The organism is Sphingomonas sp. 2SG (assembly GCF_005503285.1).
Classification (GTDB): Bacteria; Pseudomonadota; Alphaproteobacteria; order Sphingomonadales; family Sphingomonadaceae; genus Sphingomonas; species Sphingomonas taxi.
The window spans coordinates 1-43,922 of record NZ_SCMZ01000034.1 but is presented as its reverse complement, the minus strand read 5'-3'; the positions used below and the strand labels follow the sequence as shown (position 1 = coordinate 43,922).

39 protein-coding genes are annotated in these 43,922 nt (G+C 67.9%); 16 read left to right on the top strand and 23 right to left on the bottom strand.

Features of this window, described 5'->3' with window-relative positions; all coding sequences use genetic code 11:
* Positions 1 to 161 precede the first annotated feature (161 nt).
* The 6 genes from FFS23_RS13985 (at position 162) to FFS23_RS13960 (ending at position 9,125) form a co-directional block, all read left to right on the top strand.
* Entirely contained in the window at positions 162 to 2,156 is a 1,995-nt protein-coding gene (locus FFS23_RS13985) for a protein-disulfide reductase DsbD domain-containing protein (protein ID WP_137899077.1), read from the top strand.
* Positions 2,157 to 2,273: 117 nt separating this feature from the next.
* The gene (locus tag FFS23_RS13980; protein WP_137899076.1) at positions 2,274 to 3,770 is read left to right on the top strand and encodes a circularly permuted type 2 ATP-grasp protein; all 1,497 of its coding nucleotides are present in this window, start codon (positions 2,274 to 2,276) and stop codon (positions 3,768 to 3,770) included.
* Entirely contained in the window at positions 3,770 to 4,705 is a 936-nt protein-coding gene (locus FFS23_RS13975; protein ID WP_038667203.1) for an alpha-E domain-containing protein, read from the top strand. The genes FFS23_RS13980 and FFS23_RS13975 overlap by 1 nt, the downstream gene beginning before the upstream one ends.
* Positions 4,705 to 5,508: a transglutaminase family protein gene (locus FFS23_RS13970; RefSeq protein ID WP_137899075.1), complete on the top strand. Its 804-nt coding sequence runs from the start codon at positions 4,705 to 4,707 to the stop codon at positions 5,506 to 5,508. Before FFS23_RS13975 ends, FFS23_RS13970 begins: the two co-directional genes overlap by 1 nt.
* 362 nt (positions 5,509 to 5,870) lie before the next feature.
* Entirely contained in the window at positions 5,871 to 7,958 is a 2,088-nt protein-coding gene (locus FFS23_RS13965; RefSeq protein WP_137899074.1) for a catalase, read from the top strand.
* A gap of 168 nt (positions 7,959 to 8,126) precedes the next feature.
* The gene (locus tag FFS23_RS13960) at positions 8,127 to 9,125 is read left to right on the top strand and encodes a cell wall hydrolase (protein ID WP_249340685.1); all 999 of its coding nucleotides are present in this window, start codon (positions 8,127 to 8,129) and stop codon (positions 9,123 to 9,125) included.
* 9 nt (positions 9,126 to 9,134) lie between these two features.
* Here the strand turns inward: FFS23_RS13960 and FFS23_RS13955 are convergent, their stop codons facing one another.
* Positions 9,135 to 9,926 (bottom strand): arginyltransferase, encoded by a 792-nt coding sequence (locus FFS23_RS13955; RefSeq protein WP_137899073.1) that lies wholly within the window; start codon positions 9,924 to 9,926, stop codon positions 9,135 to 9,137.
* 221 nt (positions 9,927 to 10,147) lie between these two features.
* On the opposite strand from FFS23_RS13955, the gene FFS23_RS13950 reads away from it, so the two are divergent.
* Positions 10,148 to 10,393: a hypothetical protein gene (locus FFS23_RS13950; protein WP_137899072.1), complete on the top strand. Its 246-nt coding sequence runs from the start codon at positions 10,148 to 10,150 to the stop codon at positions 10,391 to 10,393.
* A 311-nt stretch (positions 10,394 to 10,704) separates the two neighbouring features.
* Here FFS23_RS13950 and FFS23_RS13945 read toward each other — a convergent pair whose 3' ends face one another.
* A complete protein-coding gene (locus FFS23_RS13945; protein WP_137899071.1) occupies positions 10,705 to 11,943 on the bottom strand; it encodes a threonine ammonia-lyase in 1,239 nt (412 codons plus the stop codon).
* A gap of 104 nt (positions 11,944 to 12,047) precedes the next feature.
* Here FFS23_RS13945 and FFS23_RS13940 point away from each other — a divergent pair, with 104 nt between their 5' ends.
* A complete protein-coding gene (locus FFS23_RS13940; RefSeq protein ID WP_137899078.1) occupies positions 12,048 to 13,682 on the top strand; it encodes an amidohydrolase in 1,635 nt (544 codons plus the stop codon).
* Positions 13,683 to 13,697: 15 nt separating this feature from the next.
* Here the strand turns inward: FFS23_RS13940 and FFS23_RS20150 are convergent, their stop codons facing one another.
* The 3 genes from FFS23_RS20150 to FFS23_RS13930 all read right to left on the bottom strand — a co-directional run bounded on the left by FFS23_RS20150 (position 13,698) and on the right by FFS23_RS13930 (position 16,007).
* Positions 13,698 to 13,868 (bottom strand): hypothetical protein, encoded by a 171-nt coding sequence (locus FFS23_RS20150; protein WP_156143826.1) that lies wholly within the window; start codon positions 13,866 to 13,868, stop codon positions 13,698 to 13,700.
* 213 nt (positions 13,869 to 14,081) lie between these two features.
* Positions 14,082 to 14,777: a response regulator transcription factor CtrA gene (ctrA, locus tag FFS23_RS13935; protein ID WP_038663154.1), complete on the bottom strand. Its 696-nt coding sequence runs from the start codon at positions 14,775 to 14,777 to the stop codon at positions 14,082 to 14,084.
* 129 nt (positions 14,778 to 14,906) lie between these two features.
* Positions 14,907 to 16,007: an AI-2E family transporter gene (locus tag FFS23_RS13930; protein ID WP_137899070.1), complete on the bottom strand. Its 1,101-nt coding sequence runs from the start codon at positions 16,005 to 16,007 to the stop codon at positions 14,907 to 14,909.
* Between the two features lie 244 nt (positions 16,008 to 16,251).
* Between FFS23_RS13930 and FFS23_RS13925 the strand changes: the two genes are divergently transcribed.
* On the top strand, positions 16,252 to 17,109 hold the full coding sequence (locus tag FFS23_RS13925) for a 2,4-didehydro-3-deoxy-L-rhamnonate hydrolase (RefSeq protein ID WP_137899069.1): 858 nt from the start codon (positions 16,252 to 16,254) through the stop codon (positions 17,107 to 17,109).
* A 220-nt stretch (positions 17,110 to 17,329) separates the two neighbouring features.
* Here the strand turns inward: FFS23_RS13925 and FFS23_RS20145 are convergent, their stop codons facing one another.
* The 3 genes from FFS23_RS20145 to FFS23_RS13915 all read right to left on the bottom strand — a co-directional run bounded on the left by FFS23_RS20145 (position 17,330) and on the right by FFS23_RS13915 (position 19,341).
* Positions 17,330 to 17,503 carry a hypothetical protein gene (locus tag FFS23_RS20145; RefSeq protein ID WP_171009499.1) on the bottom strand — a complete coding sequence of 58 codons (174 nt, stop codon included), beginning with the start codon at positions 17,501 to 17,503 and terminating at the stop codon, positions 17,330 to 17,332.
* Positions 17,504 to 17,615: 112 nt separating this feature from the next.
* The gene (locus FFS23_RS13920) at positions 17,616 to 18,599 is read right to left on the bottom strand and encodes a sensor histidine kinase (protein WP_171009498.1); all 984 of its coding nucleotides are present in this window, start codon (positions 18,597 to 18,599) and stop codon (positions 17,616 to 17,618) included.
* A complete protein-coding gene (locus FFS23_RS13915; protein WP_137899067.1) occupies positions 18,586 to 19,341 on the bottom strand; it encodes a Crp/Fnr family transcriptional regulator in 756 nt (251 codons plus the stop codon). Before FFS23_RS13915 ends, FFS23_RS13920 begins: the two co-directional genes overlap by 14 nt.
* Positions 19,342 to 19,438: 97 nt before the next feature.
* On the opposite strand from FFS23_RS13915, the gene FFS23_RS13910 reads away from it, so the two are divergent.
* A complete protein-coding gene (locus tag FFS23_RS13910; RefSeq protein WP_137899066.1) occupies positions 19,439 to 19,843 on the top strand; it encodes a response regulator in 405 nt (134 codons plus the stop codon).
* Positions 19,844 to 20,245: 402 nt separating this feature from the next.
* Here FFS23_RS13910 and pnp read toward each other — a convergent pair whose 3' ends face one another.
* From pnp to FFS23_RS13870, 8 genes are all read right to left on the bottom strand, one after another.
* On the bottom strand, positions 20,246 to 22,633 hold the full coding sequence (gene pnp / locus FFS23_RS13905) for a polyribonucleotide nucleotidyltransferase (RefSeq protein WP_137899065.1): 2,388 nt from the start codon (positions 22,631 to 22,633) through the stop codon (positions 20,246 to 20,248).
* Between the two features lie 211 nt (positions 22,634 to 22,844).
* Complete coding sequence (rpsO, locus tag FFS23_RS13900; protein WP_038663138.1) at positions 22,845 to 23,114, bottom strand: 30S ribosomal protein S15; 270 nt, start codon at positions 23,112 to 23,114, stop codon at positions 22,845 to 22,847.
* A gap of 20 nt (positions 23,115 to 23,134) precedes the next feature.
* Positions 23,135 to 24,133, bottom strand: coding sequence for a tRNA pseudouridine(55) synthase TruB (gene truB, locus FFS23_RS13895; protein WP_137899064.1), 999 nt, complete (start codon positions 24,131 to 24,133; stop codon positions 23,135 to 23,137).
* Between the two features lie 10 nt (positions 24,134 to 24,143).
* On the bottom strand, positions 24,144 to 24,833 hold the full coding sequence (locus FFS23_RS13890) for a site-2 protease family protein (protein WP_137899063.1): 690 nt from the start codon (positions 24,831 to 24,833) through the stop codon (positions 24,144 to 24,146).
* Positions 24,834 to 24,979: 146 nt separating this feature from the next.
* Positions 24,980 to 25,558 carry a thymidine kinase gene (locus FFS23_RS13885; protein ID WP_137899062.1) on the bottom strand — a complete coding sequence of 193 codons (579 nt, stop codon included), beginning with the start codon at positions 25,556 to 25,558 and terminating at the stop codon, positions 24,980 to 24,982.
* Positions 25,559 to 25,571: 13 nt separating this feature from the next.
* On the bottom strand, positions 25,572 to 25,958 hold the full coding sequence (rbfA, locus tag FFS23_RS13880; RefSeq protein ID WP_171009497.1) for a 30S ribosome-binding factor RbfA: 387 nt from the start codon (positions 25,956 to 25,958) through the stop codon (positions 25,572 to 25,574).
* 118 nt (positions 25,959 to 26,076) lie between these two features.
* Positions 26,077 to 28,920 carry a translation initiation factor IF-2 gene (gene infB / locus FFS23_RS13875; RefSeq protein ID WP_137899061.1) on the bottom strand — a complete coding sequence of 948 codons (2,844 nt, stop codon included), beginning with the start codon at positions 28,918 to 28,920 and terminating at the stop codon, positions 26,077 to 26,079.
* Positions 28,917 to 29,651, bottom strand: a complete 735-nt coding sequence (locus FFS23_RS13870) for a DUF448 domain-containing protein (protein WP_137899060.1) — start codon at positions 29,649 to 29,651, stop codon at positions 28,917 to 28,919. Before FFS23_RS13870 ends, infB begins: the two co-directional genes overlap by 4 nt.
* A 122-nt stretch (positions 29,652 to 29,773) precedes the next feature.
* Here FFS23_RS13870 and FFS23_RS13865 point away from each other — a divergent pair, with 122 nt between their 5' ends.
* The gene (locus FFS23_RS13865; RefSeq protein ID WP_137899059.1) at positions 29,774 to 30,055 is read left to right on the top strand and encodes a GIY-YIG nuclease family protein; all 282 of its coding nucleotides are present in this window, start codon (positions 29,774 to 29,776) and stop codon (positions 30,053 to 30,055) included.
* A 178-nt stretch (positions 30,056 to 30,233) separates the two neighbouring features.
* Here the strand turns inward: FFS23_RS13865 and FFS23_RS13860 are convergent, their stop codons facing one another.
* The 3 genes from FFS23_RS13860 to rimP are packed head-to-tail and all read right to left on the bottom strand — an operon-like array spanning position 30,234 to position 32,702.
* Entirely contained in the window at positions 30,234 to 30,473 is a 240-nt protein-coding gene (locus tag FFS23_RS13860) for a tautomerase family protein (protein WP_038663118.1), read from the bottom strand.
* A complete protein-coding gene (nusA, locus tag FFS23_RS13855) occupies positions 30,473 to 32,113 on the bottom strand; it encodes a transcription termination factor NusA (RefSeq protein ID WP_038663117.1) in 1,641 nt (546 codons plus the stop codon). The genes FFS23_RS13860 and nusA overlap by 1 nt, the downstream gene beginning before the upstream one ends.
* A 1-nt stretch (position 32,114) precedes the next feature.
* Entirely contained in the window at positions 32,115 to 32,702 is a 588-nt protein-coding gene (gene rimP, locus FFS23_RS13850; protein WP_137899058.1) for a ribosome maturation protein RimP, read from the bottom strand.
* 163 nt (positions 32,703 to 32,865) lie between these two features.
* On the opposite strand from rimP, the gene FFS23_RS13845 reads away from it, so the two are divergent.
* On the top strand, positions 32,866 to 34,008 hold the full coding sequence (locus tag FFS23_RS13845; RefSeq protein WP_137899057.1) for a PQQ-dependent sugar dehydrogenase: 1,143 nt from the start codon (positions 32,866 to 32,868) through the stop codon (positions 34,006 to 34,008).
* 322 nt (positions 34,009 to 34,330) lie between these two features.
* Positions 34,331 to 35,149, top strand: coding sequence for a shikimate 5-dehydrogenase (locus FFS23_RS13840; protein ID WP_137899056.1), 819 nt, complete (start codon positions 34,331 to 34,333; stop codon positions 35,147 to 35,149).
* Positions 35,150 to 35,155: 6 nt separating this feature from the next.
* Here FFS23_RS13840 and FFS23_RS13835 read toward each other — a convergent pair whose 3' ends face one another.
* The gene (locus FFS23_RS13835) at positions 35,156 to 35,551 is read right to left on the bottom strand and encodes a PaaI family thioesterase (RefSeq protein WP_137899055.1); all 396 of its coding nucleotides are present in this window, start codon (positions 35,549 to 35,551) and stop codon (positions 35,156 to 35,158) included.
* A complete protein-coding gene (locus FFS23_RS13830; RefSeq protein WP_137899054.1) occupies positions 35,548 to 35,973 on the bottom strand; it encodes a PaaI family thioesterase in 426 nt (141 codons plus the stop codon). The genes FFS23_RS13835 and FFS23_RS13830 overlap by 4 nt, the downstream gene beginning before the upstream one ends.
* Positions 35,974 to 36,052: 79 nt before the next feature.
* Here FFS23_RS13830 and FFS23_RS13825 point away from each other — a divergent pair, with 79 nt between their 5' ends.
* Positions 36,053 to 36,832: a crotonase/enoyl-CoA hydratase family protein gene (locus FFS23_RS13825; protein WP_137899053.1), complete on the top strand. Its 780-nt coding sequence runs from the start codon at positions 36,053 to 36,055 to the stop codon at positions 36,830 to 36,832.
* A gap of 131 nt (positions 36,833 to 36,963) precedes the next feature.
* Here the strand turns inward: FFS23_RS13825 and FFS23_RS13820 are convergent, their stop codons facing one another.
* Positions 36,964 to 37,230, bottom strand: coding sequence for a hypothetical protein (locus tag FFS23_RS13820; RefSeq protein WP_038663103.1), 267 nt, complete (start codon positions 37,228 to 37,230; stop codon positions 36,964 to 36,966).
* Positions 37,231 to 37,436: 206 nt separating this feature from the next.
* The gene (locus FFS23_RS13815; RefSeq protein ID WP_137899052.1) at positions 37,437 to 38,822 is read right to left on the bottom strand and encodes a DEAD/DEAH box helicase; all 1,386 of its coding nucleotides are present in this window, start codon (positions 38,820 to 38,822) and stop codon (positions 37,437 to 37,439) included.
* A gap of 386 nt (positions 38,823 to 39,208) precedes the next feature.
* On the opposite strand from FFS23_RS13815, the gene FFS23_RS13810 reads away from it, so the two are divergent.
* Both FFS23_RS13810 and FFS23_RS13805 read left to right on the top strand, forming a co-directional pair.
* Positions 39,209 to 42,628, top strand: coding sequence for an autotransporter domain-containing protein (locus tag FFS23_RS13810; protein ID WP_137899051.1), 3,420 nt, complete (start codon positions 39,209 to 39,211; stop codon positions 42,626 to 42,628).
* A gap of 239 nt (positions 42,629 to 42,867) precedes the next feature.
* Complete coding sequence (locus FFS23_RS13805; protein WP_137899050.1) at positions 42,868 to 43,869, top strand: fumarylacetoacetate hydrolase family protein; 1,002 nt, start codon at positions 42,868 to 42,870, stop codon at positions 43,867 to 43,869.
* Positions 43,870 to 43,922 lie beyond the last annotated feature (53 nt).

The window sequence follows — 43,922 nt, the reverse complement described above, 5'->3', positions numbered from 1 at the left end:
CCTGTTGGGCGGCGGCGGGGGCCGCGGCTGCGGCGGAGGCGAGCAGGGCGGCGGCGATCAGCGCTTTCATCGGGAACACTCGTTTTACGGGGCCGGCATCGCTATGGCGATGGGCGATGGATCGGGCAACTAGGGTCGGGCGGCACGCCGCCGATGGAACGATGCGCGCACTGTGTTGCGCGCTGATGACGTTGGCCTTGATGTGGGCGGGCGCGGCGCATGCCGATCTCGCGCCGGCGGACGGGCCGAAGCATCTCGCCATGCGGCTGGTCGCGGAGAGCGATACGCCGCGTGCCGGTGCGCCGGTGACATTGGCGATCGACACGCGGCCGGCGCCGGGCTGGCACGGCTATTGGCGCAATCCGGGCGATGCCGGCTTCGCGCCGTCCTTCGCCTGGACCCTGCCCAAAAGCGCGGCGGTCGACGGCGAGCCGCAATGGCCGGTGCCGACGACGCTGCTGATCGCCGGGCTGATGAACTATGTCTACGAGGCGCCTTATGCGCCGCTGGTGACCTTGAGGGTGCCGGCGGGGCTGGCGAAGGGCACGCCGCTGCCGGTGAAGCTGGCGATCAACTATCTCGTCTGCACCAATGCGATCTGCGTGCCCGAGCAGCAGGATCTCAGCCTCGACCTGACGATCGGTGACGGCGCGGCGGCGCATGGCGCGGACTTCGACCGCTGGCGCAGCGCGATCCCCAAGCCGCTCGACGCGGCGGGGACGTATCAGGTCAAGGACGGCAAGCTCGTCATCGCGGTGCCGCTGCCGGCGGCGGCGAAGGTGGAGAACCCCGCCTTCTTCCCGTTCGGCCCGGATATGGTCAAATATGCCGCACCGCAGACGGTGACGCGCGACGGCGACCGGCTGCTGATCGCCACCGAAGGCGCGCCCAAGGGGCGGATCGCCGGCGTGCTGCGCATCGGGCCGGACCTCGGGCTAAGCATCCACGCCGATGCCGGGACGGTGGCGCAGGCGAGCGATCGCAGCGGCTGGGCGGCGGCGCTGCTCGCCTTCGCCGGCGCGGTGCTCGGCGGGCTGATCCTCAACGTCATGCCCTGCGTCTTCCCGATCCTCAGCCTCAAGGCGCTGCACCTCGCCCGCGGCGGCGAGGACGAGCGCGCGGCGCGGATCGATGCGCTCGGTTATATGCTCGGCGCGGTGCTGATGTGCGTCGCGCTCGGCGGGCTGATCCTCGCCTTGCGTGCCGGCGGGTCGGTGGTCGGCTGGGCGTTCCAGTTGCAGGACCCGCGGATCGTCGTGCTGCTGATCGCGCTGACCTTCGCGATCACGCTCAACCTCGCCGGGCGGTTCGAGGTGCCGGTGCCGCAATTCGCGTCGCATGGCGGCGCGGCGGGGTCGGTGGCGACGGGGGCGCTGGCGGCGTTCGTCGCGACGCCGTGTTCGGGGCCGTTCATGGGCGCGGCGCTCGGTGCGGCGCTGGTGCTGCCGTGGCCGGCGGCGCTGGCGGTGTTCGCGGGGCTCGGGCTGGGGCTGGCGCTGCCGTTCCTGGCGATCGGCTTCGTGCCGGCGCTGCGGCGACGGCTGCCGCGGCCGGGGCTATGGATGGAGCGGTTCCGGCGCGTACTGGCGGTGCCGATGGCGCTGACCGTGCTGGCTTTGCTGTGGCTGGCGTGGCGGCAGGCGGGGGCGACGGGGCTTGCGATCGGCGTCGCGACGATGGTCGTCACCGGCGTGGTGCTGAGCCTCGGCGGGCGGCGGCAGAAGCGGGGCGAGGGCTTCGGCTGGGCGCTGGCGCTGGCGGCGCTGGTGGTGCCGGCGGGGCTGGCGGCGGCGCTGACCGGCGGCGCGGCCAAGCCCGCGGCGGTCGGCGGCGACGCGTTCAGCGAGTCGCGGCTGGCGGCGCTGCGCAAGGAGGGGCGGCCGGTGTTCGCCTATTTCACCGCTGACTGGTGCCTGTCGTGCAAGGTCAACGAGGCGTCGTCGATCGACACCGCGGCGACGCGCGCGGCCTTCGCGAAGAACAAGGTCGCGGTGCTGGTCGGCGACTGGACCGATGGCGATCCCGCGTTGGGACGGTTCATTCAGGCGCACAATCGCGCCGGCGTGCCGCTGTACCTCTATTACGCGCCGGGCGCCGCCGAGCCGCGCGTCCTGCCGCAGGTGCTGACCCCGGGAATGCTGGCGGGGCTGAAATAAGTTCTCCCCCAAACGGGGGCGGAATTTAGACGGTTAACGTCTTGCCAACCCTCTTGTGCGGCGCAGCGTTTCCTCGCAGCATGGAACTTGCATCACGTGGAGGGCTTTGACGTTCCGATGGGGAAACGACCGGCGTTCGACGAGATCATGGGGATGGACGGCGATACGCCGCCGCGCCCGGCCTTGGCTGCCCTCGGGCGCTGGCTGGAGGAGACGCCCGACGACGAACTGCGCCGGCGACAGGAGGCGGCGGAGACGACCTTCCGCCAGCTCGGCATCACCTTCGCGGTCTATGGCGATACCGATACGCGCGAGCGGATCATCCCGTTCGACATCGTGCCGCGCGTCTTCCTCGCCGACGAATGGTCGCGGCTGTCCGAAGGGCTGGTGCAACGGGTCGAAGCGATCAACGCCTTCCTCGACGACATCTATGGCGAGCGCCGCATCCTGAAGGACGGCGTGCTGCCCGAGGACCTGATCCTCGGCAATCCGCAATTCCGCCCCGAAATCGCCGGCATGCGGCCGCCGCACGGCATCTGGGCGCATATCTGCGGCATCGATCTGGTGCGCACCGGCCCGGACGAATTCTACGTGCTGGAGGACAATGCGCGCACGCCCTCGGGGGTGAGCTATATGCTCGAGAATCGCGAGGCGATGGTCCGCCTGTGCCCCGAGCTGTTCCGCGAATATCGCGTCGAACCGGTCGACAGCTATCCCGACCGGCTGCTCGAGACGATGAAGTCGGTGGCGCCGCGCGGCGGCGCGTCGGGGCCGGTGTGCGTGGTGCTGACGCCGGGCCATTACAATTCGGCCTATTACGAACACAGCTTCCTCGCCGATTCGATGGGGATCGAGCTGGTCGAGGCGGCGGATCTGGTCGTCGACGACGATATCGTGTGGATGCGCACGATCGCCGGGCGGGTGCGCGTCGACGTCATCTATCGCCGCGTCGACGACGATTATCTCGATCCTTTGGTGTTCCGCGCCGATTCGATGCTCGGCGTGCCGGGGCTGATCGCCGCTTATGCCGCGGGCAACGTCGCGATCATCAACGCGCCCGGCAACGGCATCGCCGACGACAAGGCGATCTATAGCTATATGCCGGAGATCGTGCGTTTCTATTCGGGCGGCGAGGCCAAGCTGCCGAACGTCGAGACGTGGCGCTGCCGCGAGCCGCAGGCGCTGCGCTACGTGCTCGATCATCTCGACGAGGTCGTCGTCAAGCTGGTCGACGGCTCGGGCGGCTATGGCATGCTGGTCGGGCCGACCGCGTCGCGCGCCGAGATCGAGGCGTTCCGCGCCGCGCTGATCGCCGAGCCGCACCGCTATATCGCGCAGCCGACGCTGGCGCTGTCGACGGTGCCGACGCTGGCCGACAGCGGCCTCAGCCCGCGCCACGTCGACTTCCGCCCGTTCGTGCTGAGCGGATCGAAGGGCGTGCAGGTGGTGCCCGGCGGGCTGACACGGGTGGCGCTCAAGGAAGGCTCGCTGGTGGTCAATTCGAGCCAGGGCGGCGGCACCAAGGACAGTTTCGTGCTGATGGCCGACAGTCCGTTCCAGCGGCAGACGCAGACGATGGGCGGGATGACGCAGGCGCAGGGGTTCGGGGTATGATGCTCTCGCGGACGGCGTCGTCGCTCTACTGGCTCGGCCGCTATATCGAGCGCGCCGATTTCTTCGCGCGGCTGATCGAGGCGACCGTGCGTCTCGACGTCATGTCGTCGCGCCCGGCAGGCGAGGTGGCCTGGTCGTCGGCGCTCGCCGTCACCGATACCGAGGCCGATTTCGCGGCGCATGGCGGCGAACTGACACAAAGCGACGTGGTGCGCTTCCTGACGCTCGACACCAGCCATGGCGGCTCGGTGATCCGCTGCCTCGATCGCGCGCGCAACAATGCCAAGGCGGTGCGCACCGCGCTGAGCCGCGAGGCATGGACCGCGATCAACCGCGCGTGGCTGGTGTTCGAGAACCGCCACCGGATCGGCGAGACGCAGGCGACGTTGAGCCTCGTCGAGGCGGTGAAGAACGAGACGCGCGGCTTCGAGGGCGCGGTGCACCAGATGCTGCGCAACCAGTCGCACTGGTTCATCCGGCTAGGACAGGCGGTCGAGCGCGCCGACAACAGTGCGCGACTGCTCGACGTCAAATACCATATCCTGCTGCCCGAGGGCGAGACGGTCGGCGGCGTCGTCGATCGCGACCAGTGGACGACGATCCTCCAGACCGTGTCGGCGGTCACCGCCTATCGCTGGCTCTATTCGGACGGGCTGACGCCGGCCAACGTCATCGACCTGCTGATCGCCAGCCGCGAACTGCCGCGCAGCCTCGTCGCCTCGTCCGAGATCACCGTCGACATCCTCGGCCTGCTCGCCGAGCGCACCGGCAGCCATGGCGAGGCGGACCGGATGGCGCGGATGCGCGCGGCGCGACTCGGCCGCACCCGCTCCGGCGAGGTGATCGCTAGCGGCCTGCACCAATATCTGCAGGCCTTCATCCGCGAGAACGGCCAGTTGCACGAGGCGATCGGCCGCCAGTTCCGGTTCGTCTGATGCGCCTGTCGATCGATCACCGCACCGTCTATCGCTTCAGCGAGCCGCAGAGCCGGCTGGTCCAGATGCTGCGCATGACGCCGGAGAACAGCCACGACCAGACGGTGGCGCGGTGGCGGATCGACGTCGATTGCGACGCCAGGATGCGGCGCGGGCGCGACGGCTTCGGCAATGCGGTCACGATGCTGTATGCCGAAGGGCCGATCGCCGATATCGAGATCGCGGTGCGTGGCGAGGTGCTGACCAGCCATTCCGACGGCGTCGTGCGCGGCGTCAACGAGGTGCTGCCGCCGGCGGTGTTCCTGCGCGCGACCGAAGCGACGCCGCGCGATCCGGATATTGCGGCGTTCGCCGCCGAGGTGACCGGCGCGGCGGACGGCGCGGTGGGCAAGCTGCACGCGCTCAATCGCGCGGTGAACGCCCGCTTCGCGGTCGATCGCACGCGGCCCGAGCCGGGATTGAGCGCCGCGGCGGCGTTCGCGCGCCCGGCGGCGACCTCGCGCGACCTGGCGCAGATCTTCACCGTGGCGGCGCGATCGCTCGGCCTGCCGGCACGCTACGTGTCGGGGTATAGCGTGGTCGAGGGTTCGCTGCGGCCGACGCCGCACGGCTGGGCGGAAGCGCATGTCGACGGGCTCGGCTGGGTCGGCTTCGATCCGTTCACCGGCCGGTCGCCGCAGGAAGAGAGCGTGCGCGTCGCGGCGGCGCTCGACGCCTCCGGCGCGGCGCCGGTGGCGGGATCGCGGCTCGGCGAGGGCGAGGAGGAACTCGACGTCGCGGTGACGGTGTCGGCGGCGCAATAGCCGCCTGTCCCATTGCGCAATTCCTAGCTCGCGATAGCTGGCTGTCGCATCTGGCCGCTCGTGCGAGCCTGTTGTCTTCCAAGCTTCCCCCGTCACCCCGGACTTGTTCCGGGGTCCACCGGGCCGCAAGAGCAGGGTCGAACCAAGCCTTCCTCCTCGCCGCGGGGTGGACCCCGGAACGAGTCCGGGGTGACGGGGTGGGTTTGGAGCACGAGCGACTTACACCTACGTCCCTATGCGATGGCCCTGCCCTGACGGGGAGGAATTGCGGCCGGCTTCTGCGAAAGTTTCCGGCGCGAAGGCACTGACGCAGGCCAGCTTCGTTGAGAGCGGGAACCATCCCTTCGATGCGAGACACCCCCATGACCGATACCCTGGCCCTGAACCCCGGCAACGGTGGCGAGACGCATCAGCGTACCGATGCCGATCATCCCGTGCTGACCACCAATCACGGCACGCCGGTGAGCGACAACCAGAACCAGCTCAAGGCCGGCGCGCGCGGCCCCGTTCTGCTCGAGGACGAAGTCTATCGCGAGAAGATCAACCATTTCGATCACGAGCGTATCCCCGAGCGGATCGTCCACGCCCGCGGCTCGGCGGCGCACGGCTATTTCGAATGCACCGAGAGCCTCGCCGACATCACCGTCGCCGACATGTTCCAGAAGAAGGGTCAGCGCACCGAGGTGTTCACCCGCTTCTCGACCGTCGCGGGCGGCGCCGGGTCGGTCGACACGCCGCGCGACGTGCGCGGCTTCGCGGTCAAATTCTACACGCGCGAAGGCAATTGGGACCTCGTCGGCAACAACATCCCGGTGTTCTTCATCCAGGATGCGATCAAATTCCCCGACCTGATCCACGCCGCCAAGATGGAGGCCGATCGCGGCTATCCGCAGGCGGCGACCGCGCACGACACCTTCTGGGACTTCATCAGCCTGATGCCCGAATCGACCCATATGATCATGTGGGCGATGTCGGACCGCACGCTGCCGCGCACCTTCGCCAATATGGAGGGGTTCGGCGTCCATACCTTCCGCTTCATCAACAAGGAGGGGAAGAGCACCTTCGTCAAGTTCCACTGGAAGCCGAAGGCGGGCCTCGCCTCGACGATCTGGGACGAGACAGTCAAGGTGGCGGGCGCCGATCCGGACTTCCAGCGCCGCAACCTGTTCGAGAGCATTGATCGCGGCGACTTCCCGACGTGGGAATTGGGCCTGCAGCTGTTCGACGAGGAGTTCGCCAACAGCCAGCCCTATGACGTGCTCGACGCGACCAAGATCATCCCCGAGGAAGTGCTGCCGGTGAAGATCGTCGGCCGGATGGTGCTCGATCGCTATCCCGACAATTTCTTCGCCGAGACCGAACAGGCGGCGTTCGTGCCGAGCCATGTCGTCCCCGGCATCGGCTTCTCCAACGATCCGCTGCTCCAGGGGCGGCTGTTCTCCTATACCGACACGCAATTGTCGCGCCTGGGCTCGGTCAATTTCCACCAGCTGCCGATCAATTCGGCCAAGGGCCGTGCGGCGGCGGCGGGCTGCCCGTTCCTGAACCAGCAGCGCGACGGTCACATGCAGATGGCGGTGCCCAAGGGCCGCGCCAATTACGAGCCGAACAGCCTCGCCAAGGTCGGCGAGGAAGCCGGCGCGCGCGAGGATCCGGACAAGGGCTACAAGACCTTCCCGTCGGAGGAAGAGGGCCAGAAGCTGCGCATCCGCCCGGAGAGCTTCGCCGATCACTATAGCCAGGCGCGGCTGTTCTTCCGCTCGATGGACCCGGCGGAACAGGCGCATATCGCCTCGGCGCTGGTGTTCGAACTGTCGAAGGTCGGGCTGGAGCACATCCGCACGGCGATGATGGCCAATCTGCGCAACGTCGACGAGGACCTCGCCGCGCGCGTCGCCGACGGGCTGGCGATGGACCTGCCGCCTGCGTCGCCGACCGCGGCACCGGTGCTCGACATGGACCCGTCGCCGGCGCTGCGGATCATCCGTGGGCCGCTCGAACGGCATACGCTGGAGGGCCGTTCGGTCGGTATCCTGATCGCCGATGGCAGCGATGCCGGGGCGCTCGCCTCGCTCAAGGATGCGGTGAAGGAGGCGGGCGGCCGTGCGGTGCTGGTCGCGCCCAAGGTCGGCAAGGTGCCGCTGTCGGACGGCTCGTCGGTCGCGGCGGACTCGCAGCTGTTCGGCCAGCCCTCGGCGACGCTCGACGCCTGTGCGGTCATCCTGTCGGAGGCGGCAACCGCCAAGCTCGTCAAGGAAGCCGCGGCGGTGCAATGGGTGATGGACGCCTTCGGCCATCTCAAGGCGATCGGCTTCAACGCCGAGGCCAAGCCGCTGCTCGACAAGGCTGGCGTCGAGGCGGACGAGGGCGTCACCGATCTCGGCGGCTTCGTCGAGGCGGCGAAGCAGCGCTATTGGGATCGCGAATCGAAGGTGCGCACGCTGGCGTGATGTCGATCCTTCGGGCCTCTCTTTCCCCGTCATGCCGGACTTGATCCGGCATCCCGCTTCCTCACCGTCCAAGGAAGCGGGACCCCGGCTCAGGGCCGGGGTGACGGGGTGGATTCGGGTATGTCCCGGTTAACCCGATCATAAGTCGGGGCGTTTATCGCCGGTCGCGTGAGACGCTGGCGGACTTCGATGATCGAACGGGGCTTCCTCGGGCTGGCATTGCTGGTCACCTCGTCGTGCGCGCCGCACCGTGAGGCGGCGACCGCGGGCGAACAGGCGCAGCCGGTGGCGAGCCCGCGGCAGTTGCTCCATGCCTTGGCACTCGATACGCCGGGGCTCGCGGGATTGCCCGCGACGCTGCGCGCTTCCGTCGCCGACGAGGCGGCGCCGGCGTTCGTGCAGGCCGCGCCCGCCTTCCTCGCGCAGGCGCAGAGCCAGGACGATGCGGCACGCGCCGCCGACTGCCTGACCGCCGCGGTCTATTATGAAGCGCGCTCGGAGCCGCTCGACGGCCAGCGCGCGGTGGCGCAGGTGGTGCTCAACCGGGTGCGCGACCGCGCCTTTCCGCACAGCGTCTGCGGCGTGGTGTTCCAGGGATCGCAGCGACGCACCGGCTGCCAATTCTCCTTCACCTGCGACGGATCGATGGACTATCGCCGCGACCCCGCCGCCTGGCAGCGCGCACGCGCGGTGGCCGAGGCGGCGCTGGCGGGCAGCGTCTATGCGCCGATCGGGGCCGCGACCTTCTATCACACCAATGCGATCCTGCCGTGGTGGGCGTCGAGCCTCGCGCGGATCGGCGCGGTCGGCGCGCATATCTTCTACCGCTGGCGCGGGGCGATGGAGGGGGCGTTGAGCTTTCGCGCCGCTTATGCCGGCGTCGAGCCGCTGCCGTTGCAACCCGATGTCGCCGACGCGGCGGCGCAGACCGCGGCGCTGTATCGCGACAGCGGCGCGGATGGCGGCGTCACCGTGCACCGCGGTCAGGTGGCGGCGATCGTCCGCCCCGATGCGCCCGCAGCCTCCGCGCCCGCAGCGATTGCGAACGCGGTCGCCGCGCCGCGGATCACCGTCGCCGCGGGGGTGCGCGTCCATCTCGGCAGCGTCGCGCCGCAGCGCTTCGTCACCGCCGGCGCGACGGTCGGCGAAGAGACCGACCCGGGCTGATCCGCCCGGTCAGGCGGGGGCGAGCGCCGGCTCGCGCGCCGGCGTGGCGACGACATCCTCCTCGGTGAGCAGCCGCCAGCCGTTCGGTCCGAGCACTTCGAGCGGGCGATAGCGCGTCTTGTACGCCATGCGCGCCGAGCCCTTCACCCAATAGCCGAGATAGACGAACGGCAGCCCGGCATCGCGGGCGCGGGCGATGTGATCCATGATGATGACGTTGCCGAGTCCCGGACGCGCCTCCGCCCCCTCCTCGTCGGCGGCGAAGAAGCTGTAGATCATCGACAATCCGTCCGCCTGCCGATCGGTGAGGCAGGCGCCGACCAGTTCGCCGCGCGATCCGTCGGTGGTGCGGGTGCGATATTCGACGATCATCGAATTGACCGGCGAATGCTCGATCATGTCGGCGTAATCGTCCTCGTCCATCCCGGCCATGCCGCCGCCGGGGTGGCGCGCGGCGAGGTAGCGGCGGAGCAACTGGAATTGCTCGTCGGTCGCCCATGGGCGGCAGACGGCGATTTCGAGGTCGCCGTTCCGGCGCAGCAGCTTGCGCTGGCTGGCGTTGGGCGCGAATTCCTGCGTGACGATGCGCACCGAGACGCAGGCGGTGCAGCCCGCGCAGGACGGACGATAGGCGACGCCCTGCGACCGGCGGAAACCGATCCGGCTGAGCGCGTCGTTGAGTTCACCGGCATGCGGGCCGCTCAATTCGGTAAAGACCTTGCGCTCCTGACGCCCCGGCAGATAAGGGCAGGGGGCGGGGGTCGTGACGAAAAAGCGCGGAAAACGAAAAGGCGCAGTCACCGCCGGCAATCCCCTGGAACGTGCCACGCGCGATGCGGTGCCGTCGATCTATGAATGCACCGCGGCGCGCTGCAAAGTGGCATTCGGATCAAAAAAGGTTAATTTCTGGCTAAGTGTGTTGCCGCAACCATAGTCGGCTCCAAAACGGGACGATGTTGCGCTGCAGGAACAAAGTTGGTAACCGGTCGTTCCCGGTATCCATTCCGCTTGGAGTTTTGTTTATGTCGAAGACTTTCGCTGGTTTGCTCGCCGCCTTGGCGATGATTGCCGCTCCGGTCGCTGCTAGCGCCGCGCCTGCCAACCCCGCCGCGTCGCTGTCGGTCGCCAAGTCGGTCCGCGCCAGCGCGCCGTCGTCGAAGAAGAGCGAGCTGGCCGGTGGCGGTCTCCTCGCCGCGCTCATCGTTGCCGGCGTGGTCGCGATCGGCGTCGTCGCCGTCGTGCAGGACGGCGATTCCGACAGCAACTAAGCTGACGGTTCGACCTGACGAAACGGGGGCTGCGCCACGGCGCGGCCCCCGTTTTCGTGTGGGTGGTGATTTCTGCGCCGCCTAGAGAGCTGGCGCATTTGGCAAAGGCGATGAGGTTCGATCGGCTTCCCCATCAGGGTCGTCACCCCGGACTTGTTCCGGGGTCCACCCGGCCGCGGGGGAACGGTGTCGGCTCAAGCCTTTCCCCTCGCCGCAGAGTGGACCCCGGAACACGTCCGGGGTGACGGGGTGGGTTTGGCAGACGGCGGGCTTACTCAAATCTTCTGATGCGTCAGCCCTTCCGAACGGCCTTACGCCTGTTCCACCATGCTCGTCTCATAGCCGCCGTCGCGCAGTGCGGCGATCAGGCGGTTGAGGTGGTCGCGGTCGCGCGCCTCGCATTCGATCTCGGTGAACAGGCCCTTGGCGGGCAGCGAGGTGAAGATGCGCTGGTGATAGACTTCGATGATGTTGACGCGCTGCGCGTCGAAGATGCGCGCGACATTGTACAATGCGCCCGGCTGGTCCTGCATCCGCACGCGCAACCGCGCCAGCCGCCCCGACCGCGCGAGGTCGCGCAGCAGCACGTTGGCGAGCAGCCGCGTGTCGATATTGCCGCCGCACAGGATGATGCCGACGGTGCGGCCCTTGAACCGCTCGGGATAGGCCATCAGCGCGGCGAGGCCGGCGGCGCCGGCGCCCTCTACGACCGTCTTCTCGATCTGGAGCAGCAGGCTGACCGCCTCCTCGAGATTGCGCTCGCCGACCAGCACGATGTCGTCGACCAGTTCGGCGACCATCCGCGCGGTGATGCCGCCCGGCTCCTTGACCGCGATGCCCTCGGCGAGCGTGTCGCCGGCGCAGGGCAGATCGGTGCCGTTGATCCGGTTGTACATCGACGGGAACAGTTCGGCCTGCACGCCGACCACCTCGATCGCATGATCCGCGGCGCGTGCGACGATCGACGTGCCCGAAATCAGGCCGCCGCCGCCGATCGGGATCAACAGCGTGTCGAGGCCCGGCACGTCCTCCAGCATTTCGACCGCCGCGGTGCCTTGACCGGCGATGACGCGCGGATCGTCGAACGGATGGACGAAGGTGAAGTCGCATTGCGCCTCGAGCACGCGGGCATGCGCATAGGCGGCGTCGAACGTCTCGCCCTCCAGCACGACCTTCGCCTTGTGGCCCTCGGTCTGCATCACCTTCACCGTCGGCGTGGTGCGCGGCATGACGATCGTCGCCGGGATACCCAGCCGGTTGGCGTGATAGGCGAGGCCCTGCGCATGATTGCCCGCCGAGGCGGCGATGACGCCCTTGGCGCGTGCTTCCGGCGACAATTGCAGCAAGGTGTTGAGCGCGCCGCGTTCCTTATAGGCGGCGGTGAACTGGAGGTTCTCGAACTTGAGATAGACCTTCGCGCCGGTCATCTCGCTCAGCGTCTTGCTGATCAGCGTCGGCGTGCGGACGATCGCGTCGCGGATGCGGGCATGGGCGGCGCGGACGTCATCGATGCTGACGGGCAAAGCGGTTGCGGCGGGGTTCGAGGCCATATCGGTCCCGCTAGACCATCTGGTGCGGCGGGGGAACACCGCTTATGCGGGACGGCATGGCACAATGGGTTATCAGCGGGCGCACCGGCGGCGTGCTCAAGGCGATGTTGCTGGCGACGGCATGGATGCTGCCCGCGGTGGCGGGGGCGGACGGGATCGTCGACAACGTCAACGGGCTGACGCTGGACAAGGACGGCAAGGTCGTCCGCTTCCAGGCGTTGCTGGTGACGCCCGACGGGCATGTCGCCAAATTGCTCGGTGCGAAGGACAAGCGTCCCGACAAGCTCGACTGGCGGGTCGATTTCAAGGGCAAGACGTTGCTGCCCGGGATGATCGACGCGCACGGCCATGTCATGGAACTGGGCTTTCGCGCGCTCGAACTCGATCTGTCCGAGACCAAGAGCCTCGCGGAGGCGCAGGCGAAGATCGCCGAATACGCCCGCACCAATCCCGACAAGGCGTGGATCATCGGGGGCGGCTGGAATCAGGAGGCCTGGGGTCTCGGCCGCTTCCCCACCGCCGCGGAGCTCGACGCGGCGGTCGGCGACCGGCCGGTGTGGCTCGCGCGCGCCGACGGTCATGCGAGCTGGGGCAACAGCGCCGCATTGAAGGCGGCGGGGGTGACCGCCAAGAGCGTCTCGCCCGCCGGCGGGCGGATCGAGAAGGGGGCAGGGGGCCAGCCCGCGGGCGTGTTCGTCGACGCCGCGCAGAGCCTCGTCGCCAAGGTGGTGCCGCAGCCGCTCGGCAAGGATCGCAACGCCGCCTTCGTCAAGGCGCAGACCATCCTGCTCAGTTATGGCGTCACCGCCACCGCCGACATGGGGACGAGCATCGAGGACTGGCTGACCTATCGCCGCATCGGCGATCTCGGCGGGCTGCGCGTGCGCATCATGAGCTACGGCATGGGCGTCGACACGACGGTGCAGATCGGCGGCACCGGGCCGACGCCGTGGCTGTACGCCGACAAGCTCAAGCTGGTCGGGGTGAAGCTCTATGCCGACGGCGCGCTGGGCTCGCGCGGCGCGTGGCTGAAGGCGCCCTATGCCGATGCGCCGGGCCAGTCGGGCGCGGGCTTCATGACCGACACGGTGCTGCGCAACCTGATGAGCCGCGCGGCGATGGACGGCTATCAGGTCGCGGTTCACGCGATCGGCGACCGCGCCAATGCCGAGGTGCTCGATGCGATCGACGAGATGGCGCAGACCTACAAGGGCGACCGGCGCTGGCGTGTCGAGCATGCGCAGATCGTCGATCCCGTCGACCTGCCGCGTTTCGGGAAATATGGCACGATCGCCTCGATGCAGCCGACGCACGAGACCGGCGACCGGGTGATGGCGGAGGCGCGGCTGGGGCCGCAGCGGCTGACCGGCGCCTATGCCTGGGCGTCGATGCTCAAGAACGGATCGAAGCTGGCGTTCGGATCGGACTATCCGGTCGAGCGACCCGATCCCTGGGCGGGCTGGGCGGCGTCGTTCACCCGGCAGGGCGCCGACGGCCAGCCGTTCGGCGGCTGGCGCCCGGAGGAAGCGGTGACGCGCGAACAGGGCTGGTGGGGCTTTACCGGCGGCGCGGCCTATGCCGGCTTCGCCGAGGATCGCATCGGCCGGCTCGCGCCGGGGATGCAGGCGGACTTCATCATCGTCGACCGCGATCCGTTGCTCGCCTCGCCCACCGACCTGCGCGCCACGAAGGTGCAGGAGACGTGGGTGGGCGGCTACAAGGTGTGGGAGCGGAAGTAACCGCTCCCGCGACGGTCAGAGTTCGGCACCGCCGGCGTCGATCATCTCGAGCGCATGCGCGAGGTGGACCGCGGCGATCTGCGCCGAGAAGGACTGCAATCCGTCGAGCAGCTCGAGCGCGTCGAGGATCATATATTTGGCGCTCAGCGCCGCTTGATTGGTCGCGGTATCGATTGCGGTCGGCATGGATATGATCCCCCCTGTTGGTAAGTCGTTTTTATTATACGATTCTCTAAAGGGATATTAACGTTTGGGAAGTCAGGCTTCCTGATCTCGATCAGGATTCGGGTTGGAAATGGTCGTTCCGGTGCGCGCCTGCGATCCTCACAACGCAACAAAAAAGCTGCGGCATTGGACATGCCGCAGCTCTTGTTCGCCGGACGTGGCGCAAATGTCAGATCAGGCGACTGCGCCAATTTCTTCTGGTTCGCGAAGCACATAGCCGCGACCCCAGACCGTCTCGATATAATTTTCGCCTTCGCAGGCGAGGCTGAGTTTCTTGCGCAGCTTGCAGATGAAGACGTCGATGATCTTCAGCTCGGGCTCGTCCATGCCGCCGTAGAGATGGTTAAGGAACATCTCCTTGGTCAGCGTCGTGCCCTTGCGCAGCGAGAGCAGCTCGAGCATCGCATATTCCTTGCCGGTCAGATGGACGCGGCTGCCGTCGACCTCGACCGTCTTGGCATCGAGATTGACCGCGAGCTTGCCGGTGCGGATGACCGACTGGCTGTGCCCCTTCGAGCGGCGGACGACGGCGTGGATACGCGCGATCAGTTCCTCGCGATGGAACGGCTTGGTGACGTAATCGTCGGCGCCGAAGCCGAAGCTGCGCACCTTCGAATCCATCTCGTTGATCCCCGACAGGATCAGCACCGGGGTCGCGACGCGGGCGACGCGCAGCTTCTTGAGCACGTCATAGCCGTGCATGTCCGGCAGATTGAGATCGAGCAGGATGATGTCGTAATCGTACAGCTTGCCGAGATCGAGGCCCTCTTCGCCCAGATCGGTGGTGTAGACGTTGAAGCCTTCGGTCCCGAGCATCAGCTCGATCGCCTTGGCGGTGGTCGGCTCGTCCTCGATCAACAGCACTCGCATCGCGTCGTCCCCTGCTGGCCATACCCTGAGCACCCCTGCTGCACGGCTCGACCCGATTCATTAACCAAAGAACATCTGAAGGCAAAAGGTTAATTAGGGTTTAATCCAGCGGCTGCCGGACCACATGGGTTAATCTTTTTTCACATCCTCGTCGGGATCCGTCGGCGTAAGGTCTGGACCCAGCAAGGTTTGATGGCGGCTGCGCGGAATATCCTCGCCCAGAACCTCGCGCAGGTAGAGGCTGCGCACGAGCGTAAAGATGACCACGAGCAGCGCGGCGGAGAAGAACAGGCCGAAGATGCCGAAGATCACGCCGATGCCGATGATCGCGAAGACGGTGATCGCCGGCGGGATCGAGATGACGCGCGCCTGTACATAAGGGGTGATGAAGTTGGTCTGGATCAGCCGCACTAGCGCATAAGTGACGAGCGTGCCGATCAGCGGCCCGGTCCCCTGCGTCGCGGCGAGGCCCAGCGCCGGGATCATCGCCGCGGTCGGGCCGATATAGGGGATGAACTCCGACAGGCCGGCGAGCAGGCCGAGCGCCGCGGCGGAGGGCACGCCCGAAATCCACAGCCCGACGCCGACCAGCACGCCCATGCTGGTCATCAGGATCAGCGACGAGCGCAGCCACAGCCGCAACGTCGAGCCGACGTCGAACAGCGCATCCTCGATCGCCGGCCGCTTGCCGCGCGGGATCAGGAACAGGAAGCCGCGCTGGTAGATGCCGGGATCGGCGGCGAAGAAGGCGGCGCCGACGAGCAGCAGCAGGCTGTTGAGCAACAGCTCGCCGCCGCCCTGGACGAGCCCGCTGACGTCCTGCGCGGCCTGCGAACCGGCATAGGCCTGTTGCACCGCGTCGACGATCTTGGCGCCGACCGGACTGCGCGACGCCCAGGCGGCAAGCTGATCGAGCAGGCCGGGCAATTGCGTGACGAGCACGTTGACCTGTTCGCGGAACTGCACCCCGAACAGCCAGACGAGGAAGGCGACGATACCGAAGGCGGTGGCGATGCCGAGGCCGAGCGACGCCTTCTCGGGGACGCGCAGGTGATCGCGATAGAGATCGGCGATCGCGTGGATCGCGATCGCGCCGAGCATCGAGCCGAAGGCGAGGATGAGCAGATTGCCCGCCTTGAACAAAGCCGCGGCGACCGCGGCGATGACGAGGATGTAGAGGATGCGGCGGATGAAGCGGGCGTCGTCCGCATCGGGGGCGAGACGGTTCACGCGCGCGCCCGGCCGGGAGATCGTACGCAGGCGGCGGTGGTCACGGACGTCTCTCCCCGGCGCTGCGATTCGGCGCGCCGCAGGTGTAACGTATAACCGGCGAAACGGGTGCAGGACCTTCGTCGTCGCGGGCCTGCCTGCGTCGGTGGGGTTTCGCCGGCGCGGCGGCGGTTGTACGGAGCGGCGCAACATCGTGGCGTCCTTGCGTTTTCCGGCGCCCTTCCTCTTACCGAAAGAGCTCCTCATGAAACTCTGCCGCTTCGGCCAGCCCGGCCAGGAACAGCCCGGCCTCGTCGACGATGCCGGTCGCATCCGCGACCTGTCGGGCGTGGTCGCCGACATCACCGTCGATGCGATCCCTGCGGTGCGCGCCGCGGACGTCGCGGCGCTGCCGGTGGTCGACGGGACGCCGCGCTACGGCGTGCCGGTCAAGGGCATCGGCAAGATCGTCGCGGTCGGCCTCAACTATCGCGATCATGCGATCGAATCGAACCTGCCGATCCCGACCGAGCCGATGATGTTCATGAAGGCGCTGTCGAGCCTGTCCGGCCCGAACGACGACGTCATGCTGCCCAAGGATTCGACGCACAGCGACTGGGAGGTCGAGCTGGGCGTGATCATCGGCAAGACCTGCCGCTACGTGTCCGAGGATGCGGCGCTCGACCATGTCGCCGGCTATGTGCTCGCCAACGACGTGTCTGAGCGGTTCAACCAGAAGCAGCGCGGCACGCAATGGTCGAAGGGCAAGGGCCACGACACCTTCTGCCCGGTCGGCCCGTGGCTGGTCACGCCCGACGAGATCGGCGACGTGCAGGCGCTCGCCATGCACCTCGACGTCAACGGCGCGCGGATGCAGACCGGCAATACCAGCACGATGATCTTCGATCTCAAGCAGCTGATCAGCTACGTCAGCGAATATGTCACCTTGCTGCCGGGCGACCTGCTGATCACCGGCACCCCGCCGGGCGTCGGCGAGGGCAAGAAGCCGCAATCGATCTACCTCAAGGCGGGCGACGTGATGGAGCTGGCGATCGACCGGCTTGGCACGCAGCGCCAGCAGGTGGTCGCGTGGCGCCATCCCGGCGACGCGGCACGGGCCTGAACCGACAAATGCCGAATCGTTGGTGGCGCAACACAGTGCTCCTGCGAAAGCAGGAGCCTAGTGCCAAGTAGAACACCGTCTTATGGTGATCGGGACTCCTGGGCTCCTGCTTTCGCAGGAGCACCGGGGGCAGCTTTGCACGGGTCTCCGACCGATCCGGCGTGACGGGAATGGGAACACTGCACACCCGCCCGGACGGACTCGTGCGACTATTCTGTGGTCACGCGGGATCGGAACGGGCGTTGCCCTCGCCGGCGTCGGCGATCAGTTGCGCGTAGCAGCGCGCCAGTTCGAGATGGACGCGGCGCCCGTCGGTATCGCGCGCGCGCTCGGCGAGCTGTCGTTCCTGGCGTTCGCGGCGGACATAGAATTCGATATCGGCTGACATCTGCATGGCGCGCCTCCCGTTCGAAATCATTCCCCGCCGCTCTGGGTCTGCGCGGCAGGCAATTCATCTATAACGGTTTTTTCGCAATTTCGAATTCAATTGGATCAATCCGGCGACGCTATCCCACGTCGTCGAGCGGCAGCGCGATAGCGCATCGCATGCCGCGATCGGCGAAATCGAGCGTCACCGTCGCGTCGACTTCGTAACGCAGGCTGCGGGTGAGCAGTTCGAGCCCGAAGCCCTCGCCGACCGGCGCCATGACGCCGCCGGCGGGCAGATCCTCGTGCCACTGGATGTGGAGCTGGCGTCCGCCTTCGTCGTCGTCGCCGCCCGCGGTCGACCAGCGGATGTCGAGGCGGCCGTCGTCGCGGCGCAGCGCGCCGTGCTGGACGGCATTGTCGGTCAGTTCGTGGAAGGCGATGCCAAGCTGATCGGCGAGCCGCGGCGGCAGCCGCACCTCGGGGCCGCCATAGCCGACGCGGCCGCCGACCTGATGCGCGAGCAGCGCGTCGGCAAGCAGTCCCTCCAGGTCGACGCCCTGGTCGCCGGCGCGCATGATATGGCTCTGCGTCCGCGCGAAAGCGGCGAGACGGCCATCGAAATGGTTGCGATAGTCCTCCACCGTATCGCTATTCTCCGCGGTGCGCCGCGCGATCGAGCGGATGATCGCCATCGCGTTGCGGATGCGATGGTGGAGCGCGGCCCGCAGCCGGCCTTCGCCGGCGAGTCGCTGGTGCAGGTCGGAAATGTCGATCGCGCTGCCGCGCCAATCGTCGGTGCCGTCGCCGGCGGGCCTGCCCTGCACGCGCAGCCAGCGATACTCGCCCGTCGCGACCGCGCGCACGCGCAGATCGGCGCTGAACAGCCGGGTCGTGCGCGCGCGATACCAGCCGGCGGTGAGCACGGCATGATCGTCCGGATGAAGGCAGGCGAGCCAGCCGCTTCCGGCGCGCTCCGCCGCGCTTTGCCCGGTCAGCGACGACCAGGCGGCGGCGAAGGCGAGGCTGCCCCCCTCGGCGGCGGCGTGCCAGTCGATCGGGCCGCACGCGGCGGGTGGGTCGGCAGCGGTGGCGACGATGGCGGGAGGATTACCCGTTGGCATCCAGATGCCGTCCTTCGTGATCGAGGTGGAGATAGGCCGGATTGAACATCGCGACATCGCACAGCCCGTCAAGATCGAGCGCCTCGAACTCGCGCCCCTTCCAGCGGATCAGGTTGCGGGAGCGCAGCTCCTGCACCATCCGGTTGACGTGAACCGGCGTCATCCCTGTCGCTTCGGCCAGGTCGGTCTGGGTCAGCGGGATCTCGCAGCGCGCGCCGTCGACCATGCCGACGACGCGCAGGCGGAAGATCAGCTCGCAAAAGAGGTGCGACAGCCGCTCCAGTGCATCGCGCTGGCCCAGATTCACCGTCCACTCGCGCTGGATCGCCGCGCCGGTCAGCGCGTCCCACCACAAGGCCTGATTGACGCGCGGGCCGAGCGCTGCCAGCGCCTCGATCTGGTCGCGCGGGATCTCGACGTAGCGCACGGGGGTCAGCGCGCCGACCGAATGATCCATTTCGCGCAGGATATAGCCATGCACGTCGCAGAGGTCGCCGGGCAGGTGGAAGGCGATGATCTGTCGCCGCCCGTCCTCCAGCGTCTTGTAGCGGAACGCCCAGCCGTCGACGATCAGATTGACGCCGCGCGGACGATCGCCCTCGCGGATCAGGTCGCGGCGCTGGCGTACCGCGAGCGGCGGTCCCGCGCACGCCGTCTCGATCGCCGCGCGTTCGTCGTCGGCGAACACGACATAATGCTGCAGCCGGGTGATCAGGCGATTGGCGAGTGGCGCAGGTGACATGGTGAAACTTGACAGCATTTGTCGCTTCTGCTCGCTTACCCATGTTAAAGCCGCCGGCGCCTGATTCATTATCCCTTGTTTTACAGGGAGTAGCTCAATGACATCAGCAGCAGCATCACCGCTGGCCGGGCGATCCATCCTCATCGTCGAGGACGAATATCTGATCGCGGACGATCTGGCGCGTGATTTGCGCGCGGTCGGCGCGCAGGTGGTCGGGCCGGTCGCCTCGCTGCCGCAGGCGATGCGGCTGCTCGCCGAGGCCGAAGCGCCCGATGTCGCGATCCTCGACATCAACCTGCGCGAGACGTTGGTCTATCCGCTGATCGACCGTTTGCTCGCGGCCGAGGTGCGCGTGCTGATCACCAGCGGCTATGACGCGGCGATCATCCCGGACCGCTATCGCGCGCTGCCACGCTGCGACAAGCCGGTGTCGACCGGCCATCTCCGCGCCGCGGCGGAGCAAGTGTGGACCGGCGCCACGGTATCGCTGCCGACGCCCTGACGGCGCATCCCGGACGGCGCCGCCGCCGAAATTCCTCCCCAGCTAGGGCAGGGCATTCGCATATGGCTGCGCTGATGAGGCTCGATCGGTTTCCTCATCAGATTCGTCACCCCGGACTCGTTCCGGGGTCCACCAGGCCGCAAGAGAACGGTGTCGAATCAAGCCTTTCTCCTCGCCGCAGGGTGGACCTCGGAACAAGTCCGGGGTGACGGGGTGGGCGTGGAAGACGACAGGCTCGCACGAGCGTCAATATGCGATTGCCCTGCCCTAGCGAGGTAGGAATTTATCGCTTGGCAATCGGCCCGGACGAATCCTTGGGGGCCCGCATGTCGCCTCATCCCTTCACGAAAAAGGGGTCCGGCATCGCTGCCGAACCCCTCTTGCTCACGTCGATCCGCAGGATCAGTCGCGCGTTTCGGTCAGGAACGCCGGCGCGAACTCGGGCGCGGGGCCGTCGTCGTTGCCGCCGCCGTTGCGCGGACCGCGATCGCCGCCCTCGCCGCGGGGACCACGGTCGCCGCCGTCGCGACGCGGACCACGGCCACCGCCGTCACGTCCGCCGCCGTCGCGACGCGGGCCACGGTCGCCACGGCCACCGCCGTCACGATCGCCGCCGCCGCTGCGCGGGCCGCGCGGACCACGGTCACCACCTTCGCGGGGCTCACGTGCCGGACGCGTGTCCTCCAGCTCGGCGCCGGTTTCCTGGTCGACGACGCGCATCGACAGGCGGACCTTGCCGCGCGGATCGATCTCGAGGACCTTGACCTTGACGGCCTGGCCTTCCGAGAGGACGTCCGAGACCTTCTCGACGCGCTCGTTCTTGATCTCCGAGACGTGGACGAGACCGTCCTTGCCGCCCATGAAGTTCACGAAGGCGCCGAAATCGACGAGGTTGACGACCTTGCCGTCATAGACCTTGCCGACTTCCGCTTCCTCGACGAGGCCCTTGATCCACTTGATCGCGGCCTCGATCTGCGCCGGATCGGACGAGGAGACCTTGATGACGCCCTCGTCGTCGATGTCGACCTTGGCGCCGGTCTGCGCGACGATCTCGCGGATCACCTTGCCGCCGGTGCCGATGACTTCGCGGATCTTCGACTTGTCGATCGAGAAGGTCTCGATGCGCGGCGCGTGCGCCGACAGCTCCGAGCGGGTCTCGCCCAGCGCCTTGGCCATCTCGCCGAGGATGTGCGCGCGGCCCTCATGCGCCTGTGCCAGCGCGACCTTCATGATCTCTTCGGTGATGCCGGCGATCTTGATGTCCATCTGCAGCGAGGTGATGCCCTCGCTGGTGCCGGCCACCTTGAAGTCCATGTCGCCGAGGTGATCCTCGTCGCCGAGGATGTCCGACAGGACGGCGAAGTCCTTGCCCTCGAGGATCAGGCCCATCGCGATGCCCGACACCGGGCGCTTCAGCGGCACGCCGGCATCCATCATCGACAGCGAACCGCCGCACACCGTCGCCATCGACGACGACCCGTTGCTCTCCGTGATGTCGCTGGTGACGCGGATCGTGTAGGGGAATTCCTCCTTGGTCGGCAGCACCGGGCGCAGCGCGCGCCATGCCAGCTTGCCGTGACCGACCTCGCGACGGCCCGGCGCGCCGAAGCGGCCGACTTCACCGACCGAATAGGGCGGGAAGTTATAGTGGAGCATGAAATTCTGGTACGACAGGCCGCCGAGGCCGTCGATCATCTGCTCCGCGTCGCGGGTGCCGAGCGTGGTGGTCGCGATCGTCTGCGTCTCGCCACGCGTGAACAGCGCCGAACCGTGCGCGCGCGGCAGGAAGTGGACTTCCGCCTCGATCGGACGGACCGTCTTGGTGTCGCGACCGTCGATGCGGCGGCCGGTCTTGAGGATCGCGGTGCGGACGATGTCCGCCTCCAGCTTCTTCACCAGCTTGAGGCTGGCGAGATAGGCCTGGGGATCGCTGTCCTTGAGGTCGGCCATGCCTTCACGTGCTTTCGCACGGGCTTCGTTGATCGCGGTCTGGCGGGCCTGCTTGTCGGTCAGCTTGTACGCCGCCTCCAGGTCCTTGCCGATCAGCTTCTTGAGCTTGGCCTTCACGCCGGCGCTGTCGTCCTGGACCTTCAGTTCCCAGGGCTCCTTGGCGGCCTGTTCGGCGAGCTTGATGATCGCGTCGATGACCTGCTGCGACGCGCGATGCGCGAACATCACGGCGCCGAGCATGACGTCTTCCGACAGCTCGTTGGCTTCGGACTCGACCATCATCACCGCGTCGTGCGTCGCCGCGACCATCAGGTCGAGGTCGCCGTTGGCGACTTCGGCGTCCGACGGATTGAGCTGATACTCGCCGTCCTTATAGCCGACGCGTGCCGCGCCGATCGGGCCCATGAAGGGCACGCCCGACAGCGTCATCGCCGCCGAGGCGGCGATCATCGCCAGCAGATCGGGCTCATTCTCGCCGTCATAGCTGAGCACCTGCGCGATGCAGTTGATCTCGTTGTAGAAGCCCTCGGGGAACAGCGGGCGGATCGGACGATCGATCAGGCGGCTGACCAGCGTCTCACGCTCGGTGGCGCCGCGCTCGCGCTTGAAGAAGCCGCCGGGGATGCGGCCGCTGGCGGAGAATTTCTCCTGATAATGGACGGTCAGCGGGAAGAAATCCTGGCCTTCCTTCACCGACTTCGCCGCGGTGACGGCGCAGAGCACGACCGTCTCGCCGAGCGTCGCGATCACCGCGCCGTCGGCCTGGCGGGCGACCTTGCCCGTTTCGAGGGTCAGCGTCTGGCCGCCCCACTCGATCGATACCTTCTTGGCATTGAACATGTATTTTCCTTCACTCCCCGAGCCAGATGCTGCGGGGGGCCTGTCTGCGGGCTAAGCCGGCCCGCGTCGGTATGGAGCGTCTTGTCGCTCCCGTGGATCGGGGCCGAATTGCCCGTCTCCGCTACCCGGCTCATGCCGGTATTCGTGAATTCGTGATGTCCGCCTGTAGCACGGACATATGAAAAGGGCGACCCGAAGGCCGCCCTCATCGTTACTTGCGAAGGCCGAGCTTCGCGATCAGGTCGAGGTACCGCTGACCGTCGGTCTTGCGGAGATAGTCGAGCAGCGAGCGCCGCTTGTTGACCATCATCAGCAGCCCGCGGCGCGAATGGTTGTCCTTCTTGTGACCCTTGAAATGCTCGGTCAGGTTCTTGATGCGCTCCGACAGGATCGCGACCTGGACTTCCGGCGAACCGGTGTCGCCTTCCTGGCGCGCATGTTCCTTGACGACTTCGGCCTTGCGCTCTGCGGTAATGGTCATGTGTCAGTCCTCGACATCGTTCAAAGGTTGAAGCCACGGACGACGCGGGCCTCTGCGGCCTCGACCTCTATCAGCGCGACCGGGATATCCCCGTCACACGCGAAATATTGGCCATCGTCCCTGTCGATCCCGCTCAGAACGCGCCCCTGGCGGAGCGCCCCTGCCTGTTCGGGGGTGAGGGATAGAGCCGGGATGTCGTCCAGCCCCGCCCTCAATGGCAGGATTACCTGTTCAAGGCTGCGCGCCATACCGGCTTCGGCCAATTTGTCCAGCGATATCGCGGGGGCGAGGTCGAACGGCCCCGCCTTGGTGCGGCGGAGCATGGTGACGTGACCGACCGTGCCGAGCGCCAGCGCGACGTCGCGCGCGAGGGAGCGGATATAAGTGCCCTTGGAGACGTGCGCGGTGAGGGTGATCTCTCCCAATTCCTCCCCGGCACGGGGAGGGGGACCATCCGCAGGATGGTGGAGGGGGGCTTCCTCCCGCGAAACCGTTTGGGGAGGCCCCCCTCCACCATCCGCTGGCGCGGACGGTCCCCCTCCCCGTGCCGGGGAGGAATATAGCGCGTGGATCGTCACCTGCCGCCCGGCCAGCACCACCTCTTCCCCGGCTCGCGCCAAGTCATACGCCCGCGCGCCGTCGACCTTGAGCGCCGAATAGGCCGGCGGCACCTGCGTGATCGGCCCGGTGAAGCGCGGCAGCACCGCCGCGACCTGGGCCGCGGTCGGCCGCACGTCGGAGGTCGCGATCACCGCCCCCTCCGCATCGAGCGTATCGGTCTGCTCGCCGAAGCGAATCGTGAAATCGTAGACCTTGTCGCTGTCGAGCATCCGCCCGGCGAGCTTGGTCGCCTCGCCCACCGCGACCGGCAGCACCCCGGTCGCCAGCGGATCGAGCGTGCCGCCATGGCCGACCTTGAACTTGCCGTAGCCGCCCTGCCGCAGCGCGCGCTTGACCGCGGAGACGACCTGCGTGCTGCCCAGCCCCAAGGGCTTGTCGATGATGATCCAACCGTGCATCGCGCGGCCGTTAGGCGATTGCGGTCGCCAAGGCCAGGAACCAGCCGATCACCGCTTGCGCCGGCGGCCCGACGACGCGCCTGACCAGATCGGCGCCGGGGAAGACCATCGGCAGCACGACCAGCACGAGGATCAGCAGCAGGAAGCCGAACCGCCCGATCTTGGCATATTGCGCGGCGAGCGGCCGCGGCAGCAGCCCCTCGACGACATGGCCGCCATCGAAGGGCGGCATCGGCAACAGGTTGAAGATCGCGAGGAAGACGTTGACCAGCAGGAAGTTGACGAGATTGGCGAGCACGAAGGCCGCGACCCCGACCGGCGCGGTGCCGCCCGCGGTCGCGCCGATGACGCCGATCGCGATCGCGGTCAGCGTCGCGAGCGCGAGGTTCATCCCCGGCCCGGCGAGCGCCACCGCGACCATGCCCCAGCGCGGATTGCGCAGCCGCTGCGCGATCACCGGCACCGGCTTGGCCCAGCCGAACACCGGCGCACCGGCGATGGCGAGACCGAGCGGCAGGATCAATGTACCGACCGGATCGACGTGGCGGATCGGATTGAAGCTCAGCCGCCGCTGCTCCTGCGCGGTCGGATCGCCGAGCCATTTCGCCATCCAGCCATGCGCGACCTCGTGGAAGACGATCGCGATCACCAGCGGGATGATCCAGACGGCGGTGCGATAGACGATGTTCTCGGGGTTCATGCGCGCGATATGGCGTGGGGCAGGGCGGTCCGCCAGAGTGCGTCGCGCTCACCCTCACCCATCGCCGGCTCCGCCGTCTCTCCCTCTCCCGGCGGGAGAGGGAAGGGGCCCGCCGCCGCAGGCGGTGGGAAGGGTGAGGACGGCGGCTAGGACCCCAATGCCTCGCTGAAATGCCGGCGGCACAGCGCGACATAAAGGTCGTTGCCGCCGATCTCGGTCTGCGCGCCCTCGGCGATCGCACGACCTTGCGCATCGACGCGCAGGTTCATGATCGCCTTGCGCCCGCAGACGCACACCGATTTGATCTCGATGAGGGCATCCGCGATCGCGAGCAGCCGCGCCGATCCCTCGAACAACCGCCCCTGGAAATCGGTGCGCAGTCCATAGGCAAGCACCGGCACGTTGAGCACGTCGCAGATCCGCGCCAATTGCGCGACCTGCCCGGCGGAGAGGAATTGCGCCTCGTCGACCAGCACGCAGGCGAGCGGCTCGCGCGCCTGCCGCTCGGCGACGCAGGCGGCGAGGTCGGTGGCCGCATCGAACGGCGTCGCCGGCGCCTCGAGCCCGATCCGGCTGGTGATCGTCCCCGCCGCGAAACGATCGTCCACCGCGGCGGTGAACAGCATCGTGTTCATGCCCCGCTCGCGATAGTTGAAGTCCGCCTGCAGCAGCGTCGTCGACTTGCCCGCATTCATCGAGGCGTAGTAGAAATAGAGCTTGGCCACCGACTAAGCCCCGTCAATCCTCGCCCAGATCGCGCGCCACCTCGGGCTTGCGGAGCAGCGCGTCGATGTGGCTGCCCTCGTCGAAGCTCTCGTCGCTCAGGAACTTGAGCTTGGCGGCATATTTGGTCTGGATGCGATGCGCGACCTCGCGCTGCAGATAGGCGGTGTTGGTGCGCAGCGCCTTGAGCACCTGTTCCTCGTCCTTGCCGAGCAGCGGCTTCACGAACACCGTCGCGTGGCGCAGGTCGGAGGACATGCGGACCTCGGTGATCGAGACCATGTGCTTGGCCAGCGTCTCGTCGTGGACGTCGCCGCGCTGTAGGATCTCCGACAGCACGTGGCGGACCTGTTCGCCGATGCGCAGCGCGCGGACCGATTTATCCTGGGGATCTTTGTTCATGATTCCTTTTACCCCCTCCCGGCGGGGGAGGGAGGGTGAGGGCAGGAGGCATGCCGCCTTCACCCGTCCGCCGCCTGCGGCAGCGCCCTCCCTCTCCCGGATGGGAGAGGGACATGGTTTAGAGGGTGCGTTCGCGCATCTCGACTTCGAACGTCTCGAGGAAGTCGCCGGGCTTGATGTCGACGAAATTCTGCGTGAACGTCACACCGCATTCCAGACCGGCGCGCACTTCGGCGACATCGTCCTTGAAGCGGCGCAGCGACGCGATCTCACCCTGATAGATGATGACGTCGTTGCGCGTGATGCGCGCCTTGAGCGCCTTGCGGATGACGCCGTCGACCACGAGCAGACCGGCCGCCTTGCCGTGCTTGCCCGCCGAGAAGACGTCGCGGATCTCCGCCCGGCCAACCACGGTCTCGAACGCTTCCGGCCCGAGCTCGCCCGCCATGCCGGCGCGGATCTCGTCGATCAGGTCGTAGATGACGTCATAGTACTTCAACGCCACCTTCTGCCGATCGGCGATCTCGCGTGCCTTGGCATTGGCGCGGACGTTGAAGCCGATGATCGGCGCGCCGCTCGCACCCGCCAGCGTCACGTCGCTCTCGGTGATGCCGCCGACGCCCGAGTGCAGCACCCGCGCCTTGATGAGATCGGTCGAGATCTTGTTGATCGACGCGACGATCGCCTCGACCGTCCCCTGGGTGTCGGCCTTGACCACCAACGGATATTCGATCGCGGCATTGGCCTTGAGCGCCGAGAACATGCTCTCGAGGCTCGCCGGCGCCGTCGTGGTGCGCTTCTGCGTCAGCACGCTCTGGCGATATTCGGCGACCTCGCGGGCACGTGCCTCGCTCTCGACGACCTGCAACGGATCGCCTGCCGAGGGAACGCCGGTCATGCCGAGCACCTCGACCGGCATCGCCGGGCCGGCTTCCTTCACCTGACGGCCCTTGTCGTCGATCAGCGCACGGACCTTGCCGCTCTCCGCGCCGATGACGAAGACGTCGCCGACCTTCAGCGTGCCGCGGTTGACGAGGATCGTCGCCACGGGCCCACGGCCCTTGTCGAGCTTCGCCTCGATCACCGTACCCTCGGCGGCGCGATCCGGATTGGCGCGCAGTTCGAGCAGTTCGGCCTGGAGCTGGATCTTCTCGATCAGCGTGTCGAGCCCGGTCTTCTTGAGCGCGGAGACCTCGACGTCCTGGACGTCGCCGCCCATTTCCTCGACCACGACCTCATGCTCGAGCAGACGCTCGCGCACGCGCTGGGCATTGGCCTCATATTTGTCGATCTTGTTGATCGCCACGATCATCGGCACGCCGGCCGCCTTGGTGTGGTTGATCGCCTCGATCGTCTGCGGCATCAGCCCGTCGTCGGCCGCGACCACCAGCACCACGATGTCGGTGACGTCGGCACCGCGGGCACGCATCTGCGTGAATGCCTCGTGACCCGGCGTATCGAGGAACGTGACCTTCGACTTGTCCTTCAGCGTGACCTGATAGGCGCCGATATGCTGCGTGATGCCGCCGGCCTCGCCGCGCACCACGTCGGTGCCGCGCAGCGCGTCGAGCAGGCTCGTCTTGCCGTGATCGACGTGACCCATGATCGTCACCACCGGCGGACGCGGCTTGAGCGACTCGGTCGAATCCTCGCCGGTGTCGAGCGCCAGATCGATGTCGCTGTCGCTGACGCGGACGATGTTGTGGCCGAATTCAGTCACCAGCAGCTCGGCGGTATCCTGATCGATCGTCTGCGTCATCGTGACGGGCATGCCCATCTTGAACAACGTCTTGACCAGATCTGCGCCCTTCTCCGCCATACGGTTGGCGAGTTCCTGGACGGTGATCGCCTCGGGCACCTGGACGTCGCGGATCTGCTTGGCCTGCTGTTCGCGCGGGCCGCCGAAGTGACGCTTTTCCTTTTCACGCGCACGCTTGAGCGCGGCGAGGCTGCGCGAGCGCGCACCATCGTCGCCGAGCGCGCGGTTGACGGTCAGCTTGCCGCCGCGACGCTCGTCGCCCTTGCGGTCGCGCTGCGTCGGCCGGCTTGGCGGTGCGTTGCGCGGCGTCGCCTGACCCGAAGGCAGGTTGCGCGACGCAGCGCCGCCGGCGCCACCGGCATTGCCCGTCGCGGTCGTCGCGGCAGCAGCCGGCGCGGCCGCAGGGGCCGGTGCAGGCTTGGGCTGCGGCTTGGGAATTTCCGGGCGGGCGACCGGCGAGAACCGACGCGGTGCGGGCAGCGACGGATCGCGGCCGAAACCGACGATCGGTGCGGGCGCCGGGGCCGGCGCCGGTGCCGGAGCGGGTGCGGCGGCCTCGACCGGCGCAGGTGCAGGTGCAGGTGCCGGAGTGGGAGCCGGCGCCGGCGTCGGTGCGGCGACAGGCGCGGGCGCCTCGACCGGTGCCGGCGGCACGACGCGCTCGACCGGGCGGAAGCCACGGCCGGCGGGGGTCGGTACGACGGGTGCCGCGACCTGCGGTGCAGCCGGGGCGGGCGCCGGTGCGGCGACCGGTTCCGGCGTCGGCTCGGGAGCGGGCGTCGGTGCCGGAGCGGCAGCGGCGGCAGCCTTTTCGGCGGCGCGGGCGCGCTCGTCCTCGGCAGCCTGCGCACGCGCGGCTTCCTCGCGACGGCGCGCGTCCTCCAGCGCGTGCATGCGCTGGTCCTCGGCTTCGCGCAGCATGCGCGCCTGGCGCTCCTGCGGCGTCTCGTTCGACGGCGCCGGACGTGGAGCAGGGGCTGGCGCCGGAGCAGGCGCGGCGACGGGCGCCTCGACCTGCGGTTCGGGCGCGGCCTGCGCCTCGCCCGGACGGCCGAGAACGCGCCGCTTCTTCGTCTCCACGATCACCGTATTGGACCGGCCGTGGCTGAAGCTTTGCTTCACCTGGCCGGTCTCGACCGTGCGCTTCAGCCCCAAAGGCGCGCGCATGCCAAGTTTCGGCTTATCGTTGTCGGTGTCGCTCACTCAAATTCCTCGTTCACGTCTACGGCCGGTCGCAGCCCGTCGGATACATCCCCCGGAAATACAGGGGGAAGTCCGGGCGCCGATGCGCCTTGCGAGGCCGTTTCGCAAGGCACGGGAGGGGTTTCAGGTCCGATAAAATGCAGCCAGCGGCCGAGCGCATCGCTCACCCGCGCGGCGGCAGCGCGGTCGGTCAGGCCGATGTGTACCACATTCTCGCGGCCCAGCGCCAACGACAATATGGGGCGGGGCATCGGCAAAACCAAGCCCCTCAGCGTCGATCCCTCGCGGTCCGAGCCGATCCGCCACGCCTGGTCGAGCTTGCGGTTGCCGTCGGTGCCGGCATCCGCCGCATGATAGAGCGCATGGAGCTGCCCCGCGCGCGCCGCCGCCTCGATCTTCTCCGAGCCGGTCAGCAGCGTGCCCGAGCGCGATTCGAGCCCGAGCCGGTCGAGCGCGTTGCGTTCGAGTGCGGTGGCGATCCGTGCGGGCAGATCGTCGGGGATGACCAGCTCGGCGCCCTTGAAGGCACGCGCGAGCGCGCCGCGCAGCTTCTTCTTGGCGATCGCCTCTTCGAGGTCGGCGCGGGTGACGCCGATCCACGCCCCGCGGCCGGGCGCCTTGGCCCGCACGTCGGGCAGCACCTGCCCGTCGGGCGCGATCGCCAGCCGAATGAGGTTGTCGCGTTCGTCACGATCCTGCGTCAGGATGCACTTGCGGACGGGATCGCTCATGCGCCGCCCCCCGCGGTGGAGTTCGAGACGGTAGCCACACCCACCCCGTCACCCCGGACTTGTTCCGGGGTCCACCGGGCGGCAAGCTCATCGCCATGAGGGACCGGCAACCCTGCGTCTACATGCTGGCCAGCGGCTTCAACGGCACGCTCTATACCGGCGTGACGTCGAATCTCGTCGGTCGCATCATGCAACACCGAGACGGCACGTACGAAGGCTTCACCAGTCGCTACGGCATCGTCCGACTGGTATGGTTCGAGATCGCCGAAACCATGGCCGACGCGATCGCCAGCGAAAAACGCATCAAGGCGTGGCGGCGCGACTGGAAGAAGAACCTGATCGAGCGCGACAATCCGGACTGGGACGATCTGGCGGTCGCCCTCGGGCTGCCGCCGCTGGACTGATCCCGGCCGTTCTCCCCGCCGCGGGGTGGACCCCGGAACAAGTCCGGGGTGACGGATATCGTGGGGCGAGGACAGCGCTGCACACGAACCGGTGCGAGAATGACGCACACGCGCACGCGTCCCCGCGGTTACCCGCGAATCGCGTCGCCCGTCGCGAACCTGCTGGAGCCCTAGCGCCTCATTGTGAGGGAACCGCATGCGCGTCCTCCCTCGATGGCGCGGCAGGCGCGGCGTCGCGGTCGGCGATCAGCTGGCCGCCGGCGCCGTAATTCTCCGTCGAGACCTCCTCGATCACGACCTGCACCGCGGCCGGGTTCTTGCCCAGCCGCGTGACCAGCGAGGTCGTCACGTCGGCGACGATCCCCGCTTTCTGCTCGCGGGTCGCGCTGCCCGCCAGTCGGATCGAGACGAACGGCATCAGCCTTCCTCCGCCTCGCTCTTCGCGTCCTCGCCCGCTTCGGCCGTCTCGGTCGCGGCCGGGGCCTCGTCCTCGGCGAACCAATGCTGGCGCGCGGCCATGATGATCTCATTGCCCTGTTCGTCGCTCAGGCCATATTCGGCGAGGATGCCGCCCTTCGGCTCGGGGCGCTTGGGCGCGTCCTCGTTGCGGCGGCGCGGCTCGACGCGCTTCTTCTCGACCAGTTCGTCGGTTGCGAGATCGGCGAGATCGTCGAGCGTCTTGATCCCCGCCTTGCCGAGCGTGACCAGCATCGCTTCGGTCAGATACGGCATGTCGATCAGCGCGTCCTCGACGCCGAGCGCGGTGCGCTCCTCGCGGTTGGCGGCCTCGCGACGGTCGAGCGCTTCCTGCGCGCGGCTTTGCAGCTCCTGGCCGAGGTCCTCGTCGAAGCCCTCGATGCCGGCGATCTCGTCGAGCTCGACATAAGCGACCTCTTCCAGCGCGCCGAAGCCCTCGGCCACCAGCAGCTGCGCCAGCGTCTCGTCGACGTCCAGTTCGTTCTGGAACATCTCGGTCCGCTCGGTGAACTCCTTCTGGCGCTTCTCGCTGGCATCCTGCTCGGTGAGGATGTCGATCGCCTTGCCGGTCAGCTGGCTGGCGAGGCGGACGTTCTGGCCGCGGCGGCCGATCGCGAGGCTGAGCTGGTCGTCGGGGACGACGACCTCGATCCGCTCCTCTTCCTCGTCGATCACGACGCGGCTCACCGAAGCGGGCTGCAAGGCGTTGACGACGAAGGTGGCGATATCGGGCGACCAGGGGATGATGTCGATCTTCTCGCCCTGCATCTCCTGCACCACCGCCTGGACGCGGCTGCCCTTCATGCCGACGCAGGCGCCGACCGGATCGATGCTGCTGTCGCGGCTGATGACGCCGATCTTGGCGCGGCTGCCCGGGTCGCGTGCGGCGGCCTGGATGGTGATGATGCCGTCGTAGATCTCGGGCACTTCCTGCGCGAACAGCTTCTTCATGAAATCGGGGTGCGCGCGGCTGAGGAAGATCTGCGGCCCGCGATTCTCGCGGCGGACGTTGAGGATCAGCGAGCGGATGCGATCGTTGACGCGCACCACTTCGCGCGGGATCTGCTGGTCGCGGCGGATGACGCCCTCGGCACGGCCGAGGTCGACGACGACATGGCCGAACTCGACGCGCTTGACGACGCCGGTGATGATCTCGCCCTGGCGATCCTTGAACTCTTCATACTGGCGCTCGCGCTCGGCGTCGCGGACCTTCTGGAAGATGATCTGCTTCGAGGCCTGCGCCTGGATGCGGCCGAATTCGATCGGCGGCAGCGGATCGACGATATAGTCGCCGACGACCGCGCCCTTCTGGAGCTTCTGCGCCTGGGTGACGTCGACCTGCTTGAAATAATCGTCGACCGCCTCGACCACCTCGACGACGCGCCACAGGCGCAGGTCGCCGGTGTTCGGGTCGAGCTTGGCGCGGATGTCGTTCTCGATGCCGTAGCGGGTCTTGGCGGCGCGCTGGATCGCTTCCTCGAGCGCCTCGATGACGATGCTCTTGTCGATCATCTTCTCGGTGGCGACCGAGTTGGCGATCGCGATCAGTTCCGCGCGGTTGGCGGTGGCGACGGTGGCCATCTTACTTCTGTCCTTCGCTAAGGGCATGATTGTCGTTGGAGTCGGTGTCGTCGGACACCTCTTCGAATTCGTCGGCGCCGTCGCTCGACAGCGGCGCGGTGGCCGCGAGCAGGCGGTCGGTGATCGTCAGCTTGGCGTCGTGGATCTGGTCGAGCGCGACCGTCATCGGCTGATAGCCGCGCACGTCGATCGTCACCTTGTCGCCATCGATGCCGACGAGGTCACCGGTCAGGATCTTGCGGTTGTCGATCTTGTCGATCAGCGTGATCTTCGCTTCATGACCCGCCCAATTGGTATAATCCTGCGGCCGGGTGAGCGGCCGGTCGATGCCGGGCGACGACACTTCGAGGCGATAGGCGTCTTCGATCGGGTCCTTGCCCTCGGCTTCCAGCGCATCGAGCACGTCCGAGATGCGGCGCGACAGATCGGCGCAATCGTCGATCGTCAGCTGGCCGGTGTCGGGGCGCTCGGCCATCACCTGCAACGTGGGGTCGGACTTGCCGCCGAACATCTTCACGCGCACGAGGTCGAAACCCAGCGCGCGGGCTTCCGGTTCGATCAATTGCGTGAGGTGGGCGATGTCCGCCATGCAGGCTCCAGATATGCGTGTCCGCCGCCGCGGAGGGGGGCCCCCGCAGCCTCTTTCACCTGACGATGTAAGAGAAGGCAGGCGTCATATACGCTTACCGCCGCATGGAAACAAGCATCCTCGTCGACCATCGTGCGTATAAGACGGCAACCGGGAGAATATCATGCGTCTTGCTCTATTTGCTGCCTTACCGATCGCCCTCATCGCCTGTTCGGGGAACGCCCCGGCGACCGAGGGGAGCCCGCAGGCGGGCGAGACGCCGCCTTCGGCCAAGCTGTTCCGCGAGACGATCGTCGCCGATTTCGTCTCGCCCTGGGCGCTCGCCTTTCTGCCCGACGACCGGATCGTGGTGACCGAGAAGGCGGGGCAGATGATCCTGCTGTCGGCCGACGGCAAGCGCCGCCAGACGATCGCGACGCTTCCCGTCGACACGGCGGGGCAGGGCGGGCTGATGGACGTCGTTCCCGCACCCGATTTCGCGACCAGCAAGCGGATCTATTTCAGCTATTCGACCAAGGGCGCGGGCGGCAAGGGCGTCGTGCTGGCGCGCGGCCGGCTGCGCGACGACGGCCGCGGCGGCGACCGGCTCGGCGAGATCGAGGCGCTGTTCCAGGCGCGGCCGTTCGTCGAGGGCGACGGCCATTATTCGGGGCGCATCGCCTTTTCGCCCGACGGCCAGTCGCTGTTCTTCACCAATGGCGAGCGGCAGAAGTTCACGCCGGCGCAGGACCCGCAGGCGACGCTCGGCAAGGTGCTGCGGCTGACGCTCGACGGCAAGCCGGCGCCGGGCAACCCGCTCGCCGCCAAGGGCTTCGCGCCCGAGGTGTGGAGTTATGGCCACCGCAATTTGCTCGGGCTCGCCTTCGACGGCGAGGGGCGGCTGTGGGAGCAGGAGATGGGGCCGAAGGGCGGCGACGAGGTCAATCTCATCATGCCCGGTCGCAATTACGGCTGGCCCAATGCCTCGAACGGCAGCCATTACGACGGTCGCGACATCCCCGATCATGCGCCGGGCGACGGCTACGAACCGCCCAAGGTGTGGTGGAATCCGGTGATCTCACCGGGCGGGCTGATGATCTATTCGGGCAAGATGTTCCCGCAATGGCAGGGCGATGCCTTCATCGGCGGCCTGTCGTCGCAGTCGCTGGTCCGCGTCGACCTCGACGGGCAGAATGCGAGGAAGGGCGATCAATGGCCGATGGGCGCGCGCATCCGCGACGTCGATCAGGGGCCGGACGGCGCGATCTGGCTGATCGAGGACGGCGGCAAGTCGCAGGGGCGGCTGATCCGGCTGACGGCGAAATAGCCTCATTCCTCCCCGGCACGGGGAGGTGGCCGCGCGTAGCGCGGACGGAGGGGGGCTTCCCCAATCGGTTGCGCTGGTGGAAAGCCCCCTCCACCATGCCGCTGCGGGCAGGGCAATCGCATTCAGATTCTCAGGGCTGCGACGGCATTTATATTCCCGTCATGCCGGACTTGATCCGGCATCCCGCTTGCCTCGCTGTCCGAAGAAGCGGGACCCCGGCGCAACGCCGGGGTGACGGAGTGGCTTTGAGACTCGCCCGGGTCATACAGATGGCCATATGCGATAGCCCCCCCCCCGCGGGGGAGGAATTTGAGGAACGACCATGACCAAACCCCTGATCGGCCGTGATACGCGGCTCTGCATGTCGCTGTCGGCGCGGCCGAGCAATTTCGGGACGCGCTTCCACAACCGGCTCTACGAGCTGCTCGGGCTCGACTATGTCTACAAGGCGTTCACCACCACCGATCTGCCTGCGGCGATCGGCGGCATCCGCGCGCTCGGCATTCGCGGCTGTGCGATCTCGATGCCGTTCAAGGAGGCGGTGATCCCGCTGCTCGACGGGCTCGAAGGCTCGGCGGCGGCGATCGACAGCGTCAACACGATCGTCAACGACGATGGCCGGCTGACCGGCCACAACACCGATTATTCGGCGGTGCGCACGCTGGTCGAACAGGCCGGCGTGGCGGCGGGTACGACGGCGATGCTGCGCGGTTCGGGCGGCATGGGCAAGGCGGTGGCGACCGCGCTGCGCGACGCCGGCCTGACCCGCGGCACGATCGTCGCGCGCAACGAGCAATCCGGTCGCGCGCTGGCCGGGTCGGTCGGCTGGGACTGGGCGGCGGAGGTGGACGGTCGCACCGCCGGCCTGATCGCCAACGTCACGCCGCTCGGCATGGAAGGGCCGGACGCGGACGTGCTGGCGTTCGACCGCGAGACGATCGCCGCGGCGGAGCTGGTGCTCGACGCGGTGGCGCTGCCACCCGATACGCCGCTGCTCCGCGCCGCACGCGACGCCGGCAAGCGGGTGATCACCGGCGCCGCGATCGGCACGCTACAGGCGCTCGAGCAATTCGTGCTCTATACCGGCGTCACGCCGACGCCCGAGCAGGTCGCCGAGGCGGAGCGGGTGGCGCGATCCTGAAGCGGATCACTCCCGCACGATCAGATAGTTCATCCGGGCGCTGGCGATCGGTTTGGCGCGGTCGTCCTGCCACGCCACCGCCTCGACGTTGGCGATGCGCGTGCCGAGCCGTGTCACGATGCCCTCGGCGTGCGTCGGCTTGTCGCGGCCGCCGCGCATGAAGTCGACGGTGACGTTGACCGGCTTGATCCGGCCGCCGCCTTCCTCGGCGAGCGCATGCCGCAGCGAGACGATCGCCGCCACTTCGAGCAGCCCCGCGATCGCGCCGCCATGCAGGAAGCCGGGGCGTCCGAGCACCGCATCGCGGAAAGGCAGCAGCAGCGTCGGTGCGGCGCCGTCGCGCGGGATCAGCGAGATGCCGAGCAGCTCGGCATAAGGCGGCAGGACGGACGGCGGCGTCATGCGTTGACATCCATCAGCATGAACGTGCCCGCGACATGCGCGAGCGGATCGTCGGGGGTATCGTCATAGGCGATGCCGCGCACGAAGGCGATCGAGCGGGTCAGGCGCAGGCATTCGCCGCGGCCGATCACCGTCCGCCCCGGCACCGCCGGCCGCAGATAGTCGACGCGCAGGTCGAGCGTCGCCTGGGGAGCGAATTTGTCGCGTTCCACCCACACCGCGATGCTCGTCGCCATATCCATCAGCGCGATGATCGGCCCCGAGGCGAGCACGCCGCTGTCGGAATCGCCGACCAGCGCGTCGGTATAAGGCAGGGCCAGCTCGACCCAGCCGTCGCCACGGCCATGGTAGACGATGCCCAGCGCCCCGGCATGGCCGCCGAACCGGTGCGCCATGAAGGCGTCGATGTTGAAGCCGCTCATGGCTTTGTCTCTACACGCCATCGGCGGTAGCGCAACGCACGGGGTGGCGGTAGCGTGGCGGGCCACGGGAGAGAGAGCCATGAACGACCGCGTCACCCTCAGCGTCACCGACGGGATCGCCGACGTCCGGCTCGCGCGGGCGGACAAGATGAATGCGATCGACCCGGCGATGTTCACCGCGATCGGCGCGACGATCGACGCGCTCGCCGGGCGGCGCGACGTGCGCTGCGTCGTCCTGTCGGGCGAGGGCAGGGGCTTTTGCGCCGGCCTCGACATGGCGAGCATGGCGCAGGGCGGCTCGGGCATGTCGACGACACGCAATGCGCAGGGCGCGATCCCGCCGCAGCACGTCACCTGGGGCTGGCGGCAATTGCCGATGCCGGTGATCGCCGCGGTGCACGGCGTCGCCTTCGGCGGCGGTTTCCAGATCATGTCGGGTGCCGATATCCGCATCGCCGCACCCGATACGCGCTTCGCAATCCGCGAGACGCATTGGGGACTGGTACCCGATATGGCCGGCTTTCCGATCTGGCGCGGGCTGGTGCGCGACGACGTGCTGCGCGAGCTCGTCTATACCGCGCGCGAGTTCGATGCGGCGGAGGCGCTGGCGCATGGCTTCGTGACGCGGCTGGCGGCGGATCCGCTCGCCGAGGCGCTGGCGCTGGCGCGGACGATCGCCGGGCGGAGTCCGCACGCGATCCGCGGCGCGAAGCGGCTGCTCAACATGGCGCATGACGCCGACCCGCGCGACATGCTGGCGGCCGAGACCGAAGAGCAGATGAAGGTGATCGGCAAGCCGAACATGATGGAGGCGGTCGCCGCCAATATGACGAAACGCGCAGCCGTCTTCGAGGATTGATCGCGGGCGTCCCGCCCTCGCCCTCACCCTGCGGCGCTGCGCGCCTTTTCCCTCTCCCGCCGGGAGAGGGAAGAGCCGGCGCAGCCGGCGATAGGGTGAGGGCGGGGGCGGAACGTTCGCGATCGTCCCGCTTAGAGGACCACGGTCTCCGGCTTCGACTCCTCGATCGCCGCCAGCACCATCCGCTCCCACACCGCGGGATCGCCGGCCGCGGCCATCTTGCGGTCCGGCTCACGCAGCGTCCGCAGCACCGCGCGCGCATCCGCCAGATAGTCGCGCCACGCCAGATCGACCTGTTCGCCGGCGCTCTCGGCGTCGCCGCCGGCGTTGGCGCTGATCCGTTGGCCGGCGAGCACGCGGGCGATCCGTTCGGGCAGCGGGGTGGTCGATACGTCCATGGCATCATCTCCTCTGCTGGAAGAATGCCTCATATCGCAGCGGGTTGCCATGGATACGCAACGGCCCCGCAGGATCGCTCCCGCGGGGCCGGTGGATATCAGCGAACCCCGATACCGTTCGCCCTCAGCCTGTCGAAGGGCAGATGGGTCTCATCCGTGCTTCGACAAGCTCAGCACGAACGGGGAAGGGAGATCGATCGCGAGCCTTAGCGCGCCGCGCCCGAGCCCTGACCGCGACCACCGCCGCCGCCACCCGAACGGCCGCCGCGACCGCCGCCGCCGCCGCCGCTGCCGCTACGCTGGCCGCCACGGCTGGCGTTGGCATAGTTGCGCGTCGCGGTCGGCGCATGCGTGGCGCGCGGACGCGCCGGCTGGCGCTGGCCGCGCGGCAGGTCGGCGCGCGGCGCGGGATCGGCACCGATCGCCTTGACGCGGGTCGCCTTGATCTCGTTCGACAGGCCGGTGAAATTCTCCGGCAGCGGCCGCACCGCGACCTTCTGGCGGGTCAGCTTCTCGATGTCCTTGAGGTACGGACGCTCGTCATCGGCACAGAAAGCGACGGCGATGCCGCTCGCGCCGGCGCGCGCGGTGCGGCCGATGCGGTGGACGTACTGTTCCGCCACATTGGGCAGCTCGAAGTTGATGACGTGGCTGACGCCAGAGACATCGATGCCGCGCGCGGCGATATCGGTCGCGACCAGCACCTTGGTCTTGCCGTCCTTGAACTCGCCGAGCGCGCGCTCGCGCTGGCCCTGGCTCTTGTTGCCGTGGATCGCATTCGCCGCGATGCCGTTGCCGGCAAGCAGCTTCACGACGCGGTCGGCGCCATGCTTGGTGCGGGTGAAGACGAGCGCGCGGTTGATCGTCGGATCCTGCAGCACGATCGTCAGCAGCGCCTGCTTCTCCGCCTGATTGACGAAGGTGACATACTGGTCGACGCGCTCCGCGGTGGTCGAGGCGGGGACGACCGACACCGTCTTCGGCTCGTGCAGGAACTGGTTGGCGAGCTCGCGGATCGCCACCGGCATCGTCGCCGAGAAGAACAGCGTCTGGCGCTTGCGCGGGATCATCCGCACGATCTTCTTGAGCGCGTGGATGAAGCCGAGGTCCATCATCTGGTCGGCTTCGTCGAGGACGAGGATCTCGATCATCGACAGGTTGCACATGCCCTGCTCGACGAGGTCGATCAGCCGGCCCGGCGTCGCGACGAGGATGTCGACGCCGCGGCTGAGGTCCTGGCGGTTCTTGTTGATGCTGGTGCCGCCGAACACGGTCGCGACCGACAGCTTGCTGAACTGGCCGTAACCGCGCGCATTGTCGGCGATCTGGCTGGCGAGTTCGCGCGTCGGGGCGAGGACGAGCATGCGGCAATGCGTCGGCAGCACGCGCTTCTGGTTCTCGGTGAGGCGCTGGATCGACGGCAGCACGAACGCGGCGGTCTTGCCGGTGCCGGTCTGCGCGATGCCGAGCAGGTCGCCGCCTTCGAGCAGGATCGGGATCGACTGCGCCTGGATCGGGGTCGGGGTGGTATAGCCTTTGGCTTCGAGCGCGCGGACGAGCGGCTCGGCGAGGCCGAGGGTTGCGAATGACATGGAAACGTAGCCTTCAAAACGGGGCCTGACCCGCGCGCCGGATTCCACGATGGAAACGGCTCGCAGGGGGCGGGGGAAACTGACACCCCGCGTGAATAGGGAAGCCCTGAGCGTATCGACCGAGGCGGAGCCGGGGGTGGCAGAGCCAACCCGTTCACGCTGCATGACGCCTCGATTGACCGCCATGTGCGCTGCATCGCGGCAAAAGTCAAGTCGGAGGCGAAACGGGCATCGGTGTGGCTCGCGATCAACACTTTCACCATTTCCGATTCTATAATGGAAGGTTGACCTTCCTGCCGCCTTGACTTGCCCCCGGCCCCCAATAGGCTCCCCGACATTCGTGACCGTGAGAAGATCGGCCGAATAACAGGGGATTAGAATAGATAATGGCTAATACAGCATTGCGTGGCGCAGCCCGTCGCGTCCTTCTCGCCTCGTCGGCGCTGATCGCGCTGCCGGGCGCCGCCCAGGCCCAGGCCGCGACTTCGGATCTGTCGATGAGCCTCAAGGGCATCCTGCCGATCGCCGAGATGCAGGGCGGGTCGGCGACGGCGACGCCGCCGCAGGCCGATCCCAGCGTCGTCATCTCCAATCCCGGCACGCCGAGCACAATCCTCGACCAGGGCGTCAATGGCGTCGGCCAGATGATCATCGACCAGAAGAACGGCTTCGTCGGCCTGTGCACCGGCACGCTGATCAATCCGCGCACCGTCGTGTTCGCGGCGCATTGCGTCAACGAAAGCCCGACCGGGACCGCGATGAACCCGTGGAACTACGGCAAGGGCGCCGGGCAGCTGCCGATCGGCTTCGGCTTCGAGGCGGACACGATTGCCGGCCAGCGCGCCTGGTTCCGCAGCAACTACAGCACCAGCACCGCCAACCATTTCTACAACGTCAATCAGGTCGTCTACAACGCGCAGTCGCTGAACCTCGGCCTCGCCAACAACTTCCTGCAGGCCGATGTCGCGCTGGCGACCTTCGACACGCCGGCGGCCGACGTGCCGACCTGGACGATGCTCTTCTCGCCGCTGCCCGCGCCTGCGTCGATCAGCGACACGACCGGCACCGGCTATCACGTCACGGTGACCGGCTACGGCACCAACGGCACCGGCCTGACCGGCGCCAGCGGCGCGATCGATTACCGCCGCCGCGTCGCGGAGAATTACGTCGGCCTGCTCGGCTCGATCGACGATTTCTATTTCGGCCTGTTCGGCGGCAGCGCCGGCCTGCCCGCCAATCTGTACCAGACCGACTTCGACGATCCGACCCGCCGCTATCCCGGCGATTACAACCTGTTCAAGGACGAGGCGCTGCCTCGCGAGGGGACGACCGGCCCCGGCGATTCGGGCGGTCCGCTGATCCTCGACCGGACGTTCAACAAGGCGACGATCATCGGCGTGCTGTCGGGCAGCTACACGTTCGGCGGCCAGATCCGCGGTGGCTATGGCACCACCGCTTTCTACCAGCCGCTGTATCTCTATTGGGACTATATCCTCGCCAACAATCCGTATCGCTACGCCAATACGGTCGCCGGGGACGGCAAGTGGAGCGATGCCAGCCACTGGGTGACGGCGCTCGACCCCTCCTATCAGGTGATCGTCAACGGCCAGCTCGCCAATGGCGTGCCGACCACGCCCGGCCTCGGCATCACCCCCGATACGGAGAACAAATTCGGTCAGGTCTGCGATCAGGAGCCGGCGTTCAACTACGACCAATGCTATGACGTGAAGACCAAGATCACCTATGTCGACGGTCAGCCGGTCGCCGCCGCGCAGCCGGGCGTACAGGGCGGCACCGCGAGCAGTGGCAACGATCAGGCGACGGTGCGCAAGATCGATGCCGACGCCACCGCTGCCGTCGGCGGCGACGCGGTCGCTGCGGCGCTGCCGGCGGCGACGCTCGCCAACGGCCTGCCCGGTGCGACCAACTTCGTGCCGAACAACATCGATCCCGATGCGGCGACGCGGCGCAGCGCGCGTTATTATGACGTCACGCTGAGTGCGGCGGGCACGACGACGCTCGACACCGCGGTGACGATCGACCGGTTCAGCGTCGCCGGCACCAATGCGAAGCTGGCGATCACCTCGGCGGGATCGCTGACCAGCCTGATGGCGGTCAACCAATATACCGGCGCGGTGCAGGTCGACGGCACGCTGTCGACGCGCGGCGATTACTTCCTGATGAGCGGCCTGCTCACCGGCAGCGGCCGGATCAACACGCCGTTCCTCACCAGCGCCACCGGCATCATCGCGCCGGGCACGATGGGGACGATCGGCACGCTGACCGTCGGCGGCAACCTGATCCTCGCTTCGGGCAGCACGTTGCTGGTCGACGTCGGCCCCAACGGCACGTCGGACCGCGTCGCGGTGGTGCGCAACGGCACGACCGACGGCGTCGCCAGCATCGGCGGCCGCGTCGGCTTCGCGCCGGTCGCCGGGCACATGATCCGCTACAACGATCTCTACACGATCGTCACCGCGGCGGGCGGGGTCGTCGGCACCTTCCAGTCGCCCTCGGCCCTGTCGGCGATCCTGACCCCGCAATTCGTCTATTCGGCGAATGCGGTGCAGGCGCGGATCGTCGCCGGCAGCTATGCCAGCGTCGTCGCCGCGACGCCGATCCAGACCGCCTTCGCCGGGCTGCTCGATCGCAACCGCGCGAGCAACTACACTGCGCTGTCGGGTCTGTACGGCATCCTCGATCTTCAGGATGCGGGGACAATCCGTGCGACGCTGGAAGGGCTCGCCCCGCGCACCACGCCGCTCAAATACGGCATGGGGACGGTCGCGACCGAGAATATGTCGCGCTTCTACCGCCAGCATCTCGCCGGGATCGACGCCAGCCAGCCGCTGTCGGGGACGCTGACGATGACCGGCCAGCCGCTGCAATTCGCCGCGCTGATGGCGAGCGACCTGCCGATGACGCAGGCGACCGCGAGCGACACCACCTCGACCACGGTGCGCGAGGGCGTGCTGCCGGAGAACGTCAACGTGTTCATCGCCGGCGGGTACGTCGACGGCGACAGCCGCAGCCTGCGCGATGCCAATCCGTTCGGTGGCCGTGACAATTTCGACGGCTTCTACGTGGTCAGCGGCATCGAGGCGAAGGTCAGCGACACCGGCGTGCTCGGCTTCGGCTTCGGCTATACCAAGCTCGACGGCACCACCGGCGGCGTCGGCCAGTCGGCGCGCGGCGAGCTGTTCCAGGGCACGCTGTTCGGCAAGCTGCAGGCGCCGGGCGGGCAGGTGCTCGACGCGCAGGTCAGCGGCGGCGTGTTCCAGGCGTATACGCGGCGTACCGTGGCGATCGCCACGGTCGCCTCGACGCTGCGCAGCCGCGACGATGCGCTGGCGGTGTCGGCGGAGGTCGGTCTCGGCCAGATGTTCGACTTCGGCGGCTTGCAGATCGGGCCGCGGATCGCGGCGCGGGTCAACCACATCGGCTTCACGCCGACGGTGGAGACCGGTGGCGACGGCGCGCTGCGCTTCGACCGCTACAATCTCGACAGCGCGCAGGGTCGCGCCGGGCTGCAACTGGCCGGCGGCGACGTGATCAAGCCGTTCGCCTCGGCCTATTACGTCCACGACTTCAAGGACCAGCCGGGCGTCTTCACCGCCAATTTCATCGGCGGTACCGCACCGGCGGGCTTCCGCCTGTCGAGCCAGGACCAGAATTGGGCCGAGCTGGCGGCGGGCCTGTCCTATGCCACCGACCGGATCGAGCTGTCGGTCAGCGCCGACACCACCGTCGCGCGCAAGGACGTACGCAACCAGGCCTATCGCGGCGCGATCAAGTTCAAATTCTGATCGATCGTAGGACGTAACACCGGGGCCGCTCTCCCGCAGGGGAGGGCGGCCCTTGTCGTTTGTCCCATTCGTCATCTCCATAATTCGTCATCCCGGCGAAAGCCGGGATGACGAAGCAAGGGGTGGGGGAATGACGAACGGGTGGAGAGGGGCATCCCGTATCCCCCGATACTTTTCCGTCGCAACCCGGCACGCCAGCCGATACACCGTCGGGCCAACGACATGAGAGGATGCGCCGGATGAAACTCGCCAGTCTGAAGCAGGGCCGTGACGGCAGGCTCGTCGTCGTCTCCACCGATCTCGCCTGGTGCGCCGATGCGACGCATATCGCGCCGACCTTGCAGGCGGCGCTCGACGCGTGGGACCGGCTGCTGCCCGATCTCCAGAACCTCGCCACCGACCTCGACCACGAGGTGATCCCGCGCGAGCGCTTCCACGAACATGACGCCGCCTCGCCGCTGCCGCGGGCGTATCAATGGGCGGACGGCTCGGCCTATGTGAACCATGTCGCGCTCGTCCGGCAGGCGCGCGGCGCCGAGATGCCCGAGACCTTCTGGCACGATCCCCTGATGTATCAGGGCGGCTCGGACGGTTTCTTGGCCCCGCGCGATGCGATCCCGCTCGCCGACGAAGCCTGGGGCTGCGATCTCGAGGCCGAAGTGGTGGTCGTCACCGGCGACGTGCCGCTCGGCGCGAGCCGCGACGAGGCGCTGGCCGGCATCCGGCTGGTCGGGCTGACCAACGACGTCAGCCTGCGCAACCTGATCCCCGGCGAGCTCGCCAAGGGCTTCGGCTTCTTCCAGTCCAAGCCGGCGAGCGCCTTCTCGCCGGTATTCGTCACCCCGGAGGCGCTGGGCGACTGGTGGCGGGACGGCAAGCTTCACCGCAAGCTGCACGTCGATCTCAACGGCCAGCCGTTCGGCCGCGCCGATGCGGGCGAGGACATGACCTTCGACTTCGGAACGCTGGTCGCGCATGCGGCGAGGACGCGCCGGCTGGGGGCGGGGACGATCGTCGGCTCGGGCACCGTCTCGAACCGCGGCCCCGATGGCGGCCCGGGCCAGACGATCGCGGCGGGCGGCGTCGGCTATTCCTGCCTCGCCGAGCTGCGCACCGTCGAGACGATCGCCACCGGCACGGCGACGACGCCGTTCCTGCGCAAGGGCGACACCGTGCGCATCTGGGCGGAGGACGACAAGCACCACCCGATCTTCGGCGTGATCGAGCAGACGGTGGGATGAGCCAATCCTCCCCGGCACGGGGAGGGGGACCGCCCGCGCAGCGGGTGGTGGAG

Coding starts and splice junctions, on each gene's coding strand:
- FFS23_RS13985 (WP_137899077.1), top strand. CDS start 162: ATGCGCGCACTGTGTTGCGCGCTGATGACGTTGGCCTTGATGTGGGCG.
- FFS23_RS13980 (WP_137899076.1), top strand. CDS start 2,274: ATGGGGAAACGACCGGCGTTCGACGAGATCATGGGGATGGACGGCGAT.
- FFS23_RS13975 (WP_038667203.1), top strand. CDS start 3,770: ATGCTCTCGCGGACGGCGTCGTCGCTCTACTGGCTCGGCCGCTATATC.
- FFS23_RS13970 (WP_137899075.1), top strand. CDS start 4,705: ATGCGCCTGTCGATCGATCACCGCACCGTCTATCGCTTCAGCGAGCCG.
- FFS23_RS13965 (WP_137899074.1), top strand. CDS start 5,871: ATGACCGATACCCTGGCCCTGAACCCCGGCAACGGTGGCGAGACGCAT.
- FFS23_RS13950 (WP_137899072.1), top strand. CDS start 10,148: ATGTCGAAGACTTTCGCTGGTTTGCTCGCCGCCTTGGCGATGATTGCC.
- FFS23_RS13945 (WP_137899071.1), bottom strand. CDS start 11,943: ATGGCCTCGAACCCCGCCGCAACCGCTTTGCCCGTCAGCATCGATGAC.
- FFS23_RS13940 (WP_137899078.1), top strand. CDS start 12,048: ATGTTGCTGGCGACGGCATGGATGCTGCCCGCGGTGGCGGGGGCGGAC.
- FFS23_RS20150 (WP_156143826.1), bottom strand. CDS start 13,868: ATGCCGACCGCAATCGATACCGCGACCAATCAAGCGGCGCTGAGCGCC.
- ctrA (WP_038663154.1), bottom strand. CDS start 14,777: ATGCGAGTGCTGTTGATCGAGGACGAGCCGACCACCGCCAAGGCGATC.
- FFS23_RS13925 (WP_137899069.1), top strand. CDS start 16,252: ATGAAACTCTGCCGCTTCGGCCAGCCCGGCCAGGAACAGCCCGGCCTC.
- FFS23_RS20145 (WP_171009499.1), bottom strand. CDS start 17,503: ATGCAGATGTCAGCCGATATCGAATTCTATGTCCGCCGCGAACGCCAG.
- FFS23_RS13920 (WP_171009498.1), bottom strand. CDS start 18,599: ATGCCAACGGGTAATCCTCCCGCCATCGTCGCCACCGCTGCCGACCCA.
- FFS23_RS13915 (WP_137899067.1), bottom strand. CDS start 19,341: ATGTCACCTGCGCCACTCGCCAATCGCCTGATCACCCGGCTGCAGCAT.
- FFS23_RS13910 (WP_137899066.1), top strand. CDS start 19,439: ATGACATCAGCAGCAGCATCACCGCTGGCCGGGCGATCCATCCTCATC.
- pnp (WP_137899065.1), bottom strand. CDS start 22,633: ATGTTCAATGCCAAGAAGGTATCGATCGAGTGGGGCGGCCAGACGCTG.
- rpsO (WP_038663138.1), bottom strand. CDS start 23,114: ATGACCATTACCGCAGAGCGCAAGGCCGAAGTCGTCAAGGAACATGCG.
- truB (WP_137899064.1), bottom strand. CDS start 24,133: ATGCACGGTTGGATCATCATCGACAAGCCCTTGGGGCTGGGCAGCACG.
- FFS23_RS13890 (WP_137899063.1), bottom strand. CDS start 24,833: ATGAACCCCGAGAACATCGTCTATCGCACCGCCGTCTGGATCATCCCG.
- rbfA (WP_171009497.1), bottom strand. CDS start 25,958: ATGAACAAAGATCCCCAGGATAAATCGGTCCGCGCGCTGCGCATCGGC.
- FFS23_RS13870 (WP_137899060.1), bottom strand. CDS start 29,651: ATGAGCGATCCCGTCCGCAAGTGCATCCTGACGCAGGATCGTGACGAA.
- FFS23_RS13865 (WP_137899059.1), top strand. CDS start 29,774: ATGCTGGCCAGCGGCTTCAACGGCACGCTCTATACCGGCGTGACGTCG.
- FFS23_RS13860 (WP_038663118.1), bottom strand. CDS start 30,473: ATGCCGTTCGTCTCGATCCGACTGGCGGGCAGCGCGACCCGCGAGCAG.
- nusA (WP_038663117.1), bottom strand. CDS start 32,113: ATGGCCACCGTCGCCACCGCCAACCGCGCGGAACTGATCGCGATCGCC.
- rimP (WP_137899058.1), bottom strand. CDS start 32,702: ATGGCGGACATCGCCCACCTCACGCAATTGATCGAACCGGAAGCCCGC.
- FFS23_RS13845 (WP_137899057.1), top strand. CDS start 32,866: ATGCGTCTTGCTCTATTTGCTGCCTTACCGATCGCCCTCATCGCCTGT.
- FFS23_RS13840 (WP_137899056.1), top strand. CDS start 34,331: ATGACCAAACCCCTGATCGGCCGTGATACGCGGCTCTGCATGTCGCTG.
- FFS23_RS13835 (WP_137899055.1), bottom strand. CDS start 35,551: ATGACGCCGCCGTCCGTCCTGCCGCCTTATGCCGAGCTGCTCGGCATC.
- FFS23_RS13830 (WP_137899054.1), bottom strand. CDS start 35,973: ATGAGCGGCTTCAACATCGACGCCTTCATGGCGCACCGGTTCGGCGGC.
- FFS23_RS13825 (WP_137899053.1), top strand. CDS start 36,053: ATGAACGACCGCGTCACCCTCAGCGTCACCGACGGGATCGCCGACGTC.
- FFS23_RS13820 (WP_038663103.1), bottom strand. CDS start 37,230: ATGGACGTATCGACCACCCCGCTGCCCGAACGGATCGCCCGCGTGCTC.
- FFS23_RS13815 (WP_137899052.1), bottom strand. CDS start 38,822: ATGTCATTCGCAACCCTCGGCCTCGCCGAGCCGCTCGTCCGCGCGCTC.
- FFS23_RS13810 (WP_137899051.1), top strand. CDS start 39,209: ATGGCTAATACAGCATTGCGTGGCGCAGCCCGTCGCGTCCTTCTCGCC.
- FFS23_RS13805 (WP_137899050.1), top strand. CDS start 42,868: ATGAAACTCGCCAGTCTGAAGCAGGGCCGTGACGGCAGGCTCGTCGTC.